Genomic DNA, 57,671 nt, shown 5'->3' with positions numbered 1-57,671 from the left:
CCTCGGGGTCGAGCCCGGCGACTGTGTCGCGACCCTGATGGGCAAGTCCGCCGACCTGGTGGTCGCGTTGCTGGGCATCTGGCGCCGCGGCGCCGTCCATGTCCCGCTGTTCACCGCGTTCGCGACGCCCGCGATCGCGTTCCGGCTCGAGGCCAGTGGCGCCAAGGTCGTGATCGCCGACGAGAATCAGCTCGACAAGCTCGCCCCCGGCGAAGACATGCCGTCGAACCCGTCCTGGCAGGTCGTCGTCGCCGGCGAGGGTGAGGGCGCGCTGCGGTTCGACGAGCTCGTCGCGCAGCATTCCGCCGCCGACCCGCGCGGTGCGGCGGTGGCGATGGGCGGTGACGCCCCGATCGTTCGTTTGTTCACCAGCGGCACCACCGGCACGCCCAAGGGTGTTCCGGTGCCCATCCGCGCGCTCGCCGCCTTCCGCTCGTACATCGAGTGGGGACTCGACGTGCGCGAGGACGACGTGTTCTGGAACGCCGCCGACCCGGGCTGGGCGTACGGGCTGTACTACGCCCTCCTCGGACCGATGGCGTCCGGCGTTCGCAGCATCCTGCTGCACGCCGGGTTCTCCGCGCCGCTGACGTGGCAGGTGATGGAGCGCTTCGGCGTCACCAACTTCGCGGCCGCCCCCACCGTGTACCGGAGTCTGCGGGCCGACGAGACCCCGGTCCCGGAGTCGGTGAAGCTGCGCCGCGCGTCGTCGGCCGGCGAGCCGCTCACGCCCGACGTCATCGCGTGGTCGGAGGCGGAGCTGGGTGTGACGGTCCGCGACCAGTACGGGCAGACCGAGCACGGCATGTTCATCATCAATGCCTGGGCCGACGGTCTGCGTGAGGACGTCGTCGCCGGCTCGATGGGGCGTCCGCTGCCCGGCTGGAGCTGCGCGGTCCTGGCCGACGACGCCGACGAGATCGCCCCGCCGAACACCCCCGGCCGCGTCGCGATCGACACTCGGAACAGCCCGCTGATGTGGTTCACCGGCTACAGCGACGCGCCCGAGAAGACCGCGGCCCGCTTCACACCCGACGGTCGCTGGTACATCACCGGCGACGCGGGACAGGTCGACGAGCAGGGCCGGTTCTTCTTCTCGTCCCGCGACGACGACGTGATCATCATGGCCGGCTACCGCATCGGCCCGTTCGACGTCGAGAGCGTGCTGGTGATGCACGACGACGTCGTCGAGGCCGCCGTCGTCGGCATGCCGGACCAGTTGCGCGGCGAGGTGCTCGAGGCGTTCGTGGTGCTGCGGTCGAGTGTCGAGGGCACCGACGAGCTCGAGAAGGACCTGCAGCAGCTGGTGAAGAAGAAGTTCGCCGCCCACGCCTACCCGCGGACCGTGCACTTCGTCCCGCACCTGCCCAAGACCCCGAGCGGCAAGGTTCAGCGGTACATCCTGCGCCAGGGTCAGTGACGTTCGGCCTGGGCGCCCATTCCTTGCCTCCTTCCGAGGGGGAGGCGAGATCAGATGAAGAGTGGGCGCTCGAGCTCGGTCGTTCGGGGAACGAGCTGAGGGCTCCTCGAGTACGGGGGCCTCATACGGTCTCCAGCTTCTGCAGGATCGGGCGCAGGCGGGCAACGGTTCGCGCGTCCTCGACAGCGATGTCGCCGGTGGAGTCGAAGCGCTCGTCGCGGTCGACGAGGGAGTGGAGCTTCTTCGCGACCGTGCGGCGGACCGGTGCCGGTGCCGCCGTCAGCCGTTCGGCGAGCCAGAGGCCGAGCTCGCGCGCGCACCGGTCGGTCACGGCACCCGCGACGACCTTCTCGATTCGTGCGGGAGCGTCTGGCCGCGGCCGCGGCGACCGCGCTGGGAGTGCCCGGCACCGACCTGCGCTGGCAGGACAGTCTGGGTCCGCTGCCGCCGGTTACCGCACTCGGGCGAGTCCGTGCCGACACCGAATGGGCGGTCCGGTTCCTCGGGCCGTGGCTCGGGCGTCGCGTGCGCGGGACGTCGTCGGGCGCCGGGCGCGTCGCGAAGCGACCTGAACTTGCTCCGGTCCGGCGGGAGGGCGAGCGGGATACGACATCGGCCTGAGCGACCATTCCTTGCCTCGTTCCGCGCAAGCCCGCGAGATCAGAGGAGGGAGTGGGCGCTCAGGCCGGCAGGGGTCAGCGGGCCGCGCCGCGCCCGCGGATCCGTCCGAGCACCAACAGTGCCACCAGGGTGACCAGGAGCAGGAGGGTGGTGTTCGCGGCGGCCTGGAACACCTGGCCGCGGTCGGTGAGGCCGAAGATCGCCACCGGCAGCGTCTTCCACGTCGCCGGGTACACCATGACGGTGGCGCCCAGTTCGCCCATCGACAGCGCGACGGACAGGCCGGCGGCCGCGCCGAGGGCGGGCACCAGCAGCGGCAGGGTGATCCGGAACAGGACCCGGACGGGGCCGGCGCCGAGGGATTCGGCGGCCTGGCGGTACGCCGGGTCGAGGCGGTCGAGTGCGGCGGAGACCGAGCTGAACGCGAAGGCCAGCACCAGCACGGCGTGCGCGAGGATGACGATCCACTTCGTGCCGCCGAGTAGCAGCGGCCGCTCGTTGAACGCGATCAGCAGGCCGAGTCCGATCGCGACCGACGGCAGGGCGACCGGGAGGTGGAAGGCGGCGTCGGTGATCTTGCGCAGCCACACCGGCGCCTCGCGCGCGGCCAGCGCGGCCCACGTGCCGAGGAACAGTGCGATGCCGCCGGCGATGATCGCGGTCTGCAGGCTCACCGTCATGCTGGCGAGGTTCTCGTCGGACAGCGCCGCCGACAGGTTCTTCGTCCCGAGGTTCGACGGCAGCGGGCCGTTCCATGCGCCCGCGAGAGCCGCGGCGATCACGGTCGCGATCGGGGCGACGAACACGATGGTGACGACCGCGCCGAAGAACGCGAGCGTGAGGTACCTAGCGCGTCGGGTCCACAGCAGCACGGCTGCCTCCCATCAGTCGGGTGAACAGGAACCGGTAGCCGCCGTACAGTGCGAGCGACAGCGCGACCTGGACAGTCGCGATCACCGCGGCACCGGGGAGGTCGAAGGTGACGATGCCGTGCGTGTAGATCAGCACCGGCAGGGTCATGACGTCCTTGGCGCCGGTGAACAGCACGATGCCGAACTCGTTGAGCGTCAACAGCAGTACCAGCGAGCCGCCCGCCATCATCGCGGGCCAGGCCTCGGGCAGGATCACGGTGCGCAGCACCCGCAGCGGGGAGGCTCCGAGGCTCGCGGCGACGTCGAGTTGTTCGCGCGGCATCCGGGTGAACGCCGCGAGCAGCGGGCGCACCACGAACGGGGTGAAGAACGTGATCTCGGCGGCGATCACGCCGAGTGGTGTGTTGAGGAAGTTGAGCGGGCCCTGATCGGCGCCCGTGATGCGGGTGATCAGCGCGTTCACGGCTCCGGCGGTGCCGTACAGGAACGTGAATGCGAGCGTGACGAGGAACGACGGCAGCGACAGGATGGTGTCGATCAGGCGTCCCACCACCTTCGACCCGGGGAACGGCACGAACGCGAGGATCAGGGCCAGGAACGTGCCGAGGACGAGGCATCCGAGGGTGGACGCGACCGCGATTTCGATCGTGCGCCACAGGGCCTTTCGGAACGATGCGGACCCCAGCATGTCGGTCCATGCCGACCGGCCCCGGCCGGTGTCGGTGACGGTGGATTCGGCCAGTACGCGCGCCATCGGATACACCGCGAAACCGATCACGAGCAGCAGCGGCGGCAGCACCCACAGTCCGGATCGCCACCGCGACGGTTCCGGCCGGGTCGGTGGGTCGGCGGCGACCGGGGCCTCGAGCAGCGCGGTCACGACACCGCCTCCGGCGCCGGCACCAGGACGGCGCCGCGCTCCGGGAAGCGCATCCCGACCTCGGTGCCCACCGGGCGTTCGTCGTGGCCGGGCACGTCGACGTCGATGGGGGTCTCGGGCAGCCCCGGCAGCGCGATCGTCACCCGCGTCGACGATCCGCGCCACACGCTCGCCACGATCCGGGCCGGCAGTGCGCCGCGCTCGGCGGGCGAGGTGAGGGTGATTGCGTGCGGACGCAGGCACAGCAGGGCGCCGGTGTCGGACTCCCACTCGGTGCGGCCGATGTCGGGTTGGGGTGCGTGCGCGGTGACCGGGGTGCCGCCCACGGACACCAGTGCGGACGTCCCGATCACCCGGGTCACCGTGCAGGGCAGCAGGTTCGCGCCGCCGAGGAAGGCGGCGGTGAAGCTGCTGGGCGGGCGCTTCCACAGGTTCTCGGCGGTGTCGACATCCACCAGGCGCGCATCGCGCATGACGGCGATGCGGTCGGCGAGGGCCAGCGCCTCGGACTGGTCGTGCGTGACGTACAGCATCGCGGTGTCGGGCAGCGCCGCCCGCAGCTCCTGCAGTTCGGTGAGCATGCTCTGGCGCAGCTGTGCGTCGAGGGCCGCGAGCGGCTCGTCGAGCAGCAGTACCTTGGGGCGGATCGCGAGTGCTCGGGCGATCGCGACGCGCTGTTGCTGGCCGCCCGACAGCTCGCGCGGCAGCCGCTTCCCGTACGCCGACATGCCGACCATCGCGAGCGCGTCGGACACCCGCCCCGCGATCTCGGACCGTGGAACCCGCTGTGCGCGTAGGCCGAACGCGACGTTGTCCTCGACCCGCATGTGCGGGAACAGGGCGTACGACTGGACGACGACGCCGATGCCCCGCTTGGCCGGGGGCAGGTCGGTGACGTCCTCCCCGCCGAGTCGAACGGTTCCGGAGGTGGGCCGTGTGAATCCGGCCAGGGCCTTGAGCGCGGTCGACTTGCCCGAGCCACTGGGCCCGAGCAGGGCGACGGTCTCGCCGCGGGCGACCCGCAGATTGAAGTCGACCAGGGCCCGGGTGGTCCCGCGGCCACGTCCGTAGGAGACGGTGACCCGGTCGAACGTGATGGCCGGTGCGGAGTGCGCGCTCGCACCGCCCTTGCGGGACCTGGTGCCGAGGGACCGCCCGGACTCGAATCGAGACATGTCAGTTACCGGTGGCCTTCTGGTAGGCGGCGATGTCGGCGTCGAGCGAGGCGAGGACCTCGTTCCAGTCCGGGGTCCACACCTCGACGCCGTCGACGAGGCCGGTGGGGGTGGACTTGTCGGTGGACGTGCCGCCCGCGTCCCGGACGTCGGTGCGGACGGAGACACCCAGCGCGTCGGTGGCGACCGTCTTCTGTGCCTTCTCCGACAGCAGGTACTCCATGAGCTTCTTCGCGTCGTCGGAGTTCGGTGCGCCCTTCGCCAGGCCCATCACGTAGGGCAGTGCGACCGTGGTGCGCTTGCCGCCGTCGGCGGGGAAGAAGATGTCGAACGTGGAGCCGTCGTCCTTGATCGACGCGAGGTTCATCTGGACGTCGCCGTTGGCGACGAGCAGCTCGCCGTTGCTGACCTTGGGCTGGAGCTTGCCGGTGGACGACGACGGGCCGACGTTGTTGGCCTGCAGCTTCGTGAGGTAGTCCAGCGCGCCCTCCTTGCCCTTCAGGTGCTGGAGCAGCAGCAGGACGGCGGTGCCGTCGCCGGCCTGACCGGGGGTGGAGTACTGCAGCTTGCCCTTGAACTGCTCGGTGAGCAGGTCGTCCCACGTGGTGGGGGCCGGGTTCGCGCCGGGGTTGGCGATGAACGACAGGTAGTTGCCGACCAGCGGCACGTACTTGCCGTCCGGGTCCTGGACGTCGGCGGGGACGGCGGAGGTGTCGATACCGGCGGGCTCGAGCAGTCCCTGCGCGTCGGCCTTCTGGATGAACGGCGGCAGCGTCACCACGACGTCGGCCTGCGGGTTGGACTGCTCCTTGTCGACGCGGGAGACGACCTCGCCGGAGCCGGCCTCGACGAGGTTGACGGCGATGCCGGTCTCCTCGGTGAAGGCGGCGAACTGGGTCTTGTACCAGCCGGCGAGACCGTCTGCGCTGTAGACGGTGACGGTGCCGCCGTCGCCGCTCGCAGCGGTGCCGGTGCCGCCGCACGCGGTCAGGGTGAGGGCGGCGGTCGTCATCGCGAGCGCCGCGATGCCGGCGCGGAAAAGCTTGGTGTTCCTGCTCATTCGGATGTCCTGTCTGGGGAGGGATTCGAACGGGGACGGTAGGGGTCAGTTCTTCGAGGAGAGGACGAGGTCGGTGAATTCGCGGACCGACGGCACGACGTGCGTCGGATCGGCGGCCCGCAGTTGCTGCTCGTCGTGGGCGCCGGTGAGGGTGCCGGCGACGATCGAGGCGCCCGCGCGCCGGCCGCTGGTGATGTCGTTGGCGGTGTCGCCGAGCACCGCAACCTCTTTCACGTCGGCGATGCCGAGGCGCATGAGGGCGGTGAGGATCAGGTCCGGGTACGGGCGTCCGCGGCCCGCCTCGGCGGGGGAGAGGGTGAGGTCCGCGAGCGTGTGCCAGCCCAGCGCGGCGAGGAGCTTGTCCTGCGTCGTGCGGCTGAAGCCGGTGGTGAGCGCGACCTTGACGCCCGCATTGTGGAGCGCCGTGATCGACTCGGCGGCACCGGGAATCGCGGCGGCGCCGCCCTCGTCGACCAGCCGGTCGTAGGCGGCCTCGAACGCGTGGTTGGCGGCCTGGGCGCGGTCCTCGTCTCCGAACAGCGCACGGAAGACGACGATCTTGGACTGGCCCATCGTGTCGAGCACGTACTGCCGGGCGGCGTCGGCCTCGGGGCCGGTCGCCGGCAGCCCGGCCGCGGCGCCCGCGGCGTCGAACGCGCGCAGGACGAGGCCGTCGTCGGCGACGGTGGTGCCGGCCATGTCGAGGACGGCGAGCTTGATGGTGGTCACGGTGGCTCCTGTCGGGTCGGGGCTCAGAGGCCCAGCTGGTCGGCGGTCTGTTCGGCGAGGGCGGGGCCCAGGGTCATGCCGCGGCCGCCCGGCCCGGCGACCACCCACACGTTGTCGGCGGGCTGTGCGCGGTGCACCAGTTGCTGCGGGTCGAGGCACTGGCTGTACACCCCGGCCCAGCGCTTGACGATCGGCGGCAGGTCCCGGCCGAGCAGTTCCTCGACCACGCTGGTCAGGTGTCGGTAGGGGGCCTCGTCGACGTCGAAGTCGAACGGTTCGTCGTACTCGTGGGTGTCGCCGATCGTCAGTCCGCCGTGCAGGCGCTGCACACACAGCAGCTGCATCCGGTGCTCGGTGGCGGTGGGCTCCTGCGGCTGGGCGTCGCGCAGCGCGTCGAGCGCCGATCCGGCGAACGCGGGGTAGTAGCGCATGCTGTCGCCGTCGGCGATCGCGGTGGTGAGTACCTCGCCGAGCGGCGCGGTCTGCATCATCTGCAGGCGCACCCGGCGCAGCGGCAGGTCGCCGGCGAGGTCGCGGGCCAGGCCGCCGAGCGTCGCGCCGGGGCACACGATGACCAGGTCGGCGTCGAACGTGCGCTCGTGGTCGTCGCGGATGCGGACGCCGGTCGCGGTGGAGGTGATCTCGCGGGCCTCGGTGCCGGCGTGGAAGGTGTATCGGCCCGACGCCTCGAGGTGGCGGCGGATTGCGGGCAGCGCGACGCGGGACTCCACCGCGCCGTCCCGGGTGCAGTGCAGGCCGGCGAGGAACTTGCCGCGCAGTGCGGGGTTGATCGCGCGGACCGCGTCGGGCCCGAGCAGTGTGAAGCCGCGGACGTCGGCGTCGTCGCGGGCTGCCATGTCCTCGGCGACCGCGACCTCCTCGGGGGTGCGCAGCAGCGTCATCGACCCCGCGGCGCGGAATCCGATCTCGGGGACGCGTCGGGCCAGGTCGGCCCAGAGTTCACGGGAGCGCAGCGACGCGTCCAGTTCGTGTTCGGCCCGGCCGGACACCCACACCAATCCGAAGTTCCGTACCGTGGCGCCGCGCGCCTCTAGTTCACGTTCGAGATGGACGACGTCGTGTCCTCGACGGATCGCCTCGTCGGCGTGTGCCGTTCCGAGGATTCCTCCGCCCACAATTGCGATTCGCATGAGACAGAGCATGGGCTTTGGTCTAGACCAACTGGGGGACGTTGGGGAAACGCCGGATGAACAATTGGTATAGACCGAATTTGTGTACTCTGACGGTTATGAACGACGATGCGATCGTGCTCGAAGAGACTGCCGCGCTGCTGAATTCGCTACGCGGAATCATCGACGGGGCGGCGGTCGACGAACTGGCCCATGCGCTGCAGGCCGCCGGTCACGCGATCACCGACGGGGCCCACGACGAACCGGTGCTGGCCACTGCACTGCACGATCTGGCGCGCAGCCCGCGCTTCGGTGCGCGGGTGGGGTGGCTGGCCGGCGCGCATGTCGTGGCGAAGCGGTTCCTCGCGGCCACCGAACCGGGCTACGGGGACGGACTGTCCGCGGAATCCGTTGCGACCCTGCGATTGCAGGGTGGCCCGGCGGTGGACGAAGCGTGGGCCTCGCATCCCTGGTGGTCCGACGCGCTGCGGCTGCACAGGTTCGACGATCGTGCGAAAGTGCCCGGCGCGCAATCCCCGTCGATCGCGGACGGGGTGGTCGTGGCGCGCCGCGTCCGCGACGGACTCGGGGTGGCCCGATGACCGCCGAGAGCCTGCCCAAGCACTACCTGGTCCGGACACACGTGGAGGATCTGCTCGGGGACCTGTCCGAGGGCGACGCCGTCCCCGCCGAGCGGGAACTCGCGGCGCGATGCGGCGTCTCGCGTGAGACGGTGCGGCAGGCGCTGCACGAGTTGCTCGTCGCGGGCCGGATCGAACGCCGTGGGAGGGGAACCGTCGTTGCGCGGCCCAAACTGATCCAGCCGCTCTCGCTGGGCTCGTACACCGAGGGCGCGCTCAGTCAGGGCCGGGAGCCGGGACGATTCCTGGTGCGGTGGGAGGAGATCGACGCACACGACAAGCTCGCGCAGATTCTCGAGATCGCGGTGGGCGACCCGGTGATCCACATGGAGCGCGTGCTGCTCGCCGACGGTGAGCGCATCGGTCTCGAGAGTACGTATCTGCCGCACCGGCGCTTTCCCGACCTGGTCGACACCTTCGACCCCGAAACGTCGCTGTATGCGGCGATCCGGGCGCGAGGCGTCGCCTTCACCACGGCCACCGAACGCATCGAGACCGCACTGCCGACGCCGCGGGAGGCGGCGCTGGTGGAGTCGAGCACGGCGATGCCGATGCTGAAACTGCACCGCGTCTCCCGCGACGCCGACGGCGTGCCGATCGAGCGTGTGCGGTCGCTCTACCGTGGCGACCGGATGGCGTTCGTGACGGAACTGCGCTGATCACGAAGCCGGGATCGGTCTCACGAGGCCAGGATCCTCGCCTTCTCGGCGGCGAACTCGTCGTCGGTGAGCACGCCCTGGTCCCGGAGTTCGCCGAGTTGCTTCAGTGCGGCGATCCGGTCGGTGCCCCCGGTGGGCAGCGGGGTGGGCGTCGGGGGAGGAGGTGCCGCAGCTGGTGCTGGTGCCACGTTCTGGGGTGCCGGCTGATCGGCCGCCCACCGCTGGCCCTGGCGTCGGGACACCCGGTTGGACACCGCCGTCGCGGTTCCGGCCACGGCGGCGGTGCGTGCGATTCCGCGGAGAAGTCCGGGCATGGTGTGCTCCTTGATGTTCAGCTGGCGGTGTCGAGCGGATCGAGGTTCTCCAGAATCGTCTGCAGAGGGATGCGTCCCGTGGCCACCAGTTGCGCGCCGCTGTGGCGGAGTGCTGCGGCGAAGGGTGCGGCCCAACGGTTCTCGTAGACGAGAACGGCGGCGGAACAGCCTGGTTCGAGAATGGCTGCGGCTTCCTCGAGGTCGGTCTGCTTCAACAGATCCGACGACGCTTCCGCGAACAGCGTCACGTCCAGCGCGCCCTCGAAGCCGACGTCGTCGATCTCGATGCCCGCGAGCGATCCGTCGGCGTCCTTGCGGACGAATGCGAGGTCGAGCACGCGGATGATTCCGCGCTCGACGAGTCCGCGGAGGATCGGGAGGGCGGAGCCGTCGGGTTGCCGATCGGCGGGGAACTCCACGACGAGATAGTCGATGGGCCCGAGATCGTCGATTTCGGTGTCGTTCACTGCGGTGCCTCTCGTGCGGAAATCAGGTGGACCGCTCGGTCGACGTGAGTGCCTCCCGTCCCCGTTCGCCCAACTATCGTCCGGGTCTCGGCGGCTTGTGGTCAAGCTCGAAACGGCATCGAAGTCAGCGCAATTCGTGGCGAACGACGCGAGTAGCCCGAGTGTCCCCGACCGGACACGAATCGCTCGGTCGACGCGTCGCATTCCGCGACGAGCGCGCCCCGACCGGAGGGAGAATGGGCTAGGCCCAGCCGGGCCGACGGGCAGGGCGGCCGTGTCCCGAGGACGCGTCGCGACGAGCCGAGGACCGTGGATGTCGTGAGCAAGAAGGCCGGGAAGGCGGGCAAGCGCGCGGGGCCGACCCGTGGGCGCACCCCCGATGCGGGCCAGCTGACGGAGACCGGCGCCGCCGAACCGGCCCCGCCGATGACGAACAAGGCTTATCGGCGGGAGCTCGAGCCGCTTCATGTCGAGCTGGTGGCGATGCAGGAATGGGTCAAGGCGTCCGGCGCGAAGGTGTGCGTCGTGTTCGAGGGCCGTGACGCCGCCGGCAAGGGCGGCGTCATCAAGGCGATCACCGAGCGGGTCTCGCCCCGGGTGTTCCGGGTGGTGGCGCTACCCGCGCCGACCGAGCGGGAGAAATCGCAGATGTACGTCCAGCGGTACATGCCGCATCTGCCCGCGGCCGGCGAGGTCGTCATCTTCGATCGCAGTTGGTACAACCGCGCGGGCATCGAGCGCGTCCTCGGACTGTGCACCGAGGATCAGGTACGGCAGTTTCTGCAGATCATTCCGACCGTGGAACGCGCGATCGTCGAATCCGGCGTCATCCTGCTGAAGTACTGGCTCGAGGTGGGCCAGGAGCAACAGACGCTGCGTCTGCAGAGTCGCATCGACGACCCGCGAAAGATCTGGAAGCTGTCGCGGATGGACCTGGCGTCTTACAGCCACTGGTTCGATTACTCGCGGGCGCGAGACGAGATGTTCCGGTTCACCGACACCGGTTGGGCGCCGTGGTTCGTCGCGCTCAACGACGACAAACGACGTGGACGCCTCAACGTCATCAGCCATCTGCTGAGCCAGGTTCCCTACGAGCCGCTGGAGCGTCATGACATCTCCCTCCCCGAGCGGCAGAGCGCCGAGGGCTACGAGCAGCCGACGCAGCCGCTGCACTGGATTCCGACGCCGTTCTGACATCGCCGAGTCGCTGGGCAAGAGGAGGCGAGAGATGGTCACCGAACACCCCGTGCCGGATCGGGCGCAGACGCCGTTGCGATGGCACATCCGTGACGCCGACGCCGTCGTGTCGGCGCTGGGGTCCGACCGCGACTCCGGGCTGACGGTGGACGAGGTCGACGAACGCCGAGGGCGCTACGGTGCCAACGAGATCGCCCCCGAGCCCGCACCGTCGATCTGGGCCGTGGCGCTGCTGCAGTTGAAGGATCCGATGAACCTGATGCTGGTGGCGGTGGTGATCGTCAGCGTGATCATCGGGGAGATTCCGACCGCGCTGGTGGTGGTGGCGCTGGTCGTCCTGAACATCGTGCTGGGCACCCAGCAGGAACTGAAGGCGCGCGCCAGCGTCGACGCCCTCGCGCGGATGCAGATTCCGCAGGCGCGGGTGATCCGCGACGGCACACTGACCAGGCTGCCCGCAACTGATCTCGTCCCCGGCGACATCGTCGAACTCGAGGCCGGGGACCTGGTTCCGGCGGACGGGCGCCTGTTGCGGTCGGCCACCCTGGAAACCCAGGAGGCGGCGCTCACCGGCGAGAGCGCACCCGTCGCGAAGGATCCCCACACACTCGACGCGGCGGACGTCGCGCTCGGTGATCGCAGCAACCTGCTGTTCCAGAACACCTCCGTCACCCGGGGCACCGCGACGATGATCGTGACCGAGACGGGCATGCGGACCGAGATGGGCCGGATCGCGTCGATGCTCTCCGCGATCACGCCCGGCCGATCGCCGCTGCAGCGAGAACTCGATGCGCTGACCAAAGTACTCGGTGTCATTGCGTGGGTTGCGGTGGCGCTGATCGTCGTCATCGGATTGCTACGGGGACAGGACTTCACCACCGTGATGCTCCTGGGCATCTCGATGGGGGTGTCCGCGATCCCGACCGGTCTGCCGACGTTCGTGCAGGCGATGCTTGCGTACGGGGCTCGCCGGCTCGCTGATGCGAAGGCGGTCGTCAAGAACCTCAGCGATGTCGAGACGCTCGGTGCGACAAGCGCGATCAACTCGGACAAGACCGGCACGCTGACCATGAACCAGATGACGGTCCGGTCGCTGTACTTCCACAGCCGGTGGTACACGGTGGGCGGCGAGGGATACAGCAAGTCCGGGCCCGTCGCGCACGTAGCGGGGGAGCCGGTGCCGGACTTCACGCTGCTGGCGTACGGGCTGTGCCTGGACAGCGATGCCACCGTCTCCGACGCCGGGGAGGTGGTAGGCGATCCGACGGAGGCCGCGCTGGTAGTCCTCGCGGCCAAGCTGGGGGTCGACGCTCCGCGCACGCGGCGGGCGTACCCGCGGGTCGCGGAGGTGCCGTTCGACTCCGCGTACAAGTTCATGGCGACGTACCACCATCTGCCGGTCGACGGCGCTACCCGGTTCGTCGAACTCGTGAAGGGCGGACCGGACGTCGTGCTGGCGCGGTGCCGGTCCGCGTACCGACCGGGCCGGGAGTCGGTGCCCGTCGACGACGTCCGCGACGAACTCGACGCCGCCAACCGCGCGATGTCGGAGAAGGGGCTTCGTGTCCTCGCGTTCGCCGCCCGCGTCCTGGACGGGCAGGAACGTGCGGTGACCGACGATCCGATGGCGCACGTGCAGGATCTCGTGTTCGTCGGCATGGTGGGCATCATCGACCCGCTGCGACCGGAGGCGATCGATGCCGTGCGCACGGCACACACCGCGGGGATCGACGTCCGCATGATCACCGGTGACCACGCGGTGACCGCCTCGGCGATCGGCGCCGAACTCGGACTGGGGCCGGGTGCCATCGGTGGCGCGGAACTGCAGGCCATGACCGACGAGGACCTCGCCGCGGCGCTGCCACGGCTTCACGTGTTCGGCCGCGTCACGCCGCAGGACAAACTCCGACTCGCCGACATCATGCAGCGGGGCGGCGCGATCGTGGCGATGACCGGCGACGCGGTCAACGATGCGGCCGCGCTCAAGAAGGCCGACATCGGTGTCGCGATGGGATCGGGCAGTGAGGTGACCAAGCAGGCGGGCCGGCTCATCCTCACCGACGACAACTTCGGGACCCTGGTCACCGCGATCCGGCTGGGCCGCAGCATCTACGACAAGATCGTGTCCTACATCCGGTACCAGATGTCCAAACTGTTCTCGCTCGTGCTGCTGTTCCTGGTGGCCAGTGTGTTCGGTATCAACGACGGTGTCGCGCTGACACCGTTGATGGTGTTGTTCCAGCACTTCTTCATCACGCTGTTCCCGGTGATCGTCGTCATGCAGGACCCGCCACCGCCCAATCTGATGGACCAGCCGCCCCGGGATCCGAAACAGCCGATCGCCAACAGGAAGTCGTTCGTCCAGTGGTTCGCCTACGGTGCACTCCAGTTCGCCGTTGCCCTCGCCGCGATGCTGCTGGCCCCGGGATCGATGAGCCCGACCGAACCGAACGTCCCGATGACGATGACGTTCGTCGTGCTGTCCTTCGGTTCGATCCTCGCCGGGCTGGTCCTGCGGCGTGATCCCGACTCCGGTCTCACCGCACCGATTCTCGGCGCGATCAAGATCCTGTCGATTCCGACCGTCGTGACGGTGCTCGCGGTGGAACTGGGCTTCCTCCAGGAGTTGCTCACGACCACGTCCCTGACCGGTGGTCAGTGGCTCGCGTGTCTGGGATGGGCGCTGATCGTCCCGGTCGTGATCGAGGCGGAGAAGGCGCTGCGGCGCCGGCGCCGACTGCGGCTGGCGCCACCCAACCCGGTTCCCGCAGCGGACGTGGTCGCGCCGCGCCGTGCACAGCTGTGATCGACGTCGGAACTAGGTTGCACGCAGCAGGAACCGGCCGTCGCCGACCGCCTCCGTCACCCGTTGGACGCTGCGCTCGACCGCTTCCCCCGACGTGTCGAGGACGTGGCTGTCGAACTCGCCGAGGTCCGAGAATTGATCCCACATCGTGAGGATCGGTCCTTGGTCGGTGAGGGCGTCCGGGGAGGTACGGGCCCGGGCTCGCCGCAGCGTGACGTCGCGCTCGGGTCGGAGCACGACGTAGTTGACCGTCAGCTCCGGGTGCCGGGCCGCACGGGTTCGGAAGTGGTCGAGCATCCACGGCCCCACGATTCCGTCGAGCACCGTGGTGAAACCGCCCAGCGCATAGGTGTAGGCGGCACCTGCGATCACATCCATGACCGTCCGGTTCTGCGCATCCGACGCGGGGTCGTACGGGGGTATGGCGCCCGAGACGATGTAGTGCCAGAAGTCGTCCGTGTGCAGGTGGACGCCCTTGCCGTATCGGCGGGCGAGCGCCGCGCCGACGGTCGACTTGCCGGCCCCGGGCGGCCCGGTCAGGATGATCACTTGTCCGTTCACGGACCCCAAGCTACGCATGTCCTCTCGTCGACGACGAGAGGAAAAACGGGCGGCGTCGAACCGGACGTGAGCCCGGTACCGGGAAACCGCCGCGGACGGATCGAGGCGCGGCGGACAATGTCCTCATCGCATCCGACGGTCGGGCCCCGACCCGCGCGGCAGGACGGTTCACCATGCCGGACACCGACAGACATCAACCCCGAGTGGCGACACTCAGCCGGGCGGAGCGCGCCGAGCGTGGTCTGTCAGCGCGCCGCTCGACACCCTTCGCGGCCCTCGCCGACTGCCCGACGGCTGCCCGGCGCGATCCGATCCGCCTGCTCGAGCGGCAGTCCGCGGCCCGGATCCCGGACCTGGTCCCCGTCCGGTACGGGCGCATGGCGAGCAGTCCGTTCGCCTTCTACCGGGGATCGGCGCTGATCATGGCCGACGACCTGTCCCGCGGGCCCGCCACCGCTTTGACGGTGCAGTTGTGCGGGGACGCGCATCTGAGCAACTTCGGGATCTTCGCGACTCCGGAACGTATGCAGGCGTTCGACATCAACGACTTCGACGAGACCTACCCCGGGCCCTTCGAGTGGGACGTCAAGCGGCTGGCGGCGAGCCTCGCGGTCGCCGGTCGGGAGCGGGGTCTCGGCGGCAAGCAGCGGTCGAAGGTCGTTCGTGCGTGCGCCGCCGAGTACCGCGAAACCATGCGTCGTCAGGCGGGGCGGGGAAATCTCGCGGTCTGGTACTCGCACATCGAACCCTCCGCGGAACTGGTCGCGCTGCGCGACGAACTCGACACCTCCTCGAAGAAGAACATGCGCCGAACCCTCGAGAAGTCGTGGCACCGGGACAGCGTCCATGCACTCGCCAAACTGACGACCGAGGTGGACGGCCGCCGGAGGATCGTCGGTAACCCGCCGCTGATCGTGCCGATCGAGGAGGTCTTCGCCGAAGCGGATGCCGCGACCCTGTTCGAGGAACTGCGCCGGCGACTCGACGAGTATCGGAGGACGTTGCAGGACAACCGCCGGGTGCTGTTGGGGCAGTTCGAGTTCGTGCAGGCGGCCCGGAAGGTGGTCGGTGTGGGCAGCGTGGGGACCCAGGCATGGATCCTGTTGCTGCAGGGCGCCGACGGCGACCCGTTGTTCCTCCAGGCGAAGGAGGCCACGACGTCGGTGCTCGCGAACTACCTGCCCGGTCCGGCGTTCACGAATCAGGGGGAACGCGTCGTGGCGGGGCAGCGGTTGATGCAGGCCGCGAGCGACATCTTCCTCGGCTGGCAGCGGGGGCCGGGGTACGACGGGGTGGTCCGGGACTTCTACGTGCGCCAACTGCGCGACGGCAAGGGGTCGGCGGTGATCGAGGCGATGACGCCGTCCGGGATGGAACTGTACGGGCGGCTGTGCGGGCGGGTACTGGCCTACGGTCACGCGCGGTCGGGGGACCGGATCGCGATCGCCGCCTATCTCGGGGACGGAAGCGGATTCGACAAGGCTGTCACCGAGTTCGCCGAGTCCTACGCCGACCGCACCACCCGTGACCACGCGGCCCTGCGCGAGGCCGTCGCCGACGGCCGGATCACCGCGCAGTTCGGAATGTGAACGTCGTGGACGTCGCGGACGTCGGTGACGACGCGAGCTCTTCTCGCGGCCGGTGGCTCGCCCGCGCTGCCTTCGCGGCCGCTTTCGGCGCGGCCGCGGGACCGATCGCGATCGCCGGGGTGCTGAGCACCGTCACGCTGCTGGTGGTGGGGATCGGCGGTGTCGCGGCGACGGTGGCGGCGGCGTACTGGGCTCTCACCAGTCGCGGTGTGCTGCGGGCGATCTCGTTCGCCCTCACGGTGCTGGTGCCGGTCGTCGTGCTCGTCCTCTTCCTCCGGGCGGGCCTGTTGTGGGTGGTGGTCCTGTCGTACGCGCTGGTGCTGGTGGCCGTTGCGTGTGCCCGGGCCGCGCTGGTGGGCCGGCGCGACGACGATGCGCCGCCCGAGGTTGCCATACCTGCCCCTCGTCGTGCCTTCCTGCTGATGAACCCGCGTTCGGGTGGAGGCAAGGTCGAGCGATTCGGATTGCAGCGCAAGGCCGAAGACCTCGGAGCCGAGGTCGTTCTGCTCGAGGGAGCGGAGGAAGTCGATGTCGTCGAACTGGCCCGGCAGGCGGTCGACCGTGGCGCCGATCTGCTCGGGGTCGCCGGCGGCGACGGCACGCAGGCGCTCGTGGCAGCCGTCGCGGCCGAGCGCGACGTGCCGTTCCTGGTGATCAGCGCGGGGACGCGCAACCACTTCGCGCTCGATCTCGGGCTGGACCGGGACGACCCCGCCACCTGCCTGGAAGCGCTGGTCGACGGCGTCGAGGTGCGCGTGGACCTCGGCTGGATGAACGGGCTGCCGTTCGTCAACAACGCCTCCTTCGGGGTGTACGCCGAACTGGTGCGGAGCCCGGCCTATCGTGACGACAAGGCGGGAACCGTGCTGCAGCTGATGCCGGACCTGCTCGACCGGCACCGCGGCGACCGGCTCAGCGTCGAGATCGGTGAACTCGAGGTGGACGGTCCACAGGCAGTCCTGGTGAGCAACGGCCCCTACCGGACCGGTGACTTCGTGGGACTGGGCCGGCGGGAGCGCCTCGACGACGGTGTTCTCGGTGTCGTCACGATGTCGGTGGACAGTGCTCGGGAGGCGGTCGGCCTGCTGCAGGGCGGTCACACACAGCTGTACCGGCTGGCGGCGTGGCCCACCGGGTCTCGATGAGCCCCGGTGGGCCGGTGCGCTACCGGCCGACGAGTTCGAGTGCCAACCGCACGTAGAGATTCACTTCCTCCACCGCGTACAGGATGGCGATCTCGGCGCTGTCGCCGTGCTCGCTCCGCGCCGTCAAGGAGATGCGAGGCGGCTCGGCCTCGGTGTGAAGGGTGAGATCGCTCCGACGGTTTCTGCTCATCCGCTCGAACGCCTCGGCCCACTCGGGCCGGATGACGCCGTCGAGTTCGGCGTCGACACGAACCATGTCGCCCGACGCTGTCGAGACGACGTTGCTGACCTTGACCGGAGCCCACCGATGTTCGGTGGCCCGCGACTGCTGGCCCATTGCCACCCTCACTTCTGATCAGGTTGACCAGTCACCATATCCGACTTCGGTGCGAATGCAACCAAGCGTCATCGCAGGTCACAGCGCTGTCGTCGGGTCGGCGCGGACCTGCGCGCGAAACGCTCTCCCGAAACTGCAACACGTTCTACCCTGGGCTTGCCGGTACCGGTGCATCGTCGCGAGGGGGAGAGATGACGCTCGACGTGAGTTACGAGGGCACCAAGAGGGAGTTGGGCACGGACGACGGGGTCCTCCGCTACCACGTGGCCGGTGCCGAGGATGCGCCGCCGCTGCTCCTGCTGCACGGTTCCGGACCCGGTGTGTCCGGCTGGCGCAACTACCGCGGCAATCTCGGGGTCTTCGCCGAGCACTATCGCTGCTACATTCTCGAGTTTCCGGGGTTCGGCGTGAGCGACCCGACCGAGGGGCATCCGGTTCTCGCGGCGGGCTCGGCGGTCACCCGGTTCATGGACGCGCTCGGGATCGAGACCGCCGCGATGGTCGGCAACTCGATGGGTGGGATCGTCGCCGTCAATCTCGCGATCCACGACCCGGTCCGGGTCGGCAAGCTGATCACGATCGGCGGGGTGGGGCCGCACATCCTGAGCCCCGATCCCAGCGAGGGCCGGCGGTTGTTACACGACTTCGTAGCCGACCCGTCGAAGGAGAATCTCGCACGCTGGCTGCGGGGCATGGTCCACGACCCCGAGGTCGTCACCGAGCAGCTGATCGAGGAGCGCTGGGACGCAGCCCGCGACCCGGCGTCGCTCGACGCGGCACGGGTCATGTACGGCGCAGAATCCTTTGCCCTGCAGCAGCAATCACTGCTCCGGTCCGGACGCCCGCCGTACTGGGCGATGATGCACAAGGTGTCGTGTCCGACGATGCTGACGTGGGGTCTGGACGACCGGATGAGCCCGCCCGACATGGGGATGGCGTCGATGCGTCTCATTCCGAACGCCGAACTACGGATCTTCCCCAAATGTGGGCACTGGGTGATGATCGAAGCGAAGACCGCATTCGAGCGCTCGGTGCTCGAATTCCTGCAGCGCTGACAGCGGACAGCGCTCGTCGTCGGTGGTCGGTGAGGAGGCGGCCGTGGCGGAGGATCGGGGCGCGCGTTCCGGATCCTCCACGGCATCGTTTCCATCTGGCAACGGCAGGTCGTGCCGAGGGAGTGTTCTACGACGAGCCCTGAGGGCGGTGTGACACCGCCCCGGGCGGGCCGTCCTGGTCAGGTCCGGAGGATCCTGCTCGCGTGACGGATTTCCGGCACCCCGATGATCCTCACCGCCAGCGCGAATGCCGCGATTCCGGTGAGAGTTCCGGCGGCCAGGGCCAGGGCCGCGCCCGTTCGCGGTTCGGCGAGGGCGGTCTCCGTCGAGTGGGTGACCACGAAGCCGACGGCTCCTGCGATGAAGGCGGCCGCGACGACCCGGATCGTGGTGTCGCGCACGTGGTGGAAGCCCAACAGTCCGTAGCGCCGCCGGAGCAGAACATGTCCGATCACCGCGCCGACGACGTAGGAGACGGAGCCGGCGACGCAGAGCATGACGACCACACCTTGATCGGGGAGCGTCGCCGTGGACACCCCGATGACGGCGATCTTCGTCGTGACCATGCCGATGTTCACCATCGCCGGAGTTCGAGTGTCGTTGTCTGCGTAGAAGACGCGCAGCTGGAGCATCACGATCGCGAACGGCGCCAGCCCGAACGCCGAGACCGCCAGGGCCGTACCGATCAGGCGTGCGTCGGACGGATCGACGCGGCCGACGAAGATGACCGTCGACAGCGTGGGTCCGAGGACGGTCAACGCGACCGCGGCCGGAATCAGGGCGACCACGGAGTAGCGGGCCCCGCGTCCCAGGTCGGCCAGGACAGCGGTGCGATCGTGTTCGGCAACCGCACGGGCGATGCGTGGCATCAGGATCGTCACCAGGGACACACCCAGGATCCCGTACGGAACCTGGAACAGCAGGTCCGCGTACATGTAGGTCGACACGCCGCCGTGGCTGAACGCGACCCGCAACACCACTGCCACACCGATCTGGCTGGTGGCGACGTAGACGAGAACCCACCCGATCAGGGGCAGCGCGGAGCGGACCGGTCGCCAGGTGTAGGGGACGATGCGGACCCGCCACCGCCAGCGGAACCCATTGCGTCGCAACGCGACCACGATCACCGCCGACTGGAACACTATGCCCAGTGTGGTACCCACGCCGAGGACCAGCACTTGAGATGAGGTCATGGACTGCGGTGTGAGCGTCACCGGCCCCGGCAACAGGACGAAGACCCCGACCGTGAGGAGAACGACGATGTTGTTGACCACCGGCGCCCACGCCCCCGGTCCGTAGACACCACGCACGTTCAGCACGGCCGTCAGCAGCGCGGCCAAGCCGTAGAAGAAGATCTCCGGAAGCAGTAGATAGGCGAAGATGGTCGTCAGACCGCGTTGGGCGGGATCGTCCACGAAGGTGGACGCCAGCAGCGGGGCGCACAGGACGGCGAGCAGCGTGACCGCGGCCATCCCGACCGTGGCGGCCGCGACGAGTCGCTGAGTGAACTCGAGATCGTTCTGCCCTCCACGCAACCGCGACCGCGTGAGTACCGGTATCAGCACGCTCGTCAGTACTCCGCCGAGAAGAAGCGCGTACACCATGTTGGGGAAGCTGTTCGCGCCGTTGTACGAATCGGCGACCATGGCCGTGCCCAGTACCGCAGCCAGGGCGGCACTGCGAACGAAACCCGTCAGCCGGCTGGCCGTGCCGGCGACCGCGACTCGTCTCCCCGCCCGCGCAGTTCCGTGTTCCGGCTCATCGTCATGTCTGCGATGTCTCCCCACCGTCCCAGGTTCTCACAGCAGAGTCGGCGCGATCATCGACCGAAAGACTGCGATCTCGCGGCGCTACCCCTGCGGGTCGACCCCGTGGACGATGCCCCATCGAGGCGGTGGCAGCATGATCAGCCGCACCTTGCCCACCACGTTCGCGACCGGTACGGCGCCGTGGAGGTCGTCGTCCATGTGGAAACAGGAATCCTTCGAATTGGCGCGGTTGTCGCCCATCACCCACACGCTGGACTTCGGTACGGTCACCGGACCGAAGTACTTCCCGTGGCACGGGGCGCTGTTGCCGGGGGAGATCCGGTTGTCGACGTACGGCTCGTCCAGGGTTTCGCCCTCCACCTTCACCCCGCTGTCGCCGGGAAGACCTGGGAAGACACTGCACCGTTTGACCGGCCACCGCCACCACCCGCTTCACGAGGTTGTTCTGGTCCGGTGGTGCAAACCCGACGGCGGCGCCGGCGTTCTGGACCTCCCCGCAGGATCGAGTTGTCCGAGCCCGGGAGCGGTACTCCGTGTTCCATGACGGCGGACCCTCGAACACCACGACGTCACCTGGTTTCGGGTCGCCGAACCGATAGGTGATCCTGTCGACGACGATCCGATCGCCGGTGCATCCGTCGCAGCCGTGCAGCGTCGGCTCCATCGACTCCGACGGGATGAAGTAGATCCGGCCCACGAACATCTGCAGTAGAAGAATCAGCGCGACGACGACCGCCACGAGAATCGGAATCTCGCGTCGAAGAGATCGGCTCCGGGGTTTCGGTGCCCCGATTCCTCCGAGTCGAAACCAGGTTCGGCCACAGATCGAACCTGTTTCAGGATCGGCGCTGGTCGTCCTGCGCTTGCGCCGTGTGCACACCAATCGCAACCGCGCCGCGAGGCAATCGGCGTCAACGGCGCATAACGCGGGGAAGCGCAGGTCGGTCGGAGGCGCGGTCTACCCTGAACCCATGTCTGTTCGCACTGCTCTCGTTCCCGGAACCGTCTCACCCGTCCTCGACGTCCCCAAGGGCATCGAGCGCCCCGAGTACGTGTGGAAGGCGACGGCCCGCGAGGGCAAGGAGCCGTGGGTGCAGACGCCGGAGACCATCGAGAAGATGCGGGTGGCGAGCAAGATCGCTGCTCAGGCGCTGCAGGAGGCCGGCAAGGCCGTCGCGCCGGGCGTCACCACCGACGAGCTGGACCGCATCGCGCACGAGTACATGTGCGATCACGGCGCCTACCCGTCGACGCTGGGCTACCGCGGCTTCCCGAAGTCGTGCTGCACGTCGCTCAACGAGGTCATCTGCCACGGGATCCCCGACTCGACCGTGGTCCAGGACGGCGACATCGTCAACATCGACGTCACCGCTTTCATCGACGGCGTGCACGGCGACACCAACGCGACGTTCCTCGCCGGCGACGTCTCCGAGGAGAACCGCTTGCTGGTCGAGCGCACCCGCGAGGCCACGATGCGCGCGATCAAGGCCGTCAAGCCGGGCCGCGAACTCAACGTCATCGGACGCGTCATCGAGTCGTACGCCAACCGCTTCGGCTACGGCGTCGTGCGCGACTTCACCGGCCACGGCATCGGCGAGACCTTCCACAACGGACTGGTGATCCTGCACTACGACCAGCCCAACGTCGACACGATCATCGAGCCCGGCATGGTGTTTACGATCGAGCCGATGATCAACCTCGGCACCGTCGACTACGACATCTGGGAGGACGGCTGGACCGTCGTCACCAAGGATCGCAAGTGGACCGCCCAGTTCGAGCACACCATCGTCGTCACCGACGAGGGCAACGAGATCCTCACGCTGCCGTGACCGCGGCGCTGACCGGCGCGCTGCTGGTCGCCGGCACCACGTCCGACGCCGGCAAGAGCGTCCTCGTCGCCGGGCTGTGCCGGATGCTGGCGCGGCGCGGGGTGAAGGTGGCGCCGTTCAAGGCGCAGAACATGTCGAACAACTCCGTGGTCACGCTCGACGGCGGGGAGATCGGCCGCGCGCAAGCGCTGCAGGCGCGGGCCTGCGGGCTCGAGCCGAGCGTGCGGTTCAACCCGGTGCTGCTCAAGCCCGGCGGCGACCGCACCTCGCAGCTCGTCGTCCGAGGCAAGGCCGTCACCACCGTCGGCGCCCGCGACTACATCACCCACCGGGAATGGCTGCGGGAGATCGTCGCCGACGAACTGGCGTCGCTGCGTGCCGAGTTCGACGTCGTGATCTGCGAGGGTGCGGGCTCGCCCGCCGAGATCAACCTGCGGGCCACCGACCTCGCGAACATGGGGCTGGCGCAGGCCGCGCAGCTGCCGGTGATCGTGGTCGGTGACATCGACCGTGGGGGAGTGCTGGCGCACCTGTTCGGCACCGTCGCGGTGCTCTCGCCCGAGGATCAGGCGCTGATCGCCGGGTTCGTGATCAACAAGTTCCGCGGCGACGTGAGCCTGCTCGAACCCGGGCTCGAGCAACTGGGCGCCCTCACCGGGCGTCCCACGCTCGGCGTCATCCCGTTCGCCGAGGACCTGTGGCTCGACGCCGAGGACTCGCTGGGCGTGGTCGGCGATGCGGCCGTCGGGCGGCCCGGCTCGCCGGCCGGCGACGAGTGGTTGCGGGTGGCCGCTATCCGGCTGCCGCGCATCTCCAACTCCACCGACGTCGAGGCCCTCGCGTGCGAGCCCGGCGTGTCGGTGCATTGGGTGAGCGAGCCGTCGCGTCTGGCCGACGCAGACCTCGTCGTGGTGCCCGGCAGCAAGTCGACCGTGACGGACCTGGAGTGGTTGCGGCGCAACGGTATCGGCGATGCCCTCGTCCGCCGGGCGGAGGCCGGCGGCGCGATCCTCGGCATCTGCGGCGGCTACCAGATGCTCGGCGCGGTCATCGACGACGGCGTCGAGTCCGGTCTCGAGTCGGTGCCCGGACTGGGCCTGCTGGACCTCGAGATCGAGTTCGCCGCCGACAAGGTGCTCGCCCAGGTCGAGGGCGACGCGGCCGGAATTCCCGTGCGTGGCTACGAGATCCATCATGGACGCGTCCGGCGCAACGGCGACGCGCCGCTGCTCAGTGGCGCGGACGGCTCCAAGGAGGGCAGCGTCCGGGGGAGTGTCCGAGGCACCCACTGGCACGGACTGCTCGAGAGCGACGACTACCGGCGGCGCCTGCTGACCGAGGTCGCCGAGACGGCCGGCCGGACCGGGTTCCGCGTCGCACCCGACACCGACGTCGCGCGGGTGCGGGAGGCGCAATTGGATCTGCTGGCCGATCTCGTCGAACGACACCTGGACGTCGACGCGCTCGACGCGCTGCTGGAAGGCGGCGCGCCGAGCGGAATGCCGACGATCAGGTCGTCGTTCGCCTGAGGACCGCCCAGGTAGCGGCGATCGCCGCGACGGAGGCGGCCAGCGGAACCACCGCGAGCACCATCGCCCGGGGCGCGTCGACGAACCAGGATCCGATCGCCGGCCACCAGCGTGCCCACGTGATGACGACGGCGGCGAGGCCCAGCGCCCCGACCGTGCCGATGCCCGCGATGAGGAAACCCAGGGTCCGCCAGCGCTGGTACACCGCGCCCAGCAGCATCGAGATCGACGTGGTGAGCAGCAGGCTCGCGAACAGCGTGACGGTCTGCAGCACAGCTGAATCGGTCGCGTAGCGGAGGACGCCGAACATGCGCATCCGGACGCCCCATCCGCCGGTCGCGGCCTCGATCACCGACAGCAGTTGCAGCACCGCGGCGAAGGCGATCGACTGGACCACCGCGACGACGGTGGTCGAGGTGAAGAACTGACGCCGCGTCACGCTCAGTCCCAGCGCGAACGGGAACGTCTGCGTCATCGCCTGCGCGTAGAACGCCACGACGAAGCCGTACAGCGCGAGCACGGCGCCGGTGCCGTGGAGTTCGTCGCCGGAGTCGATCAGTGCGAAGATCGTGAGGTTGATGGCGAAGGTGACGGCGAGGATGGCGGCGGGTGCGGCCAGCAGCAGCGGCCACGACACCACGTGGAGCCGACAGACCGCCGGCAGGCGCCGGGTGCCGGTGGGGACGGGCGCCGGTGCGGTGGTCAGGGTGGCGGCGGTCATGATCGGGTCTCCTTGCCGGTGTCGGTTCGGCTGTCGAGTGCATTGCGAATCGTGATCTGCTGCAAGGAAACCGGAGAAAGTTCGATGTCGGATCGCGCCGCCTCGGCGCGGTCCGCCGCTGTGACGGTGCCCCGCAGGGTCGCGCGAGCGAAGCCGCCGATGTCCTCGCGGTGCAGGACCGTCCTGCCCACGGCGAAGGCGTCGATCGCGGTGGCCCGACCGCTGGCCAGCACGTGCCGGCTGCGCAGGTCGTCCGAGTCGGCGTCGGTCGCGACGCGGCCGCCGCCGATGACGATGACGTGTTCGAGCAGGTCGGCGACCTCGTCGATCAGGTGCGTGGACAGCACGACCGTGCGCGGATGGTCCGCGTAGTCGGCGAGCAGCCTGTCGTAGAACAGTTGTCGCGCTACCGCGTCCAGCCCCAGGTACGGCTCGTCGAACAGTGTCAGCGGGGCGCGGGACGCCAGCCCGATGACGATACCGAGTGCCGAGGTCATGCCGCGCGAGAGCTTCTTGACGCGGCGATTCCCGGGTAGCTGGAAGTCGTCCATCAGCCGGTCGGCGAACGCGCCGTCCCACCCCGGCAGCAGGAGTTCCGCCGCCGACAGGACGTGCTTGACCTTCAGGTCGTCCGGGTACTTCTGGCTCTCCTTGACGAAGCACAGGTTCTGCAGGACGTCGGCGTTCTCGAACGGTGCGCCGCCGAACGCGCTCACCTCCCCAGTGCTCGGCAGTTCCTGGCCGGTGAGGATTTTCATCAGTGTGGTCTTGCCCGCTCCGTTGCGGCCGAGCAGCCCGTAGATCTTCCCCGCCTGCAGCTCGAACGAGACGTCCTCGAGGGCGGTGACGTCGCCGTACCGTTTCCCGATCGCCCGCACCGAGACGATGGTGTCCCGGTCGATGTCCGTGATGGTCATGGACGTTCCTCCCACTTGTCCAGCATGGATTTCAGCTCGGCGACGCTCATTCCGAGCTTGTCCGCCTCGCGGACGAGTGGCGCTACGTACTGCGCCGCGAACTGTTCGCGCCTGCGGAACCGGAGCGCGTCCCGTGCGCCCGTGGTGACGAACATGCCGATACCCCTTCTCTTGTAGAGGATTCCGTCGGCGACAAGTTGGTTGAGCCCCTTTGCCGCGGTCGCCGGGTTGATCCGATGGAAGGCCGCCAGTTCGTTGGTCGACGGGGCCTGCGACTCCTCCGGCAGTGAACCGTCGATGATCGCGTTCTCGACGAGCCCCGCGATCTGCTGGAAGAGGGGCCTGCCCTCCTCGTTCAGCACCGCGCCCCGCCCGTCGCGAGGCTGGTTGGTTCATTACTCATGTAATGAACCATAGAGCCGGAGTGGTCGGGGGTCAACCCGATCGCTCCGGGCGGGCGGCGGTTTCGCGCGTTCGGCACGGAAGGGCGGCCCCGGCACCTAAAATCCGGAGCGGTGCCGAACGGCCTGGACATTCGCGATGACGGGAGCCGACATGCGCAGCAGATTCGATGCCGGGACGGGGATTCGTATCGCGTGCGGCGCTCTGGTCGCGACGCTCGCTCTCGCCGGGTGTGGCTCCGGTGATTCGGGATCCGACGAGACCACATCCGCCGGTGTGTCGTCGAGCACGACGTCGGCCGCGGCCACCACCACGGCGCTGCAGAAGGTCGACGCTGCCATGCTGAACGACGTCGTCGCCGACGTTGCGAAGGAGTTGCAGATCCCCGGCGCGGTCGCGATCCTCGAGATGCCCGGCGGTGATTTCACGGTGAAGTACGGGACCGGGACGCTCGGTGAAACGGCGGCGGTGGACACGGTCGAGCACATCCGCATCGGCTCCAACACCAAGACCATGACCGGCACCGTCATCCTGCAGCTCGTCCAGGAGGGCAAGATCGCGCTGACGGATCCGGTCTCGAAGTTCCGGCCCGACGTCCCGAACGGCGACAACATCACGATCGAGCAGTTGCTCGACATGCGTAGCGGCCTGTTCAACTACACCGAGACCGCCGAACTCAACGAGACCCTCGACAACGAGCCGCAGATGCAGTGGAAGCCGGACGACCTGCTGGCACTCGGGTTCGCGAATCCGCCGTACTTCCCGCCGGGGCAGGGGTATCACTACTCCAACACCAACATCGTGCTGCTGGGTCTGATCGCAGAGAGCCTGGACGGCAAGCCGTTGCCACAGATCTTCCAGTCGCGGCTGTTCGGTCCGCTGGGGCTGACCGGAACCTCGTTCCCGGACACCGCAGACAGCTCGATTCCCGCGCCGCACTCGCAGGGTTACGTGTACGGGACGAACATGGACACGTTGACCGATCCGGCGCTGCCGGCGGACATGCAGGCCGCCGCGAAGGACGGAACCCTGCAGCCGAACGACGTCACCGAAGTCAACCCGTCGTGGGCATGGGCGGCCGGCGCCGGCATCTCGACCGCGGACGACCTCGTGACATGGGTGCAGGCGTTGGTGGGTGGGAAACTGCTGGGCTCCGACCTCCAAGCGCAGCGGCTCGCGAGTGTGCAGCCGACGAGTCAGGACAGTGCATCGGCCCAATACGGTTGGGGCATAGCGAAAATGGGTCCGATGTTCGGGCACACCGGCGAGCTGCCGGGATTCAACTCCTTCATGGGGCACGACCCCGAGAACAAGGTGACGCTGGTGGTGTGGGCCAACCTGGCCCCGGCCGCGAACGGGCAGGACCCGGCGACCAGCATGGCGAGGGAGATCATCGGCAAGATCTATCCCGGATAGGTGTCCGATTCCGTGACGTGGATCGCGTACCGTTTCCAGCCATGGAGTCGACGCGTGTTGAGGTGGGAAACGGGACCTGGACGGTCCGTATCGGTGGGCCCGAGAGCCGGCACACGGTCCTCTTGCTGCCCGATGCGGGCGATTCGGCCGACGTCTTCGACGCCGTCTGTGCGCGCCTGCACGACTCCGATCTGCGAACCGTCGTGCCCGAGAACGTCGACGGACTCGACGAGCCGTCGGTCATCGCGATGCTCGACGAGCTGAAGCTGCCGTGGGTCAACCTCGTCGGCTCCGGGTCGGGCGCCGAGCTGGCGTGGCTGCTGGCGGCCAAGACGTTCGGCCGGTTCGCGAGCCTCGTCGTCGCCGATCGTGGCCACCCCGCGGTGCCGGGTGCGGACGGGTCCGTCCGGGATGCGGCATGTCCCGCCGTCGAACTGCCGACCACCGTCGTCGTGGGCACCTCGCTCGGACGCCCCTGCGCGGACGCGAGCGGGCGGTACGCGTACTCGGAGTTCCGGATCGTCCAGCTCGACGGCATCGACAACGTCCCCGCCGACGCGGCCCCGGAGCTGGCCAGCGAGATCGTCCTCCGCACCAGTTCCTGGTGACGGCCCGGCGCGCGGGGTGATCGGCGGATGCCGGTGGGAGGTTTCTAGACTCCTCCGGTGCACGACACCGCTACCGCCCCGCCCGACGTCACCTCCGTTCGTGTCGCGCTGCGGACCCCGCGACGCCTGACCACCGAGGTGCTGGCCGGCCTGGTCACGTCCCTCGCGCTGATCCCCGAGGTGATCTCGTTCGCGGTCATCGCGGGCGTGGATCCCGAGGTGGCGCTGTACACCTCGTGCATCATGGCGATGACGGTCGCGTTCGTCGGTGGCCGGCCCGCGATGGTCTCCGCCGCCGCGGGCGCGACGGCGCTGGTGGTGGCGCCACTGGTCGCCTCCCACGGCATCGACTACCTGATAGCCGCGGTGTGGGTGGCCGGCGCGTTGCAGATCCTCTTCGCCGGCGCCGGTCTGGCGAAGCTGGTGCGGTTCATCCCGCGGTCGGTGATGATCGGCTTCGTCAACGCCCTCGCGATCCTCATCTTCAGCGCCCAGCTGCGGCATCTGTTCGACGTGCCGTGGCTCGTCTATCCGCTCGTCGCGGCCGGTCTGGCGATGATCGTTTTCGTACCCCGGCTGACGAAAGCCGTTCCGGCACCGCTGATCGCGATCGTCGTCCTGACCGGTGTAGTCGCCCTGTTCCACCTGGACGTGCCCGACGTCGCCGATCAGGGCGAACTTCCGTCGGGACTGCCCACCTGGATGATCCCCGACGTGCCGCTCACGTGGGAGACGCTGACGATCATCGCGCCGTTCGCCCTCGGCCTCGCGCTGGTCGGACTGCTCGAGTCGCTGCTCACCGCCAAACTCGTCGACGACATCACCGACACCCCCTCGGACAAGACCCGCGAGGCCTGGGGGCAGGGCGTCGCCAACGCCGCGGGCGCGTTGTTCGGTGGTATGGGTGGCTGCGCGATGATCGGCCAGACGATGATCAACGTGAAGGAGGGGCGGGCCCGCACCCGTATCTCCACCTTCCTCGCCGGCGCCTTCCTGCTGGTGCTGTGTGTGACCGTCGGCGACGTCGTCGGGGCGATCCCGATGGCGGCGCTGGTCGCGGTGATGGTGGTGATCGCGGTGACGACCTTCGACTGGCGCAGCATCGCGCCCCGCACGCTGAAGATGATGCCGCGCAGCGAAACCCTCGTGATGCTGGTGACCGTGGCCGGCACGCTCGCGACCGAGAACCTCGCCGTCGGCGTCATCCTCGGAGTGCTGACCGCGACGGTGGCGTTCGCCCGGCGCGTCGCCCACCTGACCGGGGTCGAAGTCTCCGACGAGGGTGGGGAGCGGATCTACACGATCTCGGGTCAGTTGTTCTGGGCGTCGAGCAACGATCTGGTGCACCGGTTCGACTACGACGGTGACCCGGACTCGGTGGTCATCGACCTCACCGGCGCCGAGGTGTGGGATGCCTCGACGGTGGCCACGCTCGACGCGGTGCAGCGCAAGTACGCCGCGAAGGGGACGTCCGTGCGCGTCGTGGGCCTCGACGGGGCGAGCCTGCACCGGCTCGAGCAGCTGTCCGGCAAGCTCGGCTAGATCGCGCGGGAATGCCGCCGGCGACCGTTCGTCTCACGGATGTCGCCGTTCGTCGCCATGCGTATACGTTCGATTTGATCGCGGGGCGGAAAGCGCGTTAACCTCCTGGAACGAACACGCCGAATCGGGTGTGTCGATTCTCGATCTCGTCCGGGAAGGACCTCGATGCGCGGCACTGCAGCCACCGCCACCGTGATGCGAATGCGTCACGCGTGTTGTCGCTGCATGCGCGTGAGCTGAGACGAGATCCCCGCGCGACGGCACCCTCGAAGGCCGTCCCGCATCCCCGTGCTGATTTTTCCCACCGGGCACCGAAACGTCGCAGCGTGAGTTATCCGCCGGTGCCCGTGGGGAAAGGATCTGTTCCATGCCCGCACATGCTCTCCCGATCATCGATCTGGAAAACCTCGACGTCGACGCGCTCCGTAAGGTCACCCACGAGATCGGGTTCTTCTACCTGACCGGGCACGGCATCGATCAGCAGCTCACCGACAACCTGATCGCCACCTCCCGCGAGTTCTTCGCCCTGCCCGAGGCGGACAAGCTCGAGATCGAGAACAGCAACTCGCCCCATTTCCGCGGCTACACCCGTGTCGGCGGCGAGCGCACCCAGGGCTACATCGACTGGCGTGAGCAGCTCGACATCGGACCCGAGCGGCCCGCGGTCGACCCGATCGACCCCGACCGCCCCTGGGACGTGCTGCACGGCCCCAACCTGTGGCCGACACGCGTGCCGCAGCTGCGCGAACTGGCGCTCGAATGGTCGGCTCAGGCGCAGACCGCCGGGCTCCGCCTGATCAGTGGCTGGGCGCAGTCGCTCGGCGCACCCGCGGACTTCTTCGACACCGCCTTCGCCGACCCCGATCCGCTGCTGAAGATCGCCCGCTACCCGGGCCACGACGGTTCGGTCACCGACCAGGGGGTCGGCAGCCACAAGGACGTCGGGGCGCTGACCCTGCTCTACCCGGAGCCCAGCAGTACCGGATTCCAGGTGGAGACCGACGGCGGATGGCTCGACGTCGCACCGATCCCCGGGCACCTGCTCGTCAACATCGGCGAGTTGCTCGAGGTCGCCACCGGCGGCTACCTCAAGGCCACCGTGCACCGGGTGTTGCCGCCGGCCGCCGGCACCGACCGTGTCTCGCTGCCGTTCTTCCTCAACCCCGGCTACGACCATGCGCTGCCCACCGTGCCGCTGTCACCCGAGCTGTCCGCGGAGGCCGCCGGTGTCGGTCCCGACCAGCACGGTGGCACCCTGCACGCCCGCTACGGGCTCAACGCCCTCAAGTCGCGTCTGCGCGCCCATCCCAACGTCACCGAGCGGTACCACCGCGACCTGCTCGACCTGCCCGCCCTGCGCGGCTGACCATCTCGACCCGATCGGAAGGTACCTCCCAATGTTCTTGCGCCGCACTGCTGTCCTGTCCGCCGCCGCCCTGCTCACCGTGGGCCTGGCTGCGTGCTCCTCGGGAGGTGACGGGGAGAAGTTGGTGATCTCCGCCTCGACCACCCCGCACGTGGAGATCCTCGAGCACATCGCCGACTCCGGCGCCCTCGGCGACGTCAAGCTCGACATCAAGCCGGTCACCGGTGAGATCGACCCCAACGAACTGCTCGTCGCCGGCGACGTGAAGGTCAACTACTTCCAGCACGCCCCGTATCTCGCGGACTGGCAGAAGCAGAAGGGCGTCGACGACCTGGTCGCGGTCGCCGACGTCCACCTCGAGCCGATGGGCCTGTACTCCGAGAAGGTCACCGCGATCGACCAGATCGCCGACGGTTCGACCATCGCTCTGCCCAAGGACACGACCAACTTCTCGCGCGGGCTGTACCTGCTCGAGTCGGCCGGACTGATCGAGATGGACGTGCCGTTCGCCGACGCCAACCTGTCGGTCGTGACCCAGAAGAACATCAAGGCCAACCCGAAGAACCTGAAGTTCGTCGAGATCGAGCGTTCGCAGATCGCCCGCAACCTGGGCGACCCGCAGATCACCGCTGCGATCATCAATTCGAACTACGCGCTCGAGGCCGGTCTGAATCCGATCGACGACTCGCTCATCGCGGAGAAGGCGGAGGGTAACCCGTTCGCGAACCTGCTCGTCGTCCGCGCCGCCGACGAGAACGACCCCGGCGTCCGGGCCCTCGCCGACGCCCTCGAGTCGCCGGAAACCGCCGCCTGGATTCAGGAGAACTACTCCGGCGCGGTCATCCCGGTCCACGCGGGCAGCTGATGATCACCGTCGAGAATCTGGTCAAGACCTTCCCCGCCGCCGCCGGCGCGGGGGAGGTCTCGGCCCTGCGTGGCATCGACCTCGAGATCGCCGACGGAGAGATCTTCGGCATCGTCGGGCCGTCGGGTGCCGGCAAGTCGACGCTGCTGAGGTGCCTGAACCTGCTCGAGCGCCCCACCAGTGGGCGCATCGTGCTCCGCGGCGACGACGTCTCGCAGCTCACCGGAGCCGGTCAGCGGCAGGCGCGCCGCCGCATCGGCACCGTGTTCCAGCAGTTCAACCTGCTGCACTCGCGGACCGTCCGAGCAAACATCGAGTTCCCGCTCGAACTGGCCGGGCTGGACCGCAGGCAGCGCCGGGCCCGTGCCGACGAGCTGATCGAATTGGTCGGTCTCGCGGGGAAGGAGAAGGCGTTCCCGTCGCAGCTGTCGGGCGGTCAGCAGCAGCGCGTGGGCATCGCGCGGGCGCTGGCGTCCGAGCCCGACGTGCTGTTGTGCGACGAGGCGACCAGTGCGCTCGACCCCGATACCACCGATCAGGTGCTCGACCTGCTCGCCGAACTGAATCGCAGGATCGGCGTCACCGTCGTGCTCATCACCCACGAGCTGGGTGTGCTGCGCCGCATCTGCACCTCCGCCGCCCGGCTGGAGGACGGCCGGATCGCGGAGACCGGACGGATCCTCGACCTGGTCGGTACGCCCGGCTCGGTGCTCGGCGCGGCGATCGTCCCGGTCGGGGACGACCCGTCCGCCGGGGACGACGCCGACACGGCGATGGTCACCACGATCGGTGACGAGGCCCACGGACCGTGGCTCGCGCAGCTGGTGCGCAAGCTCGACGTCGACATCTCCGTGGTCGGCGGTCGCGTCGAACAGGTCTCCGGCGTCACGGTCGGCCGACTGCGTCTGCGTTTCGGTCCGGACGTGAACCGGCCCGACGTCGAGGCGTTCGTGGAGGCCCAGCCGGGCACGACCCTGGCCTGGGGTGCAGGACCGGAATCGACCGGCGCAGTGACCCAGGGAGTGACCGCATGAACAAGCTGACCTGGTACGACTCGCTCCCCGAGGTGTGGGAGGCGACGCAGGAAACCCTGTACATGGTGGGAATCTCGTTCGTGCTCACGGTGCTCGGCGGCGTCGTGCTCGGCGTGGTGCTGCACGTGACCTCGCCGAGCGGCCTGTGGCCGCAGCGCGCCGTCAACGCGGTGCTCGGCGCGATCGTCAACGTCTTCCGCTCGCTGCCGTTCCTCATCCTGATGATCGCGCTGATCGGTGTGACGCGATTGATCGTCGGCACCGCGATCGGACCGACAGCCGCGATCGTGCCGCTGACGATCGGTGCGATCCCGTTCTACGCGCGCGTCGTCGAGTCGGCGCTGCGCGAGGTCCCCGTCGGCCGAGTCGAGGCCGCGCAGGCGATGGGCGCGAGCAACGGCCAGATCGTCCGCAAAGTGCTCCTGCCGGAATCGGTCTCGGCGTTGATCGCCGGTGCCACCCTGACCGTGGTCCTGCTGGTCGGCTACTCCGCGATGGCCGGCGTCATCGGCGGCGGCGGACTCGGCGACTTCGCGATCGTCTACGGCTACCAGCGCTTCAACACGCCGGTGCTGCTCGTCGCGGTCGTCGTGCTCATCGTCCTGGTGCAGATCCTGCAGTCCATCGGCGACGGCGTCGTCCGGGCGTTGAGACACCGCAAGTAGCCCTCGACGGCAAAGCCGATCCTGAAGGATTCCGCCCGTCCGGCGGGCGGAATCCTTCAGGATCGGCGGGGGATACGGTCAGGCTTCGACGTCGAGGACCCACGTGACGCCGAACCGATCGGTCAGCATGCCGTACAGCGGAGCCCACTGGGCGGGTGCCAACGGGACGAGTAGCGTCGCCCCCTCCGTGAGCTTCGCCCAGTAGTCCGAGATCTCCGCGGCGTCGGTACCGCGAACGGAGACGAAGAACGGAATCGTGCCCGGCTCCCACGACGTGTGGGAGGGGACGTCGTACGCCATGATGCGGAAGCCGTTGTCGGACAGAACCTGCCCCCACATCACCTGCTTCGCCTCCGCCGGTTCGGTGATGTTCCGGGCGTCGGCGTAGGTGATGACGACGACCTCCCCTCCGAAGACGGATCGATAGAACTCGAGCGCGGTCCGGGCGTCGCCGCGGAAGTTCAGGTGGGGAGTGACGTTCACGGACATTGGCGGATTCTCCTCCGGTGTGTTCCGGTCACCGGCCGTGCGCCGGTGCCGAGAGCCACGGTCGCAGCAGTAGCGGCCGGTTTCTGTCCGCCACTTGGTCTACTTTCGACGACATGTCGACGGCCACTTCGCGATCGCTTCTGCTGCTGTCGCTGCTGCAGGCGCGCAGGGACTGGCCCGGTCACCTGCTGGCCGAGAAACTCGAGGTCAGCTCGCGCACGGTGCGACGGGACGTGGATCGGTTGCGGGAGTTGGGGTACCGGATCGTCGCGCTGAAGGGGCCGGAGGGTGGGTACCGGTTGGAGGCCGGGTCGGATCTGCCGCCGCTCATGTTCGACGACGAGCAGGCGATTGCGATCGCGGTTGCTCTGCAGACCGTGTCAGCGAGTGGAACCGCGGTCACCGAGGCCTCCGAGCGGGCGTTGGCGACCGTGCGCCAGGTCCTGCCGTCGAGGCTGCGTCACCGTATCGACTCGCTGCGAATCACGGCGCTCGCGACGGCGGATGCTGCCGCCGCGGAAGTCGACCCGGACGTGCTCGTGAGTCTGACCGACGCCGTTTCGGAACGGAGTGTCCTGCGGTTCGACTACACCGCTGCCACCGGAGGCGTCGAGCGGCGTCGGGTCGAACCCCACCACGTCGTGACGGTATCGGGGCGTTGGTATCTGGTGGGTTGGGACCTCGACAAGGACGATTGGCGGATCTTCCGCGCGGACCGTGTCGACCCGCGCGTCCCGACCGGCCCGGGATTCGCTCCGCGACCGTTGCCGGCAGCAGACGTGGAAGCGTACGTCGCCGCGCGGTTCACCGGGGCCTCGGGAACGGAAGGGTGGCCGTACACCGGCGAGGTGATCCTCGGTCGATCCGCCGCGGAGATCGCTCCGTTCGTCGATGCAGGAGCGGTCGAGGACCTCGGCGGGGGACGATGCCGCGTCGTCTGCGGATCCTGGTCCTGGGAGTCGCTGGCCGCGTCGATCGGCCGGTTCGACGCCGATATCGAGGTGGTGGAACCGCTCGCTCTGCGCGCCGCGTTCGCGACCCTGGCCCGTCGCTTCGCGGACGCCGCACGGGGCACCTCCGGGTAGAGCGAGGTGTCGCGGCAGGCGAGCCGCCGCTGTCTCGTAACGTCGTCGGCGACGAGGGGAGAGGCGGGCACATGCTGAACGCGATTCGAGCGGGGTGGCTTCTGCTGGCGTGGATCTGCGCCGGGCTGGGAGTTCTGGCCGCGACGAGTTCGATGATGTCGATCACATCGTGCGAGTTGGGGTTTCCCGACGCGGGGGTCATCCGGTACCGAGTGCGAGGAATCGATCGCGCGGTACTACGGACCGCCGATCGTCGCCGCACTCGCGGTCCCGGCGGTGCTGTGTCTGCTTCCCGCCGTGGTCTTTCGGCGCCGGGTCGCGGGACTCGTCACCGCCGTCCTCGTCCTGGGCTCCTTCGGCACGTACTTCGCGTCCGCACCGCTCTTCGTTTTCGGGTACTTCATCCCGGCCGCACCGGTGGCGGTGGTGCTGGTGGGATGGCACGCGTGGCTGCCCGACCCCGTCGAACAACGCTCGCCGATCGGGTGATCGGCGAGCGTCGAGGAATCGTTCAGATGTCGAGGCCGAGCAGGGCGTTCTCGACCACCTCGGGCATCGCCGGGTGGATCCAGTACTGGCCCGTGGCCATGTCCTGCGCCGACAGGCCGAAGCTCATCGCCTGGATCAGCGGCTGGATCACGGTCGGGGCCTGCGCGCCGATCACGTGGGCGCCGAGCAGACGGCCGGTGCCGCGCTCGGCGATCACCTTGCAGAAGCCCTCGTCGTCCTCCATCGCCCAGCCGTACGCGACGTCGCCGTAGTTCTGCACCTTGACGGTGATGTCGAGACCGGCCTCGCGGGCCTGCTCCTCGGTCATGCCGACGTCGGCGATCTGCGGGTCGGTGAACACCGCGGCGGGCACGAACCGGTGGTCCGTGCGGCGCAGCCGTGAGATCGAGTGGACCGCACTGTCGTTCCAGGCGTCGTGGAGCAGGTTGTGTTGGACGACGCGCATCTCGTGGTTCGCTACGTGCTTGAGCTGGTACGGCGACGACACGTCCCCGAGCGCGAACACGCCCTCAGCGGTGGTGCGCTGGAACTCGTCGACGATGACCCGTCCGGTCTCGTCGACGGCGACACCGCCGTGGGCCGCGTCGAGCCGATCCCCGTTGGGGGTGCGGCCGACCGCGACCAGCAACTCGTCGCCGGCGACGACGGTGCCGTCGGCCAGTTCGACCTCGATGCCGTTGCCGGCGGGGCGCGCGGCGACCATCGGGTTGCTCAGGTGCACGTCCCACTTGCGGTGTGCCAGTTCGGTGAACCAGTCCGAGACGTCCCGGTCCAAGTGCCGCAGCAGCCGGTCGCTGCGGCCGATGATCGACACCTGCACGCCGAGCGCCGAGAACACGTGCGCGAATTCGGCTGCGATGAAGCCGGATCCGAGGATCACCAGCCGCTCCGGCAGTTCGGGCAGCCGCATGATGTCGTCGTTGGTGTGGAACCGGACGCCGCCGTCGAGGATCTCCTGCGGGATCACCGGCCGCGACCCGGCCGCGATCACCACCTGGTCGGCCGTGATGACCGCGCCGGTTCCGGTGTCGATGGTGCGGGGACCGACGAACCGGGCGTGCCCGCGGAACACCGTCACGTTCGCGCAGTCCTCGGCGCGGTACCGCTCGCCGCCGGCCGAGATCGGATCGATCCGGCCGAACACGCGCTTGACGATGTCGTGCCAGCGCACGTCGTCCAGGGTCGCGTCGATCCCCAGCTTGGACGACTCGGTGATCGTGCGGGCGACCTCGGCCGCGTAGACGTACATCTTGGTGGGGATGCAGCCCACGTTCAGGCATGTGCCGCCGAACGTGCTCTCCTCCAGGATCGCGACCTTCATCCCGTCGTAGCGGTCGTCGAGGATCGAGTTGCCCGATCCGCTTCCGATGATCGCGAGGTCGAAGTGGGTCGTATCGGGGTGGTTCACGCGGGGGCTCCGGACTCTCGATCGGACAGGTGATGGGCATCGAGCCAGTCGAGCCACAGATCCACCTCGGTGAACGCGGCCGCGAGCGGCTTCTCGGTGGACAGGAACACGTCGTGGCGGGCTCCGTCGATCGGCACGATCGTGGTGCGGTTGCCGAGGCAGCCGGCCCACTTGGCGATCTGCTCGACGTCGAGAACCGCGTCCGCGGCGTCGACGGCGGGGTTGTAGCGGGACGCGAAAACCGTGTTCTTCGAGCGCAGGATCAGTGACGGCACTCCGATGTCGAGGCCGCGGTGCAGGTGCGCGTGGCCGCGGCGAATCGCGCGCAGCCAGCCGAAGGTGATCGGGAATCCGGTCAGCGGCTTCCAGTCGAGGTCGTACTCCCACTGGCCGTTGGCGCCCACGTGCAGGCTCGAGCCGTACGTGTCGAGCTTCTGCCCGGGAACGGGGGTCTTGCTCGACACCCGGCCCAGCGCGTCGATGGCTGCGGTCGTGCCGGCGGTGCGCAGCAGCGCCGGGCCCTGCAGGTCGAACCACGGGCTGTTGAGGATGAGACCCGCCACACCGGCGCCGGCGGAACCACCCGGTTTGCGTTCGAGCCGATCGAGCCACAGCGGGACGATCAGCCCGCCCGTGGAGTGCGCGACGAGGAGGACCTGGCCGCCGCCGATCTGCTCGCGCACCAGGCGGAGGGCCTCGTTGAGTTCGGCGTCGTACATCCGTAGGTCGGTCACGAAGTGCGGTGTCTGGCCCGGACGCCGCGAGCGCCCGCATTTGCGCAGGTCGAGCGCGAAAAAGGCGAAGCCCTGCTCGGCGAAATGCTGTGCAAGGTGCTGCTGGAAGAAGTAGTCGGTGAACCCGTGGACGTAGAGCACGGCCCGGTTCCCCGGTGCGGATGCGGGCTGGTAGCGGACCAGCGTGGCCTCGACGTCGCCCTCCCCGTCTGGATCGGTCCCCAAAGGGATTGTCAGCTGCTGGTATCCGTCGCCGAGGACGTCGGGAGCCCAAGTAGTCACGATCACACTCTATTGGGCGAACAGAGTCGTTTGCGAGGGGCACAATTGGGGGAGGTGACGCACAGGTAACCTAAGCGCCACAGGCGCGCGAATTGCGGTCTGTGCACGCGATGCCACGAGTTGACACGGTCACCGGTGACGGAAGCCGGTGAATCCGAGTGGGCGATGCGTGCGAACAGGTCGCGTGTGAACAGACAAGGAAGTCGATTCTCCAGTGTCAGAGCAGAACGTAGTGGCGAAGACCGATGTAGTGCTCGTCGGAGCGGGCATCATGAGCGCAACGCTCGGCGCGATCCTGCGTCAGGTGCAGCCGGACTGGTCGATCACCACCTTCGAACGACTCGACGCCGCTGCGGCGGAGAGCAGCGACCCGTGGAACAACGCGGGCACCGGGCACTCCGCGCTGTGTGAACTCAACTACACGCCTGCGAAGGCCGACGGCACCGTCGACATCACCAAGGCGATCAACGTCAACGAGCAGTTCCAGGTCTCCCGCCAGTTCTGGTCGCATGCCGTCGACAACGGGGTCCTCACCGATCCCAAGGAATTCGTCAACCCGATCCCGCACGTGAGCTTCGTGCACGGCGCCGACAACGTGAAGTACCTGCGCGCCCGCTACGAGGCACTCGCCGGTCACCCGCTGTTCGCCGGCATGGAGTACTCCGAGTCCGAGGACTTCTTCACCGAGCGCCTGCCGCTCATGGCCGAGGGCCGTGACTTCTCCGACCCGGTCGCGCTCAACTGGACCGAGTCCGGCACCGACGTCGACTTCGGCGCGCTCACCAAGCAGCTGCTGAACTACGTCGCATCGTCGGGCGGCACCGTCCACTTCGGTCACGAGGTCCGCAACCTCACCAAGCAGTCCGACGGCAGCTGGATCGTCAAGGTCGAGAACCTGCGCACCGGCGCCAAGAAGACCGTCAACGCCAAGTTCGTGTTCGTCGGCGCCGGCGGCGGTGCGCTGCACCTGCTGCAGAAGTCGGGCATCAAGGAGGCCAAGGGCTTCGGTGGCTTCCCGGTCAGCGGTCAGTTCCTGCGCTGCACCAACCCCGAGCTGATCGACCAGCACCGGGCCAAGGTGTACGGCAAGGCGGCAGTCGGCGCGCCCCCGATGTCGGTGCCGCACCTCGACACCCGTGTCATCAACGGCAAGCCGGGCCTGCTGTTCGGCCCCTATGCCGGCTGGTCGCCGAAGTTCCTCAAGCAGGGCAAGATCACCGACCTTCCGGGCTCGGTCAAGCCCAACAACCTGATGTCGATGCTCGGTGTCGGCCTCACCGAGCTGAGTCTGACCAAGTACCTCATCGGTGAGCTCATGCAGTCGCCCGCCGACCGCATCGGCACCCTCGGTGAGTTCGTGCCGAAGGCTGTCGGCAAGGACTGGGAGCTCATCACCGCCGGTCAGCGAGTCCAGGTGATCCGCAAGAAGGGCAAGGGCGGCGTCCTCGAATTCGGCACCGCCGTGGTCAACGCCGAGGACGGCACCATCGCCGGCCTGCTCGGTGCCTCGCCCGGCGCCTCCACCGCCGTGCCGGCCATGCTCGACGTGCTGCAGCGCTGCTTCCCGCGCGAGTTCGCGGCATGGAAGCCGAAGCTGCAGGAGATGGTCCCGTCGCTGGGCCTGAAGCTGTCCGACAACGCCGACCTGTTCCAGCAGGTCTGGGACTGGAGCACTCGTTCGCTGCAGCTCGGCGATGCCCCCACGGCCCCGGCGCACGCCGCGCCCGTGGTCGAGTCCGCATCCGTCTGACGATCGCACCACATCCACTACCGCGGCTCGGAGGAAACTCCGGGTCGCGGTAGTGTGCTGCAACAGAGAAACGTCTGCGGGGAAGACCTGTGAGAATCAGGCGCGGTCCCGCCACTGTGAGGGTGCTCGATGGGAGCGACCCGAAGCCAGAATGCCGCAACGTTTCGCACCGCCAAGCTCTCGGCGAGGAAACCGAGACGTGAAGGGATTCGATCGTTGCGTCACAGTCATGACCTGGCCGCTCACGAGCCTGCCGGCTTCCCGTTCAGTGCCGTCGTCGGACAGGACCGCCTGCGCCTGGCGCTGATCCTGTGCGCCGTCCACCCCGGAATCGGGGGTGTGCTGGTCCGCGGCGAGAAAGGCACCGCCAAGTCGACCGTCGTGCGCGCGCTCACCGCGCTGCTCCCCGAGATCGAGCACGTGGGGGAGCGTCGCCGGGCACGGCTCGTCGAACTCCCCGTCGGTGCCACCGAGGACCGCGTGGTCGGATCACTCGATCTCGAGAAGGTGCTTCGCGACGGCGAGCGGGCCTTCCAACCCGGGCTGCTCGCGGATGCGCACCAGGGCGTGCTGTACGTCGACGAGGTCAACCTCCTGCACGACCACCTGGTGGACGTGCTGCTCGACGCGGCCGCGATGGGCCGGGTCCACATCGAACGCGACGGTGTCTCCCACTCGCACCCGGCGAAGTTCGTCCTCGTCGGCACCATGAACCCCGAGGAGGGGGAGCTGCGTCCGCAGCTGCTGGACCGGTTCGGGCTCGCGGTGGACGTCGCGGCCTCCCGGGACGTCGACGTGCGGATGGAGGTGGTGCGCCGCCGCCTCGACTACGAGCGTGACCCCGATGCCTTCGCGGCCCGCTACGCCGGGCAGGACGGGGAGCTGGCCCGGCAGATCGCGCACGCCCGCGGTCGTATCGACGACATCGAACTGTCCGACGGCGAGCTGCGACGGATCGCGTCGCTGTGCGCGTCGTTCGACGTCGACGGTATGCGCGCGGACCTGGTCCTCGCCCGCACCGCCACCGCGCACGCCGCGTGGCGGGGCGCCGACGCGGTCGCCGAGGAAGACGTGCGTGTTGCCGCGGAACTTGCTCTGCCGCACCGTCGTCGGCGTGACCCCTTCGACGAGCCGGGCCTCGACCAGCAGCAGCTCGACGACGCGATGGCGGAGGCCGACTCCGACGTCAAGGCACACGACGAGCCCGAGCCCGATCCCGATCCCGACGGGCCCGGTGGCGGCGAGTCCCCGTCGGATCCAGCACCGGAGCCGCCGTCGGATCAGTCGACATCGGAAGCGCCCGAACAGGATTCGACCGATCCGGGGGCCGGTTCGGGAGCCGAGCGCAACGCCGGTGCCCCCGGCCCGCAGTTCCGGACCCGGATGCTCGAGATCCCCGGCGTCGGCGACGGCGCCCCCGGCCGGCGGTCCCGTTCCCGCTCCACCCGCGGTCGCACCGTTCGGACCACGACCGAGCCCGGGCACGGTCTGCATCTGGTGGGCACGCTGTTCGCCGCCGCCGAACACCAGACGGACCGGGGTCGGTGGGGAGGCCCGATGCGGCTGGCGCCCAGTGACATTCGGGGCGCGATCCGGGAGGGTCGCGAGGGCAATCTGGTGCTCTTCGTCGTCGACGCGTCCGGGTCGATGGCCGCGCGGGACCGGCTGTCCGCGGTGACCGGCGCGGTGGTGTCGCTGCTGCGCGACGCCTACCAGCGGCGCGACAAGGTCGCCGTGATCACCGTCCGAGGCCGTGAGGCCGAACTGGTGCTGCCGCCGACGTCGTCGGTCGATGTCGCGGTGCGTCGACTGCGGTCGATGAAGACCGGAGGCAAGTCGCCGCTCGCCGAGGGCTTCCTGCGTGCCCGCGAGGTGGTGCTGCGCGAACGCGTCCGGGATCCCAAGCGTCGCGCGCTGGTGGTGTCCCTCACCGACGGTCGTGCCACCGGTGCCGCGGACGCCGTGCGGCGGGCCAAGCGCGCCGCCGCGATGCTCGCCGACACCGGCGTCGCCTCGATCGTCGTGGATTGCGAGACCGGCATGGTCCGGCTCGGCCTGGCCGCAGAACTTGCCCGTGACCTGCGCGGCGGGTGCGTGCGGCTCGCGGAGCTCTCGGCGCAACAGGTCGCCGGCGTCGTCCGCGCCGCCGCCTGACCCGCCCGAACATCCGAGTCCGAGGAAGGGACTGCACATGCCCAAGGGCGTACCCGAGAACGTGCCCGTCGACGGGCTCACCACCCGCCAGCGCCGGAACCAACCGGTGCTCGCGGTGCACACCGGACCCGGGAAGGGGAAGTCGACCGCCGCGTTCGGTATGGCGCTGCGCGCCTGGAACCAGGGCTTCGATATCGGTGTGTTCCAGTTCGTCAAGAGCGCCAAGTGGAAGGTGGGCGAGGAGGCCGCCTTCCGGGCGCTCGGCGACCTGCACGAGAGCAGCGGCGTCGGCGGCGCCGTGCAGTGGCACAAGATGGGCGAGGGCTGGTCGTGGACCCGCAAGCAGGGTTCCGAGGAGGACCACGCGGCGGCCGCGGCCGAGGGCTGGCAGGAGATCGTCCGCCGCCTCGCCGCCGAGACGCATCGCTTCTACGTGCTCGACGAGTTCACCTACCCCCTCAAGTGGGGCTGGGTGGACACCGAGGAAGTTGTCGAGGTCTTGCGATCACGCCCCGGCAACCAGCACGTCGTCATCACCGGCCGCGACGCCCCGCAGGCGTTGATCGACGCGGCCGACCTGGTGACCGAGATGACCAAGATCAAGCATCCGATGGACGCCGGCCGCAAGGGCCAGCGCGGCATCGAGTGGTGACGATGGTGATCCGTTGAGCACTCCCGCCGTGGTGATCGCGGCGCCGGCGTCCGGCAGCGGCAAGACCACCGTCGCGACCGGCCTGGTCGGGGCGCTCCGGGCCGCCGGGAACCGGGTCGCCCCGTTCAAGGTCGGGCCCGACTACATCGATCCCGGCTACCACGCGCTCGCCGCCGGCCGGCCCGGCCGCAACCTCGACACCGTGCTGGTGGGCGCCGACCGGATCGGTCCGCTGTTCCGGCACGGCAGCGCCGACAGTGACATCGCCGTCGTCGAGGGCGTGATGGGCCTGTTCGACGGCAAGATCGACCCGGGTTCGGCGGCGCCGTCCGCCGAGGGGTCGACCGCGCAGGTGGCCGCGGCGCTGGGCGCCCCGGTGGTGCTCGTGATCGACGCCCGCGGCCACAGTCAGAGCCTCGCCGCCGTCCTGCACGGTTTCTCGACGTACGACTCGGCGGTCCGGATCGGCGGGGTGATCCTCAACAGGGTCGGCAGTGCCCGCCACGAGCAGGTGCTGCGGCAGGCTTGTGAACGGGTGGGCCTGCCGGTCCTCGGATCGGTGCCCCGGCTCGCGGAACTCGAGGTGCCGTCGCGTCATCTCGGGCTGGTGCCGGCGGTCGAGCACGGCCGGGCCGCGCTCGACGCGGTTGCCGCGATGACGGAACTGGCGGCCGAACACCTGGACCTGGATGCGATCCGAGCGCTCGCACGCTCGTCGGTCGACACGCCCGTCTGGGACCCGGCGAGCGAGGTCGGTCCCGTGGCCCCCGGGGCCCGCCCGGTGATCGCCCTGGCCGGTGGCGTCGCTTTCACGTTCGGCTACGCCGAGCATCGCGAGCTGCTCGAAGCCGCGGGCGCCGACGTGGTCACCTTCGATCCACTGCTGGACGAACTGCCCTCCGGCGCAACCGGTCTGGTGCTGCCCGGTGGATTCCCCGAGGAGCATGCCGTGGCGCTGTCGTCGAATGTGGCACTGCTGCAGCAGGTCCGCCAACTGGCCGCCGACGGCGCACCGATCCACGCCGAGTGCGCCGGGCTGCTGTACCTGGCCCGCAGCCTCGACGGTCACCCGATGGCCGGTGTGGTCGGCGTCGACGCGCGGTTCGGGTCCCGGCTCACCCTCGGATACCGCGAGGCCGTCGCACTGACCGAGTCGACGCTGTTCGCCGCCGGTACCCGCGTGACCGGCCACGAGTTCCACCGCACGTCGCTCACGACCGATACCGCCGACGGCGCCGGCCCGGCCTGGGGCTGGCGCGCGTGGGACGCGGGAGCCACCCGCGAAGGGTTCGTCGGCGGACCCGCGGGCACCGTCCACGCGTCCTATCTGCACACCCATCCCGCCGGAAACCCGGAGTCCGTGCGCCGATTCGTCGAGGCCGCGCGTGGTTGACCGCGGGTGGTGGGTCGGGGTCGGAGCCGGCAGCCGGGTGGGGGCGGCCGACATCGTCGCCGCCGTTCTCGCAGTGTGTGGTGACGAGCCGGTGCGTGCGCTGGCCACACTCGACCGGAAGACGGCGGAGGCGCCCTTCGTCGACGCCGCCGAGGTGCTCGGGGCGACGCTGGTCGGGTACAGCGCCGATCGACTCGCCGCGGTACCGGTGCCGAATCCGGCGGACGGGGTGGCCGGGGCGGTGGGCACGCCGAGCGTCGCCGAGGCCGCCGCGATCCTCGCCGCGGACGGCGGCCGTCTGGTCGTGCCCAAGCGGGCCACGAATGGCGTCACCGTCGCCGCTGCCCGTAATGTTTCGTGATCTGTCGAATGAACAACAATCCGCAATTCGAGAACAGGGAGTACGCAGTGTCTGCTGTCGCCGGTGACGAGACCAGCTACCTGGTCGGACTCAACCTGACGGACCGTCGTGTCGTGGTGGTCGGGGGCGGCACGGTCGCGCAGCGCCGACTCGGTCTGCTCATCGCGTCCGGGGCGCGTGTGCACCTCGTCAGCCGCGAGGTCACACCCGCGGTCGAGGGCATGGCCACCGCCGGACAGATCACGCTCGAGCTGCGTGACTACGTCGACGGTGACCTCGACGGCGCGTGGTACGCCATCGCGTGCACCGACGAGCCGGAGACCAACGCCGAGATCGTCGCCGAGGCCGAGCGCCGCCGCGTGTTCTGTGTGCGCGCCGACAGCGCCCGCGAGGGCACGGCCGTCACCCCGGCGACGGGAATGTTCGACGGTCTGAGCATCGGCGTCCTCGCCGGCGGCGCGCACCGCCGATCCGCCGCCGTGCGGACCGCGCTGCTCGAGGCGCTGCAGTCCGGCGCGGTCTCCGACACCGACGAGGCGCCCGCACCCGGCGTCGCGCTGGTCGGTGGGGGACCGGGCGACCCGGACCTCATCACCGTGCGTGGTCGCCGGTTGCTCGCCCGCGCCGACGTCGTCGTCGCCGACCGCCTCGCCCCGCCGGAGTTGCTGGCCGAGCTCGGCCCGCACGTCGAGGTGATCGACGCCGCGAAGATCCCGTACGGCCGCGCGATGGCCCAGGAGTCGATCAACGCGGCCCTGATCGACGGCGCGAAGGCCGGCAAGTTCGTCGTCCGGCTCAAGGGCGGCGACCCCTACGTGTTCGGCCGCGGCTACGAGGAACTCGAAGCGTGTGCCGCCGCCGGGGTCCCGGTCACCGTCGTCCCGGGCATCACGAGCGCGATCTCGGTGCCGTCGGCGGCCGGGATCCCCGTCACCCACCGTGGCGTCACGCACGAGTTCGTCGTCGTCAGTGGGCACGTCGCGCCCGACCACCCGGATTCGCTCGTCGACTGGTCCGCGCTCGCGAAGCTGCGCGGCACCATCGTGCTGCTGATGGCCGTCGAGCGGATCGAACAGTTCGCGACCGTCCTCGTCGCGGGCGGCCGGCCCGCCGACACCCCGGTCACCGTCATCCAGGAGGGCACGCTGCGCACCCAGCGGGTGCTGCGCGCCGACCTCGCGACCGTCGCGTCCCGCGTCCGGGAGGAGAACATCCGCCCGCCGGCGATCGTCGTGATCGGTCCGGTCGCCGGGTTTTCCGCCGACCCTCGGTAACGTGAACTCTTGTGTCTGACTCCACCGTCGTGAAGTACCCCGTGACCACGCGGGCGTTCGGCCTCGCGATCATCGTTCTCAGCGGCATGCAGCTGATGATGGTGCTCGACGGCACCGTCGCCTCGCTCGCGCTCGCCAAGATCCAGGAAGACCTGGGGCTCAGCGATTCCGGGCGCAACTGGGTGATCACGTCGTACGCACTCACCTACGGTGGCCTGATGCTGCTCGGCGGTCGGCTGGGCGACTCGTTCGGACGCAAACGGGTCTTCATCGGTGGCGTCGCGGTGTTCACGATCACCTCGCTGTTGTGCGGGTTGGCGGTCAACGAGGCGACACTCGTCGCCGCGCGCGCCCTCCAGGGCGTCGGCGCCGCGATCGCGTCACCGACCGCGCTCGCGCTGGTGGCCACGACGTTCGCGCCCGGGCCGGTGCGGAATCAGGCGATCGCGATCTTCGCGGCCATGACGGGTGTCGGTTCGGTCGCCGGCCTGATCGTCGGTGGCGCGCTCACCGAGGTGTCGTGGCGCTGGATCTTCCTCATCAACGTGCCGATCGGCCTGGTGATCCTGGTGTTCGCGTTCCGTGCGCTGACGGAGACCGGGGCCGAGCGGCTCAAGCTGGACGTGCCCGGAGCGGTCCTCGCGACCCTGGGCTGTGCCGCGGTCGTCTTCGGGTTCACCGAGGGCCCCGAGATGGGCTGGGGCAGTCCGCTCGTTCTGACCGGACTGATCGGCGGGATGGCCCTACTGGGCGCCTTCCTCGCGGTCGAGCGCCGCGCGGAGAATCCGCTGCTGCCGTTCTCGTTGTTCCGTGACCGCAGTCGCGTCGCGACATTCGTCTCCATCGCGCTGGTCGGCATGGTGATGTTCTCGCTCGCGCCGTTCGTCGCGCTGTTCGTCCAGGACATCCTCGGCTACACGCCGCTGCGCGCGGGCCTCGCGTTCGTGCCGTTCGCGTTCGGTCTCGGTGCCGCAGCCTTCGCCGCGTCCAAGCTCGCGGTGAAGGTCCAGGCCCGGTGGCTCGTCGTGACGGGCATGGTCATCACGTTCGTCGGCCTGCTGTACGGATCCACGCTGGACGCCGCCGCCACCTATGTCGGCAACCTGTTCCTGCTCGTGGTCGCGGTCGGCTTCGGCGTCGGCCTCGCGGTGGTGCCGCTGCCGCTGTGCGCGATCGCCGGCGTCGGCCCGCACGAGATCGGTCCGCTGGCCGCGATCGCCCAGGTCGCACAGACACTGTTCGGACCGGTGGGGCTGGCGATCGTCGGTGCGATGGCCACGTCGAAGACCCTGTCGCTCGGGGGCATCTCCGGTGTGGCCGCGCACATGACGCCGGACCAGTTGTCCGCGCTCAGCGAGGGCTACACGTTCGCGCTCCTGGGCTGCGCCATCCTCGCGTTCCTCGCGGGCGTGGCCGCGCTGTTCATCAAGTTCACGCCCAAGCAGGTGGCGCAGGCGCAGGCCGCGGAGAAGGCGGCGCAGGAGGCGTAAGGCCGCGGGTCGCCCGTGCCCGGGCCGGCGGGTTCGGGATCAATCCGGGACACACGGGTGCGCTGTGCCCGAAATGTCCTGGCTGAACGGTCCGCCGCCCCGTAACGTGCCCTCGGTGCTGCTCACACTGACTGCTACGGCCACAGACGACGTCCCGGACGCTTCGGACCTCGGCTACTTGCTGCACAAGCATCCCGATCGGGTGCAGACATTCGAGTTGTCCGTGGGCACCGCGACGGTGCTCTACCCGGAGTCGACCCGCGCGCGGTGCACCGCGGCGCTACTCCTCGACGTCGATCCCATCGAACTCGCGCGCAGCAAGTTCCGTCGCGGCAGCGACGGATTCGCGCTGGGCCAGTATGTGAACGACCGGCCGTATGCCGGGTCGTCGATGCTGGCGGTTGCCCTGTCACGGGTGTTCAAGTCGGCGGTGGCGGGTGTCTGCAAGACGCATCCGGAGCTGGTCGACGCCGCGATGCCGCTGCAGATCACGATCCCGGCGATGCCGGCCCGTGGCGGAGCAGATCTGCCCGGCCGACTGTTCGGCCCGCTCGGCTGGGACGTGACTGCGGTCCCGCTGCCCCTCGACGAGACGATTCCGCGGTGGGGCGACGCGGACTACGTGCGGCTCGAGCTGACAGGAACCACGACACTGTCGGCGGCTCTGCGTCACCTGTATGTGCTGCTGCCGGTGCTCGACGATGTCAAGCACTACTGGGTGGGCGAGGAAGAGGCGGACAAGCTGGTGCGGATGGCCGGCGATTGGCTGGCCGGGCACCCCGAGACCGGACTGATCGCGTCGCGCTACCTCGCACACCGGCGGGAGCTGGTGTCGTCCGTCGTCGATCGACTGACTGACGACGCTGCTGCAGGGCAGGACGCCGACGCGTCGCCGCCCGACCCGAGCCTCGCGCAACTGCGCCAGGACGCGGTACTGGCGACCCTCGAGAACCTGGGTGCGGCACGAGTGGTGGATCTGGGCTGCGGGGAGGGGCGACTGCTGCGGGCACTGCTGGCCCGGCCCTCGTTCACCAGGATCGTCGGCGTCGATGTCAGCGACACCGCACTCCGCAAGGCCGAGCGCAGGCTCGGCGTCGACGAGCTGCCGGACGGTCAGCGGGACCGTGTCGCGGTGCTGCAGTCCTCGGCCACGTACCGCGACGCGCGGCTTCGTGGCTTCGATGCGGTGGTGCTGATGGAGGTCGTCGAGCACGTCGACGAGTCGCGCCTGCCCGCCCTGGTGCAATCGGTCTTCGGTGACATGCGGCCGCGGGTGGTGCTGGTGACGACACCCAATGCGGAGTACAACGTGCTCTACCCGAACCTCGAGGCGGGCGCATTCCGGCATCCGGATCACCGGTTCGAATACACCCGAACACAATTCGAGACCTGGTCGGCCGACGTCGCCGCCACGCACAGCTACGACATGAGTTTCACCGGGATCGGCGAGCACGACGAGACCCACGGCGCGCCCACCCAGATGGCTGTATTCACCCGAAAGGAGGGCTCGTAGATGAGTGTCCTCGAGATTCCCGAACCGTCCTTGGTCGTGCTCGTCGGGATCAGCGGATCGGGCAAGTCTTCGTTCGCTGCTCGGCATTTCGGCCCCTACGAGGTGATCTCCAGTGATCACTGCCGGGGCCTCGTCAGCGACGACCCGAACGCGCAGGCCGCCACAGCCGACGCGTTCGAGGTGCTCGAGTTCATCGCGTCCAAGCGTCTGCGCGCGGGCAAGCTGACCGTCATCGACGCCACGAGTGTTCAACCGGCGGCGCGGAAGACACTGGTCGACCTCGCCCGCAGTCATGACGCTCTTCCCGTGGCGATCGTCCTGAACATTCCGGAGCCTGTCTGTGCCGAACGCAACGCGGCACGTGGGGAGCGAGCCTTCGATCGCGCCGTGCTGCGCCGTCAGCACCAGCAACTGAGCCGTTCGATGCGCGGGCTCTCCCGTGAGGGTTTCCGGGTCGTGCACGTGCTCGACGGCGTCGACGCCGTCGAGTCGGCCCGGATCGTCCGGCAGCCGCTGCGCAGCGACCGGCGCGACCTGACCGGACCGTTCGACGTGATCGGTGACATCCACGGTTGCCTCGGTGAGCTCGAAACACTGCTGGGCGCACTGGGATACACGGTGCTCCGCGATGATCTGGGTCGTGCGGTGGACGCGGTTCCGCCAGCCGGCCGGACCGCGGTCTTCGTGGGCGACTACGTCGACCGGGGACCCGACTCGCCCGGAGTGCTCCGGTTGGTGATGGGGATGGTCGCCGCCGGCCATGCGCTCGGCGTCCCCGGCAACCACGAGAACAAACTGGTCAAGGCGCTGCGCGGCAGGAAGGTCAGCGCCACGCACGGCCTCGAGCGCACTCTCGAGCAGCTGGCCGGCGAGACCGAAGAGTTCCGCAGACAGGTCGCGGACTTCTGCGACGGGCTGGTCGCGCACCTCGTTCTCGACGGGGGGCGGCTGGTCGTCGCGCACGCCGGGCTCAAGGAGGAATACCACAACCGGGCGTCGGGCCGCGTGCGCAGCTTCGCGCTGTACGGTGAGACCACCGGGGAGACAGACGAGTTCGGGCTTCCGGTGCGCTATCCCTGGGCCGAGGAGTATCGGGGTGAGGCAATTGTGCTCTACGGGCACACACCCGTGCCGGACGTGCGTTGGGTCAACCGCACCGCCTGCCTCGACACCGGATGCGTCTTCGGTGGCGCGCTCACCGCAATGAGATACCCGGAACGCGAAGTGGTGTCGGTGCCCGCCGAGCGGCAGTGGTACCGACCGGCGAAGCCGATGCACCAGCCCACGTCGGATCCGCACTCCCTCGACATCGACGACATCCTGCGGGTCGGGGGAGTGGAGACGTCGACTCGCGGGCGGATCTCGGTTCGTCCGGAGAACGCGGCGGGGGCGCTCGAGGTGATGAGCCGCTACGCGGTGGACCCGCGGTGGCTCACCTACCTTCCGCCGACGATGTCGCCGTGCGCGACCTCCACACTCCCGGGACTTCTCGAGCATCCTGCCGAGGCCTTCGCTGCCTATCGAAAGGCGAAGGTGGACAAGGTGATCTGTGAAGAGAAGCACATGGGTTCACGCGCTGTGGTGCTGGTGTGCCGCGATGCGTCCGTGGCCGCGGAGCGCTTCGGTGTCGGTGACGGGCTCTCGGGGATGGTGCACACCCGCACCGGCCGGCGCATGTTCGGAGAGGCGCAGACCGAGGTGCTGGTCGCCAAGGTCGCGGATGCCGTCGGGGCCGCCGGGCTGTGGGACGAACTCGGCACCGACTGGGTGCTGCTCGACACCGAACTGCTTCCCTGGTCGGCGAAGTCGGAGGCACTGCTGCGGTCGCAGTACGCGGCCGTCGGTGCGGCCGCGTCCGCGGACCTGTCCGCGCGGGCGGCGGTGCTGGATGCTGCATCCGGGCGGGGACTCGACGTCGGTGCGCTGCTCGCGCGGACCAGATCCCGCGCCGACGACGTCGAGCGTTACGTCGAGGCATACCGGCGATACGTGTGGCCGACGGACGGGCTCGACGGCGTCCGGCTCGCGCCGTTCCAGGTGCTCGCAGCCGAAGGGGCGAGCTACGGCGACCGCGACCACGGTTGGCACCTCGAGATCGCTGATCGACTCGCCGTGGTCGCGCCCACGTTGTTCACGACGACGCGGCGAACGATCGTGGACACGACGGTGCCCGAGTCGGAGGAGTCGGGCGTTGCCTGGTGGGAGGAGCTGACCGCGGCGGGCGGGGAGGGAATGGTGGTCAAGCCGTTCCACAACCAGAGCGGTGGCGGACGCGTGCAGCCGGGCATCAAGGTGCGCGGACGCGAGTACCTGCGGCTGATCTACGGCCCGCACTACACCGAGCCGGAGAACCTGGCCCGACTGCGGAATCGGAGCCTGGGCCACAAGCAATCGATGGCGTTGCGCGAGCACGCGCTCGGGATGGAGGCGATCGACCGGCTGATCAAGGCCGAGCCGCTGTGGCGGATCCACCAGGCGGTGTTCGCCGTCCTCGCGCTCGAGTCGGAGCCGGTGGACCCGCGTTTGTAGGTCGAGCGGCCTAGGTCAGGATGATCAGTTCGCCGTCGGAGGCGGTCTCGACGGTGAGACCGGCCTTCGACGCGACGCGGGCGACGCCCCTGATGTCGGTCGGCTCGGCGCGGGATACGGTCAGTGCCCGCGCGAGCAGACCCTTGTGGTGCTTGTTGAAGTGGCTCACCACTTTTCGGGAGCCGTCCGGTTGCTCGGTGAGCACGGTCGCGATGATCGCGCCGGGCGCCGGGCCCAGCTGCTGGTAGGTGCCCGAGCGCAAGTCGACCACGAGGCCGCCATCGGCCTCCGCCACAAGCGCGTCGGAGAGCTCCGGCTTCCACAGCGACTGCAGGGTGCCGAAGCCGGGCAGCTTGGATCCGCCGGACAGCCGGTACGCGGGAATCGGGTCCCCGGCCCGGACCGCACCGAACAGCGCCGAGCCCATCCCGAGCCGCCGGTACGCCTTCTCCCGCTGCACCTTCGTGAACGACTTCGCGTCGAGCGCGTCGAACAGCACGCCCGTGTAGCGCTCGAGCGCGGGGCGGGTGGGGGAGACCCACAGCTTCGCGTTGCGTTCGATCTCGTCGGCCTGCTTCGGACCCAGCCCCAGAGCCAGATTCGATGCCTCGGTGTCCGCCGACAGGTCCACGAGCGCCTGCACCAGCATCTCGCGGGTCTCGCTCAACCGCGGCATCGACAGCTCGCCCAGATCGAGCGGCGCACCCTTGCCGCCGTCGGACTTGGTTTCGGAGGGGGGAAGCAGGACAAGCACGAACGCCAACGCTACCGGGCGGCTGCGGCGCCGCCGCCCTCGGCGTGCGGATCCGGGTCGCGACTCGCCGGGTACACCGAAACAGGTCTGGCCTCCGCTCCGAAGAGCGAAGGCCAGACCTCAGTTGTTCTGCGGGTTCAGCTCAGGTGCGACGACCTCAGGCGCGACGACGCAGTGCCGTCACGGCCAGGCCGGCAGCGATGACGCCGCCGATGGCGAGCGGAGCGACCGGCAGTCCCTCACCGGCGTCGGACTGGACGCTGGCGACGTTCTGGATCTCAGGAGCATCGACCACAGCCGCGGAAACCGGTGCGGGCGCAGGCGCGGCGAAGGTGATCGGGGTCTTGGTGTCCTGGGTGCGGTCGGGCGAGCCGTGTGCGGCGACGGTGTAGATGGAGCAGGTGTTCTCGAGGCAGTTCGAGTCGCCCTTGATGGCGGTGACGTCGATGTCGGCGGTCCAGGCGCCGCCCACGATGTCGGTGGCCTTGAGCCACTTGGTGGTCATCCAGGCGGTGGAGTCGGTGGCGGAGTACTTACTGTCCTGGATGAGGCCGACGTAGATGCCGGCGCCGGCGCCGGAGAAGCCGCTGCCGGTGACGGTGATGGTCTCACCGGCCGCTGCGATGCCGGAGGTCTTGTTCGCCGTCACCGCGGGTCCGGTGGGCACGACGACCGGCGGCGCGAAGGTGACCGGCGTCGTGGTGTCCTGGCTGCGGTCGTTGGGCGTGAACCGGTCGGCGAACGTGAAGATCGAGCACGCGTTGTCGAAGCAGTTCGCGTCGCCCTTGATCGCGGTGGCCTTCAGCGTGGCGGTGAAGGCGCCGTCGACGACCTGCGCTGCCCTGATCCACCCGTACTCGTTGTAGGCACCGATGTTGGTCGTCGAGTACTTGTCGTTCTGCGCAAGCCCGAAGTAGACGCCCTGCCCCTCGCGCCCGAAGCCGGTGCCGGTGATGGTGATGTCCTCGCCGTCCGTCAGGCCGGCGGTCTTCGAGACCGTCACGGCCGGGCCGGCCGGTGCGACCGGCGCTGCGAAGGTGATCGGTGTCTTGGTGTCCTGGGTGCGGTCGGCGGAGCCGTGGGCCATGACGGTGTAGATGGAGCATGCGTTGGCGAGGCAGTCCGCGCCGCCCTGGACCGCCTTGATGTTGAGCGTGGTGCTCCAGGTGCCGCCGACGATCGAGTTCGGCACGATGAAGGTCTGCGCGCCCCATGCGCTCGCGTCGGTGCTGGACCACTCGTTGTCCTGGATGACGCCGACGTAGAGGCCGGTGCCGGCGGCGGCGCCGTCGAAGCCGGTGCCGGAGATCGTGATGTCCTCACCGGCGGTGGCGATATCCGTGGTCTTCGAAGCAGTCAGCTGCGGTGTTGGGGCCTCGGGTCCCGGGTCGCTGGAGCCGAGGCTTGCGAGCGAGCCGAACGGGCTGGTCTGCGCTGCTGCGACGCCCAGCGGCAGCGTGCAGGCGACCGTGGCGGCAACCGCCACGATCGCGGACTTGGTGAACGCGCGCATGTTCCTACTTTCTGATGTGGGTCCGCCGAGACGGCGAAATATTAGGTAAAGCTAGCCTTAGTTCGATCTTCGGTAAAGGGGCAACCGGAAGCAGATCTACGGCGGAGAGCGGGCTCATGTTCCCAGTTCAGGGCATGTTTCGGTGAGGGGCGTCCAGATTGGATGCCCCTCACCGAAACGGGGGTTGGTGCTAGGTGCGGCGGCGCAGGGCGAACGTGGCGGCCACTGCGATTCCGGCTCCGACGAGCCCGCCGATGATCAGCGGAACGATCCAAGCAGTGCCGTCGGTGAACGCGTCGGAGAGATTGCGGATCGCCGAGGACGCCGTGTTCGAGCTGTCCGCCGACGACGCGCCGCCGTCGCTCGGGCCACCGTCGGCTGCTGCCAGTGCCGCGTCCTCGGCCTTGTCGGCGTTCGGTGCATTCGGATCGTCGCCGAAGCTGACAGGGGTCTGCGTGTCCTGGCTGCGGTCACTCGAGCCGTGCGCGGCGATCGTGTAGATCGAGCACGCGTTCTTGGTGCAATCCGAGTCGCCCTTCACCGCCTGCACCTTCATAGTGGTCGACCACGCGCCGTCCGTGATCCGGCTCGGCGTGATGAACGCCGTGGTCATCCAGGCGCCGGCGTCGGTGGTGGAGAACTTGTTCTCCTGGATCAGGCCGACGTAGATGCCGGGCTGCGCACCTGAGAAGCCGGTGCCCGAGATGGTGATCTCGTCGCCCTCGACCTTCAGCCCCTTGGCCTTCGACAGCGTCACGGCCACGGTCTTCGCGGCGCCGGGAGCGCCGGCGGCATTCAGCACGGGGGGTGCGGTGACGGTGCCCGGTGCGACGCCGCCGACGAAGCTCACCGGTGTCTTGGTGTCCTGGCTGCGGTCCGAGGAGCCGTGGGCCATGACGGTGTAGATCGAGCACGCATTCTTGATGCAGTCGAATGCACCCTGGGTGGCGACGAGTTCCACGGGGAGCGACCAGTTGCCGCCGGAGATCTGCTCCGGCTTGATGAACGCGGACGTCATCCACACCGACGCGTCGGCGGCGGAGAACACGTTGTCCTGCACGAGGCCGACGTAGAGACCGGGCGCGGCGCCGGAGAAGCCGGAACCGGAGACCGTGACCGTCTCACCGGACGGGTTGATGTCGCTCGCCTTCGACAGCGACACCGACAGGTTGCCGTTGGCCGTGAACGTGGTGCCGGGCGCGGCACCCGCGGCGCCGGGACCGCCGGTGGCTCCGCCTGCTCCGGTTCCGCCTCCGCCGCCGCCGGTGACCGGCGGTGCGGTGCCGACGAAGCTGATCGGGGTCTTGGTGTCCTGGCTGCGGTCGCTCGAGCCGTGCGCGGCGAGCGTGTAGAGGGCACACGCGTTGGCGATGCAGTCGCCACCGGGGAATGCGCCGAGGACGTCGATCTTGGTCGAGAAGGACCCGCCCGGCATGTCGGACGGCTTGATGAACTTCGTGCCGTAGAAGACCGAGGCGTCGGTGGACGAGTACCGGTTCGTCTGAGCGATGCCGACGTAGATGCCCATGCCGGTAGTGGAGAACCCGCTGCCGCGGACGGTGATTGTGTCACCGGCGGCATCGAGTCCGCTGGTCTTGCTCGCATTGACCCTGGGGCCGCTGCCCGTGACCGGTGGCGTCGTCGGCTTGGTGGTCGCGGTCGGCGGCGTCGTGGTCGTCGTCGGTGGCTTGGTGGTGGTCGTCGGCTTGGTGGTCGTCGTCGGGGGCACCGTGGTGGTGGTCGTGGGCGGTGCGGTGGTGGTGGTCGGCGGTGCCGTCGTGGTGGTCGGTGTGACCGCCGCAAACTTCACCGGGGTCTGGGTGTCCTGGGTGCGGTCGGGCGAGCCGTGCGCGGCGACGGTGTAAATGGAGCAGGCGTTCTCGGTGCAGTCCGAGTCGCCCTTGGCGGCCACGACCTCGACGCCGATGCTCCAGGCGCCACCCTTGATGTCGGCTGCCTTGATCCACGCCGTTGTCATCCATGCGTTGGCATCGGTAGCCGAGTACTTGTCGTCCTGGACGAGCCCGACGTAGATGCCGGCGCCGCCGCCGGAGAATCCGGTGCCCGAGACAGTGATGGTGTCACGGTCCTTCAGGCCGGTCTTCTTCGAGACGGTCGTGACCGGAGTGCTGTCGGCGGCCCTGACCACCGGGTTGCCGGCAGCGGTCGTGCCGGCGACAGTCGTGACCGGGGGAGTGCTGGCGACAGTCGTGATCGGAGTCGGGTCGACGGTCGTGACCGGGGTGCTGGAATCGGCTCGAGCGGCAGAGTCGCTGCCGCCTGTGGTTTCGGGGGCGGCAATGGCGATGCCCACCGGCGTCGTCAATGCCATAGCGACCGCTATGGTCGCGAACGCAGCCCTGCTGAACGCGCGCATCTTCCTTCTTCCTGGTCACAGCCGCGATCCGCGGCACCATCGAGCGAACAGACCTCGGGTGAGGTTAGCCTATGTTCGCCGAGGCGAGCCTAAGCTACATCACTTTTCGTGGTTTTTGGACAAAGTCGGGATTTCGCCTCGTGCTCGTCGCCGTCGGATCTCGGCTCACCGTCGAGCGGAACCGGGTCGGGGCAGCGTGTCCGGTGTTCTCTGCCTGTCCCCTGGGACGGGCTGAACCGGAACAACCGACTACGCTGGTGCCTCGTGATCACCCGCATGTCGCACCTGTTCCTCCGTACCCTCCGCGACGACCCGGCCGACGCCGAGGTCGCCAGCCACAAGCTGCTGGTCCGCGCCGGCTACGTGCGGCGCATCGCGCCCGGCGTGTACTCGTGGCTGCCACTGGGTCTGCGGGTGCTGCGCGAGGTGGAGCGCGTGGTCCGTGAGGAGATGAACGCGATGGGTGCGCAGGAGATCCTGCTGCCCGCGCTGCTGCCGCGTGAGCCCTACGAGACGTCGAACCGCTGGACCGAGTACGGCGCAAGCCTTTTCCGCCTCGAGGACCGCAAGGGCAACGACTACATGCTCGGCCCCACCCACGAGGAGCTCTTCGCGCTCACCGTGAAGGGTGAGTACAACTCGTACAAGGACTTCCCGGTCACGCTGTACCAGGTGCAGACCAAGTACCGCGACGAGGAGCGTCCCCGCGCGGGCATCCTGCGTGGCCGCGAGTTCGTGATGAAGGATTCGTACTCGTTCGACCTCACCGACGAGGGTTTGAAGGCGTCCTACCAGGCGCACCGCGACACCTACGAGCGGATCCTCGCCCGCCTCGGCGTCAAGTACGTCATCGTGTCCGCCACGTCGGGCGCGATGGGCGGTAGCGCGTCGGAGGAGTTCCTGGCCGAGAGTGAGATCGGCGAGGACACCTACGTCCGCTGCCTCGAGTCCGGCTACGCCGCGAACGTCGAAGCCGTCAAGACGCTCGCCCCCGCGCCGATCCCGTTCGACGGGCTGCCGGCCGCCGAGGTGCGCGACACCCCCGCCACCGAGACCATCGACACCCTCGTCGAGTGGGCCAACGGCGCCGACCTGGGCAAGACCGTGACCGCCGCGGACACGCTGAAGAACATCATGGTGAAGACCCGGGTGCCCGGCGGCGAGTGGGAGCTGCTCGCGATCGGTATCCCCGGCGACCGCGAGGTCGACGAGAAGCGCCTCGAGGCCGCGCTCGAGCCCGCCGAGTACGTGCTCATCACCGAGACCGACTTCAAGAACAACCCGTTCCTCGTCAAGGGCTACATCGGCCCGAAGGCGCTGCAGGAGAACGGTGTCCGCTACCTCGTCGACCCGCGCGTCGTGGACGGCACCAGCTGGATCACCGGCGCCGACGAGGAGGGCAAGCACTACGTGGGCCTGGTCGCCGGCCGCGACTTCACCCCGGACGGCACCATCGAGGCCGCCGAGGTGCGCGACGGCGATCCGTCGCCCGACGGCGCCGGTGCGCTGGTCGCCGCCCGTGGCATCGAGGTCGGTCACGTGTTTCAGCTGGGCCGCAAGTACACCGACGTGTTCAACGTCGATGTGCTCGGCGAGAACGGCAAGCCGGTGCGCCCCACCATGGGTTCGTACGGCATCGGCGTCTCGCGTCTCGTCGCGGTCATCGCCGAGCAGCACCACGACGACAAGGGGCTGCGCTGGCCGGCCGAGGTCACCCCGTTCGACGTGCACCTGGTGATCGCGAACAAGGACGACGCCGCCCGCGAGGGCGCCGAGGCCCTGGCGGCCGAGCTGGACAAGGCCCGCGTCGAGGTCCTGTTCGACGACCGCAAGGCGTCGCCGGGCGTGAAGTTCAAGGACTCCGAGCTGATCGGTATCCCGCTGGTCGTGGTCGTGGGCCGCGGCTTCGCCGAGGGCAACGTGGAACTGCGTAACCGCTTCACCGGGGAATCCCGCGAGGTCCCCGTCGAGGGTGCGCTCGCGGAGATCCTCACCGCGATCCGCGGCTGACCGAGCCGCCTCGCGGCGGCGTAGATGCCATCGTCGCCCACAGTGGCGGGCCCCCCCCCCCAGGGGGGGGGG

General features: G+C 69.2%; 52 protein-coding genes, 1 pseudogene and 1 riboswitch (1 of these 54 running past the window's edge). Of the genes and pseudogenes, 30 read left to right on the top strand and 23 right to left on the bottom strand.

The window, feature by feature from the left end:
• Positions 1–1,420, top strand: partial view of an AMP-binding protein gene (locus AC1RIF_RS07370; RefSeq protein ID WP_492600698.1) — the 3' portion only. 203 nt of this gene lie to the left of the window's left edge; 1,420 of the gene's 1,623 nt are visible here — the last part of the coding sequence; its start codon lies off the left edge, out of view; the stop codon is at positions 1,418–1,420.
• Between the two features lie 121 nt (positions 1,421–1,541).
• Here the strand turns inward: AC1RIF_RS07370 and AC1RIF_RS07365 are convergent, their stop codons facing one another.
• Positions 1,542–1,751: a hypothetical protein gene (locus AC1RIF_RS07365; protein ID WP_492600697.1), complete on the bottom strand. Its 210-nt coding sequence runs from the start codon at positions 1,749–1,751 to the stop codon at positions 1,542–1,544.
• 26 nt (positions 1,752–1,777) lie between these two features.
• Here AC1RIF_RS07365 and AC1RIF_RS07360 point away from each other — a divergent pair, with 26 nt between their 5' ends.
• Positions 1,778–2,041 (top strand): hypothetical protein, encoded by a 264-nt coding sequence (locus tag AC1RIF_RS07360; RefSeq protein WP_492600696.1) that lies wholly within the window; start codon positions 1,778–1,780, stop codon positions 2,039–2,041.
• A gap of 74 nt (positions 2,042–2,115) precedes the next feature.
• Here the strand turns inward: AC1RIF_RS07360 and AC1RIF_RS07355 are convergent, their stop codons facing one another.
• The 6 genes from AC1RIF_RS07355 to AC1RIF_RS07330 are packed head-to-tail and all read right to left on the bottom strand — an operon-like array spanning position 2,116 to position 7,908.
• On the bottom strand, positions 2,116–2,913 hold the full coding sequence (locus AC1RIF_RS07355; protein ID WP_492600695.1) for an ABC transporter permease: 798 nt from the start codon (positions 2,911–2,913) through the stop codon (positions 2,116–2,118).
• Complete coding sequence (locus AC1RIF_RS07350) at positions 2,888–3,793, bottom strand: 2-aminoethylphosphonate ABC transporter permease subunit (RefSeq protein WP_492600694.1); 906 nt, start codon at positions 3,791–3,793, stop codon at positions 2,888–2,890. The genes AC1RIF_RS07355 and AC1RIF_RS07350 overlap by 26 nt, the downstream gene beginning before the upstream one ends.
• Entirely contained in the window at positions 3,790–4,968 is a 1,179-nt protein-coding gene (locus tag AC1RIF_RS07345; protein WP_492600693.1) for an ABC transporter ATP-binding protein, read from the bottom strand. The genes AC1RIF_RS07350 and AC1RIF_RS07345 overlap by 4 nt, the downstream gene beginning before the upstream one ends.
• 1 nt (position 4,969) lies before the next feature.
• Positions 4,970–6,028, bottom strand: a complete 1,059-nt coding sequence (locus AC1RIF_RS07340) for a 2-aminoethylphosphonate ABC transporter substrate-binding protein (protein ID WP_492600692.1) — start codon at positions 6,026–6,028, stop codon at positions 4,970–4,972.
• 45 nt (positions 6,029–6,073) lie between these two features.
• On the bottom strand, positions 6,074–6,757 hold the full coding sequence (locus tag AC1RIF_RS07335; protein WP_492600691.1) for a phosphonatase-like hydrolase: 684 nt from the start codon (positions 6,755–6,757) through the stop codon (positions 6,074–6,076).
• 23 nt (positions 6,758–6,780) lie between these two features.
• Positions 6,781–7,908, bottom strand: coding sequence for a TIGR03364 family FAD-dependent oxidoreductase (locus AC1RIF_RS07330; protein WP_492600690.1), 1,128 nt, complete (start codon positions 7,906–7,908; stop codon positions 6,781–6,783).
• A 98-nt stretch (positions 7,909–8,006) separates the two neighbouring features.
• Between AC1RIF_RS07330 and AC1RIF_RS07325 the strand changes: the two genes are divergently transcribed.
• A complete protein-coding gene (locus AC1RIF_RS07325) occupies positions 8,007–8,489 on the top strand; it encodes an HD family phosphohydrolase (RefSeq protein ID WP_492600689.1) in 483 nt (160 codons plus the stop codon).
• Positions 8,486–9,187, top strand: coding sequence for a GntR family transcriptional regulator (locus tag AC1RIF_RS07320; protein ID WP_492600688.1), 702 nt, complete (start codon positions 8,486–8,488; stop codon positions 9,185–9,187). The genes AC1RIF_RS07325 and AC1RIF_RS07320 overlap by 4 nt, the downstream gene beginning before the upstream one ends.
• A 20-nt stretch (positions 9,188–9,207) precedes the next feature.
• Here the strand turns inward: AC1RIF_RS07320 and AC1RIF_RS07315 are convergent, their stop codons facing one another.
• Both AC1RIF_RS07315 and AC1RIF_RS07310 read right to left on the bottom strand, forming a co-directional pair.
• Positions 9,208–9,501: an SHOCT domain-containing protein gene (locus AC1RIF_RS07315; protein WP_492600687.1), complete on the bottom strand. Its 294-nt coding sequence runs from the start codon at positions 9,499–9,501 to the stop codon at positions 9,208–9,210.
• A 17-nt stretch (positions 9,502–9,518) separates the two neighbouring features.
• Positions 9,519–9,968, bottom strand: a complete 450-nt coding sequence (locus AC1RIF_RS07310) for a DUF6325 family protein (protein WP_492600686.1) — start codon at positions 9,966–9,968, stop codon at positions 9,519–9,521.
• Positions 9,969–10,358: 390 nt separating this feature from the next.
• On the opposite strand from AC1RIF_RS07310, the gene ppk2 reads away from it, so the two are divergent.
• Together ppk2 and AC1RIF_RS07300 are read left to right on the top strand one after the other, a co-directional pair.
• The gene (ppk2, locus tag AC1RIF_RS07305) at positions 10,359–11,162 is read left to right on the top strand and encodes a polyphosphate kinase 2 (RefSeq protein ID WP_492600803.1); all 804 of its coding nucleotides are present in this window, start codon (positions 10,359–10,361) and stop codon (positions 11,160–11,162) included.
• Positions 11,163–11,196: 34 nt separating this feature from the next.
• Positions 11,197–13,971: a cation-translocating P-type ATPase gene (locus AC1RIF_RS07300; protein WP_492600685.1), complete on the top strand. Its 2,775-nt coding sequence runs from the start codon at positions 11,197–11,199 to the stop codon at positions 13,969–13,971.
• A 12-nt stretch (positions 13,972–13,983) separates the two neighbouring features.
• Here AC1RIF_RS07300 and AC1RIF_RS07295 read toward each other — a convergent pair whose 3' ends face one another.
• Entirely contained in the window at positions 13,984–14,532 is a 549-nt protein-coding gene (locus AC1RIF_RS07295; protein ID WP_492600684.1) for an AAA family ATPase, read from the bottom strand.
• A 173-nt stretch (positions 14,533–14,705) separates the two neighbouring features.
• On the opposite strand from AC1RIF_RS07295, the gene AC1RIF_RS07290 reads away from it, so the two are divergent.
• Together AC1RIF_RS07290 and AC1RIF_RS07285 are read left to right on the top strand one after the other, a co-directional pair.
• Entirely contained in the window at positions 14,706–16,121 is a 1,416-nt protein-coding gene (locus AC1RIF_RS07290) for a DUF2252 domain-containing protein (protein WP_492600683.1), read from the top strand.
• Positions 16,118–17,266, top strand: a complete 1,149-nt coding sequence (locus AC1RIF_RS07285) for a diacylglycerol/lipid kinase family protein (RefSeq protein WP_492600682.1) — start codon at positions 16,118–16,120, stop codon at positions 17,264–17,266. Before AC1RIF_RS07290 ends, AC1RIF_RS07285 begins: the two co-directional genes overlap by 4 nt.
• A gap of 19 nt (positions 17,267–17,285) precedes the next feature.
• On the opposite strand, the gene AC1RIF_RS07280 is transcribed toward AC1RIF_RS07285, so the two are convergent.
• Entirely contained in the window at positions 17,286–17,615 is a 330-nt protein-coding gene (locus AC1RIF_RS07280) for a hypothetical protein (RefSeq protein ID WP_492600681.1), read from the bottom strand.
• Positions 17,616–17,794: 179 nt separating this feature from the next.
• On the opposite strand from AC1RIF_RS07280, the gene AC1RIF_RS07275 reads away from it, so the two are divergent.
• Positions 17,795–18,658, top strand: a complete 864-nt coding sequence (locus tag AC1RIF_RS07275) for an alpha/beta fold hydrolase (RefSeq protein WP_492600680.1) — start codon at positions 17,795–17,797, stop codon at positions 18,656–18,658.
• A 179-nt stretch (positions 18,659–18,837) separates the two neighbouring features.
• Here AC1RIF_RS07275 and murJ read toward each other — a convergent pair whose 3' ends face one another.
• The 3 genes and pseudogenes from murJ to AC1RIF_RS07260 all read right to left on the bottom strand — a co-directional run.
• Positions 18,838–20,445 (bottom strand): murein biosynthesis integral membrane protein MurJ, encoded by a 1,608-nt coding sequence (murJ, locus tag AC1RIF_RS07270; RefSeq protein WP_492600679.1) that lies wholly within the window; start codon positions 20,443–20,445, stop codon positions 18,838–18,840.
• A 63-nt stretch (positions 20,446–20,508) separates the two neighbouring features.
• Positions 20,509–20,787 carry a S26 family signal peptidase gene (locus AC1RIF_RS07265; RefSeq protein WP_492600678.1) on the bottom strand — a complete coding sequence of 93 codons (279 nt, stop codon included), beginning with the start codon at positions 20,785–20,787 and terminating at the stop codon, positions 20,509–20,511.
• 94 nt (positions 20,788–20,881) lie between these two features.
• Positions 20,882–21,130: pseudogene (locus AC1RIF_RS07260) on the bottom strand (S26 family signal peptidase); the annotation flags it as partial.
• A gap of 268 nt (positions 21,131–21,398) precedes the next feature.
• Here AC1RIF_RS07260 and map point away from each other — a divergent pair.
• Both map and AC1RIF_RS07250 read left to right on the top strand, forming a co-directional pair.
• Positions 21,399–22,256, top strand: coding sequence for a type I methionyl aminopeptidase (map, locus tag AC1RIF_RS07255; protein WP_492600677.1), 858 nt, complete (start codon positions 21,399–21,401; stop codon positions 22,254–22,256).
• A gap of 8 nt (positions 22,257–22,264) precedes the next feature.
• On the top strand, positions 22,265–23,785 hold the full coding sequence (locus AC1RIF_RS07250) for a cobyric acid synthase (protein ID WP_492600802.1): 1,521 nt from the start codon (positions 22,265–22,267) through the stop codon (positions 23,783–23,785).
• Here AC1RIF_RS07250 and AC1RIF_RS07245 read toward each other — a convergent pair.
• From AC1RIF_RS07245 to AC1RIF_RS07235, 3 genes are read right to left on the bottom strand one after another with little or no spacing between them, the layout of a single operon-like run.
• The gene (locus tag AC1RIF_RS07245) at positions 23,766–24,506 is read right to left on the bottom strand and encodes an ABC transporter permease (RefSeq protein WP_492600676.1); all 741 of its coding nucleotides are present in this window, start codon (positions 24,504–24,506) and stop codon (positions 23,766–23,768) included. The genes AC1RIF_RS07250 and AC1RIF_RS07245 overlap by 20 nt on opposite strands.
• On the bottom strand, positions 24,503–25,423 hold the full coding sequence (locus AC1RIF_RS07240) for an ABC transporter ATP-binding protein (RefSeq protein WP_492600675.1): 921 nt from the start codon (positions 25,421–25,423) through the stop codon (positions 24,503–24,505). The genes AC1RIF_RS07245 and AC1RIF_RS07240 overlap by 4 nt, the downstream gene beginning before the upstream one ends.
• Complete coding sequence (locus tag AC1RIF_RS07235) at positions 25,420–25,782, bottom strand: GntR family transcriptional regulator (RefSeq protein ID WP_492600801.1); 363 nt, start codon at positions 25,780–25,782, stop codon at positions 25,420–25,422. The genes AC1RIF_RS07240 and AC1RIF_RS07235 overlap by 4 nt, the downstream gene beginning before the upstream one ends.
• Positions 25,783–25,978: 196 nt before the next feature.
• On the opposite strand from AC1RIF_RS07235, the gene AC1RIF_RS07230 reads away from it, so the two are divergent.
• The 7 genes from AC1RIF_RS07230 to AC1RIF_RS07200 all read left to right on the top strand — a co-directional run bounded on the left by AC1RIF_RS07230 (position 25,979) and on the right by AC1RIF_RS07200 (position 33,321).
• Positions 25,979–27,241, top strand: a complete 1,263-nt coding sequence (locus tag AC1RIF_RS07230; RefSeq protein ID WP_492600674.1) for a serine hydrolase domain-containing protein — start codon at positions 25,979–25,981, stop codon at positions 27,239–27,241.
• 41 nt (positions 27,242–27,282) lie between these two features.
• On the top strand, positions 27,283–27,849 hold the full coding sequence (locus AC1RIF_RS07225; RefSeq protein ID WP_492600673.1) for an alpha/beta fold hydrolase: 567 nt from the start codon (positions 27,283–27,285) through the stop codon (positions 27,847–27,849).
• A gap of 57 nt (positions 27,850–27,906) precedes the next feature.
• Complete coding sequence (locus tag AC1RIF_RS07220) at positions 27,907–29,391, top strand: SulP family inorganic anion transporter (RefSeq protein WP_492600672.1); 1,485 nt, start codon at positions 27,907–27,909, stop codon at positions 29,389–29,391.
• Positions 29,392–29,758: 367 nt separating this feature from the next.
• The gene (locus AC1RIF_RS07215; RefSeq protein ID WP_492600671.1) at positions 29,759–30,757 is read left to right on the top strand and encodes an isopenicillin N synthase family dioxygenase; all 999 of its coding nucleotides are present in this window, start codon (positions 29,759–29,761) and stop codon (positions 30,755–30,757) included.
• Positions 30,758–30,788: 31 nt separating this feature from the next.
• Positions 30,789–31,622 carry a MetQ/NlpA family ABC transporter substrate-binding protein gene (locus tag AC1RIF_RS07210; protein WP_492600670.1) on the top strand — a complete coding sequence of 278 codons (834 nt, stop codon included), beginning with the start codon at positions 30,789–30,791 and terminating at the stop codon, positions 31,620–31,622.
• Positions 31,622–32,656, top strand: coding sequence for a methionine ABC transporter ATP-binding protein (locus AC1RIF_RS07205; protein WP_492600669.1), 1,035 nt, complete (start codon positions 31,622–31,624; stop codon positions 32,654–32,656). Before AC1RIF_RS07210 ends, AC1RIF_RS07205 begins: the two co-directional genes overlap by 1 nt.
• Positions 32,653–33,321 carry a methionine ABC transporter permease gene (locus AC1RIF_RS07200; RefSeq protein WP_492600668.1) on the top strand — a complete coding sequence of 223 codons (669 nt, stop codon included), beginning with the start codon at positions 32,653–32,655 and terminating at the stop codon, positions 33,319–33,321. Before AC1RIF_RS07205 ends, AC1RIF_RS07200 begins: the two co-directional genes overlap by 4 nt.
• Before the next feature lie 78 nt (positions 33,322–33,399).
• Here the strand turns inward: AC1RIF_RS07200 and AC1RIF_RS07195 are convergent, their stop codons facing one another.
• Positions 33,400–33,810: a VOC family protein gene (locus AC1RIF_RS07195; protein WP_492600667.1), complete on the bottom strand. Its 411-nt coding sequence runs from the start codon at positions 33,808–33,810 to the stop codon at positions 33,400–33,402.
• 113 nt (positions 33,811–33,923) lie between these two features.
• Between AC1RIF_RS07195 and AC1RIF_RS07190 the strand changes: the two genes are divergently transcribed.
• Together AC1RIF_RS07190 and AC1RIF_RS07185 are read left to right on the top strand one after the other, a co-directional pair.
• On the top strand, positions 33,924–34,895 hold the full coding sequence (locus AC1RIF_RS07190; RefSeq protein ID WP_492600666.1) for a helix-turn-helix transcriptional regulator: 972 nt from the start codon (positions 33,924–33,926) through the stop codon (positions 34,893–34,895).
• Between the two features lie 297 nt (positions 34,896–35,192).
• Entirely contained in the window at positions 35,193–35,384 is a 192-nt protein-coding gene (locus tag AC1RIF_RS07185) for a hypothetical protein (RefSeq protein WP_492600665.1), read from the top strand.
• A gap of 22 nt (positions 35,385–35,406) precedes the next feature.
• Here AC1RIF_RS07185 and mtr read toward each other — a convergent pair whose 3' ends face one another.
• Complete coding sequence (gene mtr, locus AC1RIF_RS07180) at positions 35,407–36,813, bottom strand: mycothione reductase (RefSeq protein ID WP_492600664.1); 1,407 nt, start codon at positions 36,811–36,813, stop codon at positions 35,407–35,409.
• Positions 36,810–37,829 (bottom strand): alpha/beta hydrolase, encoded by a 1,020-nt coding sequence (locus AC1RIF_RS07175; RefSeq protein ID WP_492600663.1) that lies wholly within the window; start codon positions 37,827–37,829, stop codon positions 36,810–36,812. The genes mtr and AC1RIF_RS07175 overlap by 4 nt, the downstream gene beginning before the upstream one ends.
• A gap of 214 nt (positions 37,830–38,043) precedes the next feature.
• On the opposite strand from AC1RIF_RS07175, the gene mqo reads away from it, so the two are divergent.
• The 9 genes from mqo (at position 38,044) to AC1RIF_RS07130 (ending at position 50,945) form a co-directional block, all read left to right on the top strand.
• On the top strand, positions 38,044–39,579 hold the full coding sequence (mqo, locus tag AC1RIF_RS07170) for a malate dehydrogenase (quinone) (protein ID WP_492600662.1): 1,536 nt from the start codon (positions 38,044–38,046) through the stop codon (positions 39,577–39,579).
• 68 nt (positions 39,580–39,647) lie between these two features.
• A riboswitch (adenosylcobalamin-variant (AdoCbl-variant) riboswitch) is annotated at positions 39,648–39,744 on the top strand.
• Positions 39,745–39,795: 51 nt separating this feature from the next.
• On the top strand, positions 39,796–41,733 hold the full coding sequence (locus tag AC1RIF_RS07165; RefSeq protein WP_492600661.1) for a magnesium chelatase subunit D family protein: 1,938 nt from the start codon (positions 39,796–39,798) through the stop codon (positions 41,731–41,733).
• A 37-nt stretch (positions 41,734–41,770) separates the two neighbouring features.
• Positions 41,771–42,385 (top strand): cob(I)yrinic acid a,c-diamide adenosyltransferase, encoded by a 615-nt coding sequence (gene cobO, locus AC1RIF_RS07160; RefSeq protein ID WP_492600660.1) that lies wholly within the window; start codon positions 41,771–41,773, stop codon positions 42,383–42,385.
• A gap of 13 nt (positions 42,386–42,398) precedes the next feature.
• Complete coding sequence (locus tag AC1RIF_RS07155) at positions 42,399–43,778, top strand: cobyrinic acid a,c-diamide synthase CobB (protein ID WP_492600659.1); 1,380 nt, start codon at positions 42,399–42,401, stop codon at positions 43,776–43,778.
• A complete protein-coding gene (locus tag AC1RIF_RS07150; RefSeq protein ID WP_492600658.1) occupies positions 43,771–44,139 on the top strand; it encodes a cobalamin biosynthesis protein in 369 nt (122 codons plus the stop codon). Before AC1RIF_RS07155 ends, AC1RIF_RS07150 begins: the two co-directional genes overlap by 8 nt.
• Before the next feature lie 47 nt (positions 44,140–44,186).
• Complete coding sequence (cobA, locus tag AC1RIF_RS07145) at positions 44,187–45,413, top strand: uroporphyrinogen-III C-methyltransferase (RefSeq protein WP_492600657.1); 1,227 nt, start codon at positions 44,187–44,189, stop codon at positions 45,411–45,413.
• Positions 45,414–45,499: 86 nt separating this feature from the next.
• Entirely contained in the window at positions 45,500–46,903 is a 1,404-nt protein-coding gene (locus AC1RIF_RS07140) for an MFS transporter (protein WP_492600800.1), read from the top strand.
• A gap of 115 nt (positions 46,904–47,018) precedes the next feature.
• A complete protein-coding gene (locus tag AC1RIF_RS07135) occupies positions 47,019–48,416 on the top strand; it encodes a 3' terminal RNA ribose 2'-O-methyltransferase Hen1 (protein WP_492600656.1) in 1,398 nt (465 codons plus the stop codon).
• Complete coding sequence (locus AC1RIF_RS07130) at positions 48,417–50,945, top strand: polynucleotide kinase-phosphatase (RefSeq protein WP_492600655.1); 2,529 nt, start codon at positions 48,417–48,419, stop codon at positions 50,943–50,945.
• Positions 50,946–50,955: 10 nt separating this feature from the next.
• On the opposite strand, the gene yaaA is transcribed toward AC1RIF_RS07130, so the two are convergent.
• The 3 genes from yaaA to AC1RIF_RS07115 all read right to left on the bottom strand — a co-directional run bounded on the left by yaaA (position 50,956) and on the right by AC1RIF_RS07115 (position 55,544).
• Positions 50,956–51,699, bottom strand: a complete 744-nt coding sequence (gene yaaA, locus AC1RIF_RS07125; protein WP_492600654.1) for a peroxide stress protein YaaA — start codon at positions 51,697–51,699, stop codon at positions 50,956–50,958.
• Positions 51,700–51,856: 157 nt separating this feature from the next.
• Positions 51,857–53,212 (bottom strand): hypothetical protein, encoded by a 1,356-nt coding sequence (locus AC1RIF_RS07120; RefSeq protein ID WP_492600653.1) that lies wholly within the window; start codon positions 53,210–53,212, stop codon positions 51,857–51,859.
• 190 nt (positions 53,213–53,402) lie between these two features.
• Entirely contained in the window at positions 53,403–55,544 is a 2,142-nt protein-coding gene (locus AC1RIF_RS07115; protein WP_492600652.1) for a hypothetical protein, read from the bottom strand.
• A 309-nt stretch (positions 55,545–55,853) separates the two neighbouring features.
• Here AC1RIF_RS07115 and AC1RIF_RS07110 point away from each other — a divergent pair, with 309 nt between their 5' ends.
• The gene (locus tag AC1RIF_RS07110) at positions 55,854–57,599 is read left to right on the top strand and encodes a proline--tRNA ligase (RefSeq protein WP_492600651.1); all 1,746 of its coding nucleotides are present in this window, start codon (positions 55,854–55,856) and stop codon (positions 57,597–57,599) included.
• The last annotated feature ends 72 nt before the right edge of the window (positions 57,600–57,671 follow it).

It is taken from the genome of Prescottella sp. GW823-FHT02E09 (genome assembly GCF_058797375.1).
This window is presented reverse-complemented; position numbering and strand designations above follow the sequence as displayed.

Bases quoted from the DNA above. Each gene is read 5' to 3' on its own strand.
- AC1RIF_RS07140 (WP_492600800.1), top strand. From the start codon at position 45,500: ATGCAGCTGATGATGGTGCTCGACGGCACCGTCGCCTCGCTCGCGCTC.
- map (WP_492600677.1), top strand. From the start codon at position 21,399: ATGTCTGTTCGCACTGCTCTCGTTCCCGGAACCGTCTCACCCGTCCTC.
- AC1RIF_RS07130 (WP_492600655.1), top strand. From the start codon at position 48,417: ATGAGTGTCCTCGAGATTCCCGAACCGTCCTTGGTCGTGCTCGTCGGG.
- AC1RIF_RS07340 (WP_492600692.1), bottom strand. From the start codon at position 6,028: ATGAGCAGGAACACCAAGCTTTTCCGCGCCGGCATCGCGGCGCTCGCG.
- AC1RIF_RS07120 (WP_492600653.1), bottom strand. From the start codon at position 53,212: ATGCGCGCGTTCACCAAGTCCGCGATCGTGGCGGTTGCCGCCACGGTC.
- AC1RIF_RS07210 (WP_492600670.1), top strand. From the start codon at position 30,789: ATGTTCTTGCGCCGCACTGCTGTCCTGTCCGCCGCCGCCCTGCTCACC.
- AC1RIF_RS07345 (WP_492600693.1), bottom strand. From the start codon at position 4,968: ATGTCTCGATTCGAGTCCGGGCGGTCCCTCGGCACCAGGTCCCGCAAG.
- AC1RIF_RS07245 (WP_492600676.1), bottom strand. From the start codon at position 24,506: ATGACCGCCGCCACCCTGACCACCGCACCGGCGCCCGTCCCCACCGGC.
- AC1RIF_RS07190 (WP_492600666.1), top strand. From the start codon at position 33,924: ATGTCGACGGCCACTTCGCGATCGCTTCTGCTGCTGTCGCTGCTGCAG.
- AC1RIF_RS07240 (WP_492600675.1), bottom strand. From the start codon at position 25,423: ATGACCATCACGGACATCGACCGGGACACCATCGTCTCGGTGCGGGCG.
- AC1RIF_RS07330 (WP_492600690.1), bottom strand. From the start codon at position 7,908: ATGCGAATCGCAATTGTGGGCGGAGGAATCCTCGGAACGGCACACGCC.
- AC1RIF_RS07315 (WP_492600687.1), bottom strand. From the start codon at position 9,501: ATGCCCGGACTTCTCCGCGGAATCGCACGCACCGCCGCCGTGGCCGGA.
- AC1RIF_RS07215 (WP_492600671.1), top strand. From the start codon at position 29,759: ATGCCCGCACATGCTCTCCCGATCATCGATCTGGAAAACCTCGACGTC.
- AC1RIF_RS07205 (WP_492600669.1), top strand. From the start codon at position 31,622: ATGATCACCGTCGAGAATCTGGTCAAGACCTTCCCCGCCGCCGCCGGC.
- cobO (WP_492600660.1), top strand. From the start codon at position 41,771: ATGCCCAAGGGCGTACCCGAGAACGTGCCCGTCGACGGGCTCACCACC.
- AC1RIF_RS07275 (WP_492600680.1), top strand. From the start codon at position 17,795: ATGACGCTCGACGTGAGTTACGAGGGCACCAAGAGGGAGTTGGGCACG.
- AC1RIF_RS07225 (WP_492600673.1), top strand. From the start codon at position 27,283: ATGGAGTCGACGCGTGTTGAGGTGGGAAACGGGACCTGGACGGTCCGT.
- AC1RIF_RS07290 (WP_492600683.1), top strand. From the start codon at position 14,706: ATGCCGGACACCGACAGACATCAACCCCGAGTGGCGACACTCAGCCGG.
- AC1RIF_RS07300 (WP_492600685.1), top strand. From the start codon at position 11,197: ATGGTCACCGAACACCCCGTGCCGGATCGGGCGCAGACGCCGTTGCGA.
- AC1RIF_RS07195 (WP_492600667.1), bottom strand. From the start codon at position 33,810: ATGTCCGTGAACGTCACTCCCCACCTGAACTTCCGCGGCGACGCCCGG.
- AC1RIF_RS07320 (WP_492600688.1), top strand. From the start codon at position 8,486: ATGACCGCCGAGAGCCTGCCCAAGCACTACCTGGTCCGGACACACGTG.
- AC1RIF_RS07115 (WP_492600652.1), bottom strand. From the start codon at position 55,544: ATGGCATTGACGACGCCGGTGGGCATCGCCATTGCCGCCCCCGAAACC.
- AC1RIF_RS07325 (WP_492600689.1), top strand. From the start codon at position 8,007: ATGAACGACGATGCGATCGTGCTCGAAGAGACTGCCGCGCTGCTGAAT.
- AC1RIF_RS07230 (WP_492600674.1), top strand. From the start codon at position 25,979: ATGCGCAGCAGATTCGATGCCGGGACGGGGATTCGTATCGCGTGCGGC.
- AC1RIF_RS07200 (WP_492600668.1), top strand. From the start codon at position 32,653: ATGAACAAGCTGACCTGGTACGACTCGCTCCCCGAGGTGTGGGAGGCG.